This is a genomic window from Nocardia arthritidis NBRC 100137 (assembly GCF_001612765.1).
In the GTDB taxonomy this organism is placed as follows: Bacteria; Actinomycetota; Actinomycetes; order Mycobacteriales; family Mycobacteriaceae; genus Nocardia; species Nocardia arthritidis.
Map to the genome: position 1 here is coordinate 1 of NZ_BDBB01000046.1, position 57,671 is coordinate 57,671.

The 57,671-nt window shown below is 68.9% G+C and carries 53 protein-coding genes and 1 pseudogene (1 of these 54 running past the window's edge); 27 read left to right on the plus strand and 27 right to left on the minus strand.

Features of this window, described 5'->3' with window-relative positions; all coding sequences use genetic code 11:
• Both NA8_RS26840 and NA8_RS26845 read right to left on the minus strand, forming a co-directional pair.
• Window positions 1–854, minus strand: a pseudogene (locus NA8_RS26840) (NlpC/P60 family protein); the annotation flags it as partial.
• Between the two features lie 456 nt (window positions 855–1,310).
• Window positions 1,311–1,883, minus strand: coding sequence for an Rv1476 family membrane protein (locus NA8_RS26845; protein ID WP_063053140.1), 573 nt, complete (start codon window positions 1,881–1,883; stop codon window positions 1,311–1,313).
• A gap of 286 nt (window positions 1,884–2,169) precedes the next feature.
• Here NA8_RS26845 and NA8_RS26850 point away from each other — a divergent pair, with 286 nt between their 5' ends.
• Window positions 2,170–4,989, plus strand: a complete 2,820-nt coding sequence (locus NA8_RS26850) for an aconitate hydratase (RefSeq protein ID WP_063053141.1) — start codon at window positions 2,170–2,172, stop codon at window positions 4,987–4,989.
• Between the two features lie 310 nt (window positions 4,990–5,299).
• Window positions 5,300–5,878, plus strand: a complete 579-nt coding sequence (locus NA8_RS26855; RefSeq protein ID WP_040867442.1) for a TetR/AcrR family transcriptional regulator — start codon at window positions 5,300–5,302, stop codon at window positions 5,876–5,878.
• Between the two features lie 75 nt (window positions 5,879–5,953).
• Here the strand turns inward: NA8_RS26855 and NA8_RS26860 are convergent, their stop codons facing one another.
• Both NA8_RS26860 and NA8_RS26865 read right to left on the minus strand, forming a co-directional pair.
• The gene (locus NA8_RS26860; protein ID WP_063053190.1) at window positions 5,954–6,748 is read right to left on the minus strand and encodes a hypothetical protein; all 795 of its coding nucleotides are present in this window, start codon (window positions 6,746–6,748) and stop codon (window positions 5,954–5,956) included.
• Between the two features lie 160 nt (window positions 6,749–6,908).
• On the minus strand, window positions 6,909–7,415 hold the full coding sequence (locus tag NA8_RS26865; protein WP_174550141.1) for a MarR family winged helix-turn-helix transcriptional regulator: 507 nt from the start codon (window positions 7,413–7,415) through the stop codon (window positions 6,909–6,911).
• Between the two features lie 71 nt (window positions 7,416–7,486).
• Between NA8_RS26865 and NA8_RS26870 the strand changes: the two genes are divergently transcribed.
• From NA8_RS26870 to NA8_RS26880, 3 genes are all read left to right on the plus strand, one after another.
• Entirely contained in the window at window positions 7,487–7,990 is a 504-nt protein-coding gene (locus NA8_RS26870; protein ID WP_063053143.1) for a cupin domain-containing protein, read from the plus strand.
• 346 nt (window positions 7,991–8,336) lie between these two features.
• Entirely contained in the window at window positions 8,337–8,792 is a 456-nt protein-coding gene (locus tag NA8_RS26875; protein WP_063053144.1) for a hypothetical protein, read from the plus strand.
• 44 nt (window positions 8,793–8,836) lie between these two features.
• On the plus strand, window positions 8,837–9,763 hold the full coding sequence (locus NA8_RS26880) for an MvdC/MvdD family ATP grasp protein (protein ID WP_245664021.1): 927 nt from the start codon (window positions 8,837–8,839) through the stop codon (window positions 9,761–9,763).
• 388 nt (window positions 9,764–10,151) lie between these two features.
• Here the strand turns inward: NA8_RS26880 and NA8_RS26885 are convergent, their stop codons facing one another.
• Together NA8_RS26885 and NA8_RS26890 are read right to left on the minus strand one after the other, a co-directional pair.
• On the minus strand, window positions 10,152–10,382 hold the full coding sequence (locus NA8_RS26885; protein WP_040867425.1) for a helix-turn-helix domain-containing protein: 231 nt from the start codon (window positions 10,380–10,382) through the stop codon (window positions 10,152–10,154).
• Window positions 10,383–10,463: 81 nt separating this feature from the next.
• Complete coding sequence (locus NA8_RS26890; RefSeq protein ID WP_063053191.1) at window positions 10,464–12,095, minus strand: ABC-F family ATP-binding cassette domain-containing protein; 1,632 nt, start codon at window positions 12,093–12,095, stop codon at window positions 10,464–10,466.
• Window positions 12,096–12,262: 167 nt separating this feature from the next.
• Between NA8_RS26890 and NA8_RS26895 the strand changes: the two genes are divergently transcribed.
• Entirely contained in the window at window positions 12,263–13,027 is a 765-nt protein-coding gene (locus tag NA8_RS26895; RefSeq protein WP_063053146.1) for an SDR family oxidoreductase, read from the plus strand.
• A 40-nt stretch (window positions 13,028–13,067) separates the two neighbouring features.
• On the opposite strand, the gene NA8_RS26900 is transcribed toward NA8_RS26895, so the two are convergent.
• On the minus strand, window positions 13,068–13,871 hold the full coding sequence (locus tag NA8_RS26900) for a hypothetical protein (protein ID WP_157106943.1): 804 nt from the start codon (window positions 13,869–13,871) through the stop codon (window positions 13,068–13,070).
• A gap of 103 nt (window positions 13,872–13,974) precedes the next feature.
• Window positions 13,975–16,185, minus strand: a complete 2,211-nt coding sequence (locus tag NA8_RS26905) for an MMPL family transporter (protein ID WP_063053148.1) — start codon at window positions 16,183–16,185, stop codon at window positions 13,975–13,977.
• Window positions 16,186–16,726: 541 nt separating this feature from the next.
• Here NA8_RS26905 and NA8_RS26910 point away from each other — a divergent pair.
• Entirely contained in the window at window positions 16,727–17,827 is a 1,101-nt protein-coding gene (locus NA8_RS26910) for a lycopene cyclase family protein (RefSeq protein WP_063053149.1), read from the plus strand.
• Window positions 17,828–17,834: 7 nt separating this feature from the next.
• Window positions 17,835–18,809: a non-homologous end joining protein Ku gene (gene ku / locus NA8_RS26915; protein ID WP_063053150.1), complete on the plus strand. Its 975-nt coding sequence runs from the start codon at window positions 17,835–17,837 to the stop codon at window positions 18,807–18,809.
• A gap of 33 nt (window positions 18,810–18,842) precedes the next feature.
• On the opposite strand, the gene NA8_RS26920 is transcribed toward ku, so the two are convergent.
• The 13 genes from NA8_RS26920 to NA8_RS26980 form a co-directional block, all read right to left on the minus strand.
• Entirely contained in the window at window positions 18,843–19,463 is a 621-nt protein-coding gene (locus tag NA8_RS26920) for a hypothetical protein (RefSeq protein ID WP_218019517.1), read from the minus strand.
• 130 nt (window positions 19,464–19,593) lie between these two features.
• Entirely contained in the window at window positions 19,594–20,919 is a 1,326-nt protein-coding gene (locus NA8_RS26925) for an NAD(P)/FAD-dependent oxidoreductase (RefSeq protein ID WP_157106947.1), read from the minus strand.
• A gap of 286 nt (window positions 20,920–21,205) precedes the next feature.
• Window positions 21,206–21,634, minus strand: a complete 429-nt coding sequence (locus NA8_RS26930; RefSeq protein ID WP_063053194.1) for a DUF4189 domain-containing protein — start codon at window positions 21,632–21,634, stop codon at window positions 21,206–21,208.
• A 306-nt stretch (window positions 21,635–21,940) separates the two neighbouring features.
• Window positions 21,941–22,279: a metal-sulfur cluster assembly factor gene (locus tag NA8_RS26935; protein ID WP_084467112.1), complete on the minus strand. Its 339-nt coding sequence runs from the start codon at window positions 22,277–22,279 to the stop codon at window positions 21,941–21,943.
• An 81-nt stretch (window positions 22,280–22,360) separates the two neighbouring features.
• Window positions 22,361–22,828, minus strand: a complete 468-nt coding sequence (sufU, locus tag NA8_RS26940; RefSeq protein WP_063053152.1) for a Fe-S cluster assembly sulfur transfer protein SufU — start codon at window positions 22,826–22,828, stop codon at window positions 22,361–22,363.
• A gap of 3 nt (window positions 22,829–22,831) precedes the next feature.
• Window positions 22,832–24,085 carry a cysteine desulfurase gene (locus NA8_RS26945; protein WP_063053153.1) on the minus strand — a complete coding sequence of 418 codons (1,254 nt, stop codon included), beginning with the start codon at window positions 24,083–24,085 and terminating at the stop codon, window positions 22,832–22,834.
• A 1-nt stretch (window position 24,086) separates the two neighbouring features.
• The gene (gene sufC, locus NA8_RS26950; protein ID WP_063053154.1) at window positions 24,087–24,863 is read right to left on the minus strand and encodes a Fe-S cluster assembly ATPase SufC; all 777 of its coding nucleotides are present in this window, start codon (window positions 24,861–24,863) and stop codon (window positions 24,087–24,089) included.
• Between the two features lie 38 nt (window positions 24,864–24,901).
• Window positions 24,902–26,080 carry a Fe-S cluster assembly protein SufD gene (sufD, locus tag NA8_RS26955; protein WP_063053155.1) on the minus strand — a complete coding sequence of 393 codons (1,179 nt, stop codon included), beginning with the start codon at window positions 26,078–26,080 and terminating at the stop codon, window positions 24,902–24,904.
• On the minus strand, window positions 26,080–27,516 hold the full coding sequence (gene sufB / locus NA8_RS26960; protein WP_063053156.1) for a Fe-S cluster assembly protein SufB: 1,437 nt from the start codon (window positions 27,514–27,516) through the stop codon (window positions 26,080–26,082). The genes sufD and sufB overlap by 1 nt, the downstream gene beginning before the upstream one ends.
• Entirely contained in the window at window positions 27,513–28,322 is an 810-nt protein-coding gene (locus tag NA8_RS26965) for a helix-turn-helix transcriptional regulator (protein WP_084467104.1), read from the minus strand. Before NA8_RS26965 ends, sufB begins: the two co-directional genes overlap by 4 nt.
• A 303-nt stretch (window positions 28,323–28,625) precedes the next feature.
• Window positions 28,626–29,645, minus strand: coding sequence for a zinc-dependent alcohol dehydrogenase (locus NA8_RS26970; RefSeq protein WP_063053157.1), 1,020 nt, complete (start codon window positions 29,643–29,645; stop codon window positions 28,626–28,628).
• A 31-nt stretch (window positions 29,646–29,676) separates the two neighbouring features.
• Window positions 29,677–30,369: a TetR/AcrR family transcriptional regulator gene (locus NA8_RS26975; RefSeq protein WP_084467105.1), complete on the minus strand. Its 693-nt coding sequence runs from the start codon at window positions 30,367–30,369 to the stop codon at window positions 29,677–29,679.
• Between the two features lie 127 nt (window positions 30,370–30,496).
• Entirely contained in the window at window positions 30,497–31,357 is an 861-nt protein-coding gene (locus tag NA8_RS26980; protein ID WP_063053158.1) for an NmrA family NAD(P)-binding protein, read from the minus strand.
• 68 nt (window positions 31,358–31,425) lie between these two features.
• On the opposite strand from NA8_RS26980, the gene NA8_RS26985 reads away from it, so the two are divergent.
• The 6 genes from NA8_RS26985 to pip all read left to right on the plus strand — a co-directional run bounded on the left by NA8_RS26985 (window position 31,426) and on the right by pip (window position 37,903).
• Entirely contained in the window at window positions 31,426–32,154 is a 729-nt protein-coding gene (locus NA8_RS26985; RefSeq protein ID WP_063053159.1) for a TetR/AcrR family transcriptional regulator, read from the plus strand.
• 20 nt (window positions 32,155–32,174) lie between these two features.
• Window positions 32,175–33,884 carry a polyprenol phosphomannose-dependent alpha 1,6 mannosyltransferase MptB gene (gene mptB / locus NA8_RS26990; RefSeq protein WP_439957420.1) on the plus strand — a complete coding sequence of 570 codons (1,710 nt, stop codon included), beginning with the start codon at window positions 32,175–32,177 and terminating at the stop codon, window positions 33,882–33,884.
• A 73-nt stretch (window positions 33,885–33,957) separates the two neighbouring features.
• Window positions 33,958–34,890, plus strand: a complete 933-nt coding sequence (locus NA8_RS26995) for an ABC transporter ATP-binding protein (protein ID WP_063053161.1) — start codon at window positions 33,958–33,960, stop codon at window positions 34,888–34,890.
• Entirely contained in the window at window positions 34,887–35,678 is a 792-nt protein-coding gene (locus tag NA8_RS27000; RefSeq protein ID WP_063053162.1) for an ABC transporter permease, read from the plus strand. Before NA8_RS26995 ends, NA8_RS27000 begins: the two co-directional genes overlap by 4 nt.
• A gap of 66 nt (window positions 35,679–35,744) precedes the next feature.
• The gene (locus NA8_RS27005; RefSeq protein WP_063053163.1) at window positions 35,745–36,719 is read left to right on the plus strand and encodes a COX15/CtaA family protein; all 975 of its coding nucleotides are present in this window, start codon (window positions 35,745–35,747) and stop codon (window positions 36,717–36,719) included.
• 194 nt (window positions 36,720–36,913) lie between these two features.
• On the plus strand, window positions 36,914–37,903 hold the full coding sequence (gene pip, locus NA8_RS27010; RefSeq protein ID WP_063053164.1) for a prolyl aminopeptidase: 990 nt from the start codon (window positions 36,914–36,916) through the stop codon (window positions 37,901–37,903).
• Window positions 37,904–37,915: 12 nt separating this feature from the next.
• Here the strand turns inward: pip and NA8_RS27015 are convergent, their stop codons facing one another.
• Window positions 37,916–40,153, minus strand: coding sequence for a serine/threonine-protein kinase (locus tag NA8_RS27015; protein WP_063053165.1), 2,238 nt, complete (start codon window positions 40,151–40,153; stop codon window positions 37,916–37,918).
• A gap of 390 nt (window positions 40,154–40,543) precedes the next feature.
• Here NA8_RS27015 and NA8_RS27020 point away from each other — a divergent pair, with 390 nt between their 5' ends.
• Window positions 40,544–41,428 (plus strand): universal stress protein, encoded by an 885-nt coding sequence (locus NA8_RS27020; protein ID WP_063053166.1) that lies wholly within the window; start codon window positions 40,544–40,546, stop codon window positions 41,426–41,428.
• Complete coding sequence (locus tag NA8_RS27025) at window positions 41,418–41,696, plus strand: hypothetical protein (protein ID WP_157106944.1); 279 nt, start codon at window positions 41,418–41,420, stop codon at window positions 41,694–41,696. The genes NA8_RS27020 and NA8_RS27025 overlap by 11 nt, the downstream gene beginning before the upstream one ends.
• Before the next feature lie 12 nt (window positions 41,697–41,708).
• Here the strand turns inward: NA8_RS27025 and NA8_RS34105 are convergent, their stop codons facing one another.
• Window positions 41,709–41,855 (minus strand): hypothetical protein, encoded by a 147-nt coding sequence (locus NA8_RS34105; RefSeq protein WP_157106945.1) that lies wholly within the window; start codon window positions 41,853–41,855, stop codon window positions 41,709–41,711.
• A 387-nt stretch (window positions 41,856–42,242) separates the two neighbouring features.
• Here NA8_RS34105 and NA8_RS35815 point away from each other — a divergent pair, with 387 nt between their 5' ends.
• From NA8_RS35815 to NA8_RS27045, 3 genes are all read left to right on the plus strand, one after another.
• Window positions 42,243–42,716, plus strand: a complete 474-nt coding sequence (locus NA8_RS35815; RefSeq protein ID WP_084467106.1) for a helix-turn-helix domain-containing protein — start codon at window positions 42,243–42,245, stop codon at window positions 42,714–42,716.
• Window positions 42,653–43,132 carry a hypothetical protein gene (locus NA8_RS27040; protein WP_063053170.1) on the plus strand — a complete coding sequence of 160 codons (480 nt, stop codon included), beginning with the start codon at window positions 42,653–42,655 and terminating at the stop codon, window positions 43,130–43,132. The genes NA8_RS35815 and NA8_RS27040 overlap by 64 nt, the downstream gene beginning before the upstream one ends.
• Before the next feature lie 304 nt (window positions 43,133–43,436).
• Window positions 43,437–44,006, plus strand: a complete 570-nt coding sequence (locus tag NA8_RS27045) for a flavoprotein (RefSeq protein ID WP_063053196.1) — start codon at window positions 43,437–43,439, stop codon at window positions 44,004–44,006.
• Between the two features lie 186 nt (window positions 44,007–44,192).
• On the opposite strand, the gene NA8_RS27050 is transcribed toward NA8_RS27045, so the two are convergent.
• A complete protein-coding gene (locus NA8_RS27050; RefSeq protein WP_084467108.1) occupies window positions 44,193–44,996 on the minus strand; it encodes a transporter substrate-binding domain-containing protein in 804 nt (267 codons plus the stop codon).
• Window positions 44,997–44,999: 3 nt separating this feature from the next.
• A complete protein-coding gene (locus NA8_RS27055) occupies window positions 45,000–45,350 on the minus strand; it encodes a hypothetical protein (RefSeq protein ID WP_063053172.1) in 351 nt (116 codons plus the stop codon).
• A gap of 61 nt (window positions 45,351–45,411) precedes the next feature.
• Between NA8_RS27055 and NA8_RS27060 the strand changes: the two genes are divergently transcribed.
• Window positions 45,412–46,377: a quinone oxidoreductase family protein gene (locus tag NA8_RS27060; RefSeq protein ID WP_063053173.1), complete on the plus strand. Its 966-nt coding sequence runs from the start codon at window positions 45,412–45,414 to the stop codon at window positions 46,375–46,377.
• Window positions 46,378–46,419: 42 nt separating this feature from the next.
• Here NA8_RS27060 and NA8_RS27065 read toward each other — a convergent pair whose 3' ends face one another.
• Window positions 46,420–47,022, minus strand: a complete 603-nt coding sequence (locus tag NA8_RS27065) for a TetR/AcrR family transcriptional regulator (protein ID WP_218019518.1) — start codon at window positions 47,020–47,022, stop codon at window positions 46,420–46,422.
• Between the two features lie 84 nt (window positions 47,023–47,106).
• On the opposite strand from NA8_RS27065, the gene NA8_RS27070 reads away from it, so the two are divergent.
• On the plus strand, window positions 47,107–48,522 hold the full coding sequence (locus NA8_RS27070; protein ID WP_063053174.1) for an FAD-dependent monooxygenase: 1,416 nt from the start codon (window positions 47,107–47,109) through the stop codon (window positions 48,520–48,522).
• Here NA8_RS27070 and NA8_RS27075 read toward each other — a convergent pair.
• Complete coding sequence (locus NA8_RS27075) at window positions 48,515–49,504, minus strand: heme o synthase (RefSeq protein WP_063053198.1); 990 nt, start codon at window positions 49,502–49,504, stop codon at window positions 48,515–48,517. The genes NA8_RS27070 and NA8_RS27075 overlap by 8 nt on opposite strands.
• A gap of 562 nt (window positions 49,505–50,066) precedes the next feature.
• Here NA8_RS27075 and tkt point away from each other — a divergent pair.
• The 6 genes from tkt to NA8_RS27105 form a co-directional block, all read left to right on the plus strand.
• Window positions 50,067–52,208 carry a transketolase gene (tkt, locus tag NA8_RS27080; RefSeq protein ID WP_063053175.1) on the plus strand — a complete coding sequence of 714 codons (2,142 nt, stop codon included), beginning with the start codon at window positions 50,067–50,069 and terminating at the stop codon, window positions 52,206–52,208.
• Between the two features lie 6 nt (window positions 52,209–52,214).
• Window positions 52,215–53,351, plus strand: a complete 1,137-nt coding sequence (tal, locus tag NA8_RS27085; RefSeq protein ID WP_063053176.1) for a transaldolase — start codon at window positions 52,215–52,217, stop codon at window positions 53,349–53,351.
• Window positions 53,352–53,354: 3 nt separating this feature from the next.
• Window positions 53,355–54,929, plus strand: coding sequence for a glucose-6-phosphate dehydrogenase (gene zwf / locus NA8_RS27090; protein WP_063053177.1), 1,575 nt, complete (start codon window positions 53,355–53,357; stop codon window positions 54,927–54,929).
• On the plus strand, window positions 54,926–55,834 hold the full coding sequence (opcA, locus tag NA8_RS27095; protein ID WP_174550142.1) for a glucose-6-phosphate dehydrogenase assembly protein OpcA: 909 nt from the start codon (window positions 54,926–54,928) through the stop codon (window positions 55,832–55,834). Before zwf ends, opcA begins: the two co-directional genes overlap by 4 nt.
• A complete protein-coding gene (pgl, locus tag NA8_RS27100) occupies window positions 55,827–56,582 on the plus strand; it encodes a 6-phosphogluconolactonase (protein WP_063053179.1) in 756 nt (251 codons plus the stop codon). The genes opcA and pgl overlap by 8 nt, the downstream gene beginning before the upstream one ends.
• Before the next feature lie 281 nt (window positions 56,583–56,863).
• Window positions 56,864–57,671, plus strand: the 5' end (the start) of a protein-coding gene (locus tag NA8_RS27105; RefSeq protein ID WP_084467110.1) for a thiamine pyrophosphate-dependent enzyme. 1,511 nt of this gene lie beyond the right edge of the window; 808 of the gene's 2,319 nt are visible here — the first part of the coding sequence; it begins with the start codon at window positions 56,864–56,866; the stop codon falls past the right edge of the window.

Genomic DNA, 57,671 nt, shown 5'->3' on the forward strand with positions numbered 1-57,671 from the left:
GCCGCCGCCGCGGCCGCCCGGACCGCGGCCTCCTCCGCTTTGCGCAGTGCGTCCCAGGCCAGGTATGCCTCGCGCTGGTCCTGTAGCCCCGCCACATTCTGGCGCGCCTGATCCAGCCGGCCCTGGGCGTCCTGCCGTTGCCGCAGCAGGTCGTCGCGCTGGGCGGTCTGGCGGTCGAGTTCGGCCTTGGCCGCGGCGACCGCGTGCTCGGCGTCGGTCTTGCGTGCCGCGGCGACGGCGGCGGCCGCGTCGGCGTCCGACTTCGCGCGCCGGGCGCTGGAGTTCTTGTTGCCCTGATCGATCTGTGCGCGGCGCAGGCCGTCCAGCACCTGCCGGCGGTTCTTGGAGACGAGGTCGAGGAGCTGGGCACGGTCGAGCGCGACCGCGGGGGTGGCCGCCGCGAGGTAGGTGACCATCGAGTCGGAGCCCGGCCGGGTATACACCTGGGTGGCGAACTGGTCGAAGTTGCGTCGCGCCTGGCCCACCCTGGCCGCGGCGCCGGCCAAGGCGACTTGGGTGTCCACCACCACGGCGGCGGCCGCGTCGGCGGCGTCACGCGCGACCTGCAAGTCCACCAGCGCCTTGTTGACGTCCTCCCGGCGCTGCGCGACGGCGTCGTCGAGCTGCCCCAGGTGGTGATCGACCACGGCGACCTGGTTGATCAGGGTGCCGACCTCGGCGACCCTCGCGTCGACCTGCGCGCCCGCCTGCGCTATCTGGCCGTCGCTGGGATTTGGCGGAGGAGGCGGCACAGCGACGACCGGCCCGGCCGTGACCACTACAGCGACCGAGATCAGCAATCCCACAGCGATCAATATTCGGCGCCGGTAGGTCAGCGCGCCGTTGTTGCGCATCAACACCTCCAAGGACCGGATTCCGGCAATCCTCGAGGGCATCAGGCGGACCAAGACGCACTGTGGTCGACGGATGGCCTCTGACAACACTTATTCCCCATCAGGGACCATTCGAACCGTAAGACACTTGCGTCACCGACGAAACAACATTCACGCAACTATGCGGCCCGGTTTCATCATTGCTGAAAGTTTGCTATATGCGACCTGCGGTTCAGTCAGATGAAACAAACCAACTGTTCGGAAAATTAGCTGAATGGAAACTGGAGGCGCTGGTTATCCCCATGGACCCACCTGCGACAGCCTTCGCATCCAGCGAAGAATAGGCCGGGGAGACAGCAGGCAACGGCGACATCGCGCAGCCGAGGGCGGCCGAACGGGTGCGAACCTCAGACAATGCGAGTGATCGCGACCGATCGTGGCGCGGCGTGCCGCAGCCTCGGCTGGTGGAGCCTGGGGCTACTCGCCCTCCGGAGCCTGCCGATCTCTCGCCACTCGCACCGGCTCGGCGTCGTTCGCCGCGCGCCGGACCTTGAGCCAGTACAACCCCGCGATGGCCGCCGCCGTACCCACCAGCAGCGTCCCGGTGATCGCGGTCCAGGACACCGACTCCGGCGTCTCCAGGCGGGCGACGAAGATGCTCGCGGCCTCCCCGCTCTTGCCCTGGGTGCCCTTGGCGGCGTCCTCGGCCCATTCCAACCGCACCCGGCTGATCGCGTCGCTGTAGGTGCCGATCCAGTCGTCGCTGAGAACGACGACCGTGCCGTGCTGCGTCTTGCCCACCTCGGTGGCCAGGTCCCGTAGGCTCGAGTCGTGTCCTGGATTGCCGGGGACGACCACGATGCTCAGCGGGATTCCCTGCGAACGCGCCTCCGCGGCGATGGTGGCCAGTTCCGCCTTGTCCTTACCGGTCAGCGTGGCGACGTGATCGTCGGCCAGATCGGCGTTGAGCGAGCGCACGGTGTCGGTGGTGACATTCGGCGGCAATTCGGCGGCCATAGGGGTGAAAACCGAGTTGTGCGGGGCGGTCATCTTCCATCCGGTCTGTCGAGCCGCATCGGCAACCGAAGCGACGGGCATCCAACACTGCAGGTCGAGCAAGATCCCCCTTGCTGGCTCGAAAGCACAGTACGCGACGGAGTGTCGCATTCCGCGCGCACGGCACGCCGAACCGCCCCCTGGTGTTTCACAGGACAAGCGTACTGTTAAGGTCGTAGGCGCGAGGAACCGGCGCTCCAGCGGCACCGGAGCACCTCCGAAGACTCGGCCGCCGGCACAGCCCCGTCGGTGGCCGCCCTCACAGACGAGTGGAGCTGACGTGACGACAAGTATCGATACTTTCGGCGCCAAGGGCACCCTCGAGGTGGGAAGCAACTCCTACGAGATCTTCCGCCTCTCCGCCGTGCCCGGCACCGAGAAACTCCCCTACGCACTCAAGATCCTCGCGGAGAATCTCCTCCGCACCGAGGACGGCACCAACATCACCGCCGATCACATCCGCGCCATCGCGAGCTGGGATCCCGCGGCGCAGCCGAACACCGAGATCCAGTTCACGCCCGCCCGCGTCATCATGCAGGACTTCACCGGCGTGCCCTGCATCGTCGACCTGGCCACGATGCGCGAGGCCGTGGCCACCCTGGGCGGCGACCCGGACAAGGTGAACCCGCTCGCCCCCGCCGAGATGGTCATCGACCACTCCGTCATCATCGACGTCTTCGGCCGCGCCGACGCCTTCGAGCGCAACGTCGACATCGAATACCAGCGCAACGGTGAGCGCTACCAGTTCCTGCGCTGGGGCCAGACCGCGTTCGACGACTTCAAGGTCGTCCCGCCCAGCACCGGCATCGTGCACCAGGTCAACATCGAGCACCTGGCCCGCGTCGTCATGGTCCGCAACGGCCAGGCCTACCCCGACACGTGCGTCGGCACCGACTCGCACACCACCATGGTCAACGGTCTCGGCGTGCTCGGCTGGGGCGTCGGCGGCATCGAGGCCGAGGCGGCCATGCTCGGCCAGCCCGTCTCCATGCTGATCCCGCGCGTCGTCGGCTTCAAACTGACCGGCGAGATCAAGCCCGGCGTGACCGCGACCGACGTCGTGCTCACCGTCACCGACATGCTGCGCAAGCACGGCGTGGTCGGCAAGTTCGTCGAGTTCTACGGCAAGGGTGTGGCCGAGGTGCCGCTGGCCAACCGCGCCACCCTCGGCAACATGAGTCCCGAATTCGGTTCCACCGCCGCGATCTTCCCGATCGACGAGGTGACCGTCGAGTACCTGCGCCTGACCGGCCGCTCCGACGAGCAGGTCGCGCTGGTCGAGGCGTACGCCAAGGAACAGGGCCTCTGGCACGATGCCGACACCGAACCCGCCTACTCCGAGTACCTCGAACTGGATCTGAGCACCGTGGTGCCGTCCATCGCGGGCCCGAAGCGGCCGCAGGACCGGATCCTGTTGTCGGAGTCGAAGATCGCGTTCCGCAAGGACATCCACAACTACACCAGCGACGCGGAGAGCGGCCCGGCCGCCGACACCCCGCACAGCAAGCTGGACGAGGCCGTCGAGGAGTCCTTCCCGGCCAGCGACCCGGCCGTGCTGTCCTTCGCCGACGACGGCTTCGATTTCACGCCCTCGGCCGCGAACGGGGCGCAGGGCCGCCCGAGCAAGCCGGTCAAGGTCTCCACCGCGGAGTACGGCGACTTCGTGCTCGATCACGGCGCGGTGGTGGTCGCCTCGATCACCTCCTGCACCAACACCTCCAACCCGTCGGTCATGATCGGCGCGGCCCTGCTGGCGCGCAACGCGGTGGAGAAGGGCCTGGCCCGCAAGCCGTGGGTGAAGACCTCCATGGCGCCGGGTTCGCAGGTCGTCAACGGCTACTACGAGAAGGCCGGCCTGTGGCCGTACCTGGACAAGCTGGGCTTCAACCTGGTCGCCTTCGGTTGCGCCACCTGCATCGGCAACACCGGCCCGCTGCCGGAGGAGATCTCCAAGGCGGTCAACGACAACGACCTCACCGTCACCGCGGTGCTGTCCGGTAACCGCAACTTCGAAGGCCGCATCTCTCCCGACGTGAAGATGAACTACCTGGCCTCCCCGCCGCTGGTCATCGCCTACGCGCTCGCGGGAACCATGGACTTCGACTTCGAGAACGACCCGCTGGGCAAGGACAACGAGGGCAACGACGTCTTCCTGAAGGACATCTGGCCCGCGCCGCAGGAGATCCAGGACACCATCGACCGGGTCATCAGCCGCGACATGTTCCTCGAGGACTACAAGGACGTGTTCCGGGGCGACGAGCGCTGGCGCGGCCTGCCCACGCCGGAGGGCAAGACCTTCGAGTGGGACGCCGAGTCGACCTACGTACGCAAGCCTCCGTACTTCGAGGGCATGCCGCAGAGCCCGCAGCCGGTCACCGACATCAAGGGCGCCCGGGTGCTCGCGCTGCTCGGCGACTCGGTCACCACCGACCACATCTCTCCGGCGGGCAACATCAAGCCCGGCACCCCGGCCGCCCAGTATCTGGAGGCCAACGGCGTCGAGCGCAAGGACTACAACTCCTACGGCTCGCGCCGCGGTAACCACGAGGTGATGATCCGCGGCACCTTCGCCAACATCCGGCTGCGCAACCAGCTGCTCGACGACGTCTCGGGCGGTTACACCCGCGACTTCACCCAGGAGGGCGGCCCGCAGGCGTTCATCTACGACGCGTCGCAGAACTACCAGGCCGCGGGCATTCCGCTGGTCGTGCTCGGCGGCAAGGAGTACGGTTCGGGCTCCTCGCGTGACTGGGCCGCCAAGGGCACCAGCCTGCTGGGCGTGAAGGCCGTCATCACCGAGTCGTTCGAGCGCATCCACCGCTCCAACCTGATCGGCATGGGCGTCATCCCGCTGCAGTTCCCCGCGGGCGAGTCGGCCGCGTCGCTGAAGCTGGACGGCACCGAGACCTTCGACATCGAGGGCATCACCCAGCTGAACGAGGGTGTCACCCCGAAGACCCTGAAGGTCACCGCAACCAAGGAGAACGGTGACAAGATCACCTTCGACGCGGTGGTGCGGATCGACACCCCCGGCGAGGCGGACTACTACCGCAACGGTGGCATCCTGCAGTACGTGCTGCGCAACATGATCAGGGCCTGATTGCGCCGCCTTCGGCGGCGCGTGTTCGCGCCCCTGAAGTCTCGTGTTTGCGCGCCCGAGACTCGCGCCTGCGGCGCATACGCTTCGGGCACGCGAACACGAGACGGGCGCGAACGTCGCTCGTAAGACTCGCTCCCGGCGGAGTTGCGTCAGCGCAAGCGGCGGCGGGTCCGCGAGCACCGGGTTGTCAGTGCTCTCGGCACCGCCGTCCTGGTCGCTCGGATCACTGCTCGCCTCGCTCGTACTGTGAGAACCCCCGCATCGGTGGACCGTCGATGCGGGGGTCCGTGTTTCCCCACTGGAGGATTCCGTGCCCAAGGTCAGTGACGATCACCTCGCCGCCCGGCGCAGCCAGATTCTCGACGGAGCACGCCGCTGCTTCGCCGAATACGGCTACGACGGCGCCACCGTGCGCCGCCTCGAGGAGGAGATCGGGCTATCCAGGGGCGCCATCTTCCACCACTTCCGCGACAAGGACGCGCTGTTTCTCGCCCTCGCCCAAGAGGACGCAGAACGCATGGCCGACGTCGCGGCCAACCAGGGCATCGTGCAGGTGATGCGCGACATGCTCGCCCATCCCGAGCAGTTCAACTGGCTCGGAACGCGGTTGGAGATCGCGCGGCGGCTGCGCACCGATCCCGAATTCCGCGCGGGCTGGACCCAGCGTTCGGCCGAACTCACCGCCGCCACCCTGGCCCGCCTGGAACGCCGCAAGGCCGCGGGCGCACTGCGCGACGACGTGCCCACCGACGTCCTGCTCGGCTACCTCGATCTGGTCCTCGACGGGCTGATCGCCCGGATCGCCTCCGGGCACACCAACGAGAACCTCTCCGCCGTCCTGGATCTCGTCGAGGCGTCGGTCCGCTCGCCCGCCTCTCCGGGTCTTTAGACCGGTACGAACTCTCGTATGCGGGCCGCGACGACGAGCGCGGACAGCGGGACCGTCCGCGCTCGCGACAAGGGCTCAGTGCGTCGTATTGATGTACTCGGCGGCGTGCGTGGTCCACGGAACGGTCGTCCCGGGCATCTGCTGGTGGTTGTAGAGGACGTGCTGGCCATAGGGCCACGGGGTGAGGTAGCCGACGACGCCGCGGACCGCCGCGGTGTAGCGGTCGAGGTTGCCGATCGGGTCGTGCAGCAGGATCTCGAGCAGTTCGGCGAAGATCAGCGGTGCGACGTCGCCGATGCGGGCGCCCTCCACGAAGGAGAACGGCGAGATACCCACGTCGATGACGCGCAACGGCGAGTTGCCCGGTGACGCGGTGATGATGTCGCCGGGGTTGGCGTACTCGCGGACCGCGACGGAGGCGGGCCACGCGCCGCGCTGCCCGTGCAGGCCGAATGTGTTCGCGGGGCAGAGATTCCCGACCGACTGCCCAGCACGGCGCAGCGGGTTGGCGATGTTCACCACGAAGGCGATCTCCAGCGGCGTGCCGTTCGTGTTCTCGTACTTCCCCGCGTGGACGCCCTCCAGGATCCGGCTGGCGCAGATACCGCCGAGCGAATAGCTCAGCAGGCCGCAGACATTCGGCGAGTCCTGGATCGCCTTCACCCCGGCAGCGACGCCGAGCCGCACCGACGTCTCCAGCGAAGGGCCCCACGCCTCGGGCACCGGCCCCACCGACGCGGGCCAATCCGGTTCGAAGCAGCTGAACTTCCCGGTATCGAGTAGTTTCGTGACGTCGTGCAGCATGCCCGCGGGCGTTCCTTCGGAGTTGCGCGGCTCGCCGGTGCCGCGGAGAGTGATGATGTCGATCATCGTGTCCTCCTTGCACAACCGCACCGACCCCTTCGGCACGGAATCTCAAGGTAGACCCGCGGCGCCCCGCTGACACGAGTATCGGGCTACCTCATCGCAGCGCGAGTTCTCCCATGTAGAACGCGATTCGACGGATCGAGGGGTGCGTTGGCTACCGCCACTACGCGTCCGGTTCCATACTGGTCAGCAGGATTCGCGCGATTCGGTCCAGTTCTGTCCGTTCCCCCGCGGTGAGTACCGACAGCATCCTGGTCTCGTTCGCGATGTGCTCGGTGACCACGGTGTCGACGAGTTCCCGCCCCGCCGTGGTGAGGGCGACGCGCACTGCCCTGCGGTCCTGGGCGTCGGCGACGCGCCGTACCAGCCCCGCCGATTCCAGCCGGTCCAGCCGTCCGGTCATACCCGCTCGCGACAGCATCAGTGTGTCGGCGAGCACCGACGGGTTGAGTTCGAACGGCTCGCCCGAACGACGCAGCGCGGCAAGCACATCGAACTCGCCGCGCTGCAGGCCGTGCTTGCCGAACACCGCCTCGATCTCACGCTGGGCCACCACCAGCAGCCTGCCAAGGCGTCCCACGACGGCCATCGCTTCGAGGTCGAGGTCCGGCCGTTCGCGCTCCCACTGCGCCACGATCGCGTCGACGGCATCCGTTCTTCGCTCGGTCATGGACAAGATCTTATTCGGCAGGTTATAGTTCGATAGCGAATTATCAATCACCGAACTATTTGGAGACTTCGATGACCATCCCCGCCCCACGCAAGGACGTCGCGATCCGGCAGCCTCAGGATGCGGAAGTCCTGCGCACCACGTCGGTCACATTGCGCCTGCTGATCGACGCCGAGGAGGCCGGCGGCGGGCTGAGCACGCTCGAGGTGAACATGGATCGCGGCGCGGACGGCGCGGCGCCGCACTATCACACGCGTTCCGACGAGCTGTTCTACGTCGCCGAGGGCGAACTGCAACTTCTGGCCGGTGACCGCATCGTCACCGTCGGCGCGGGCGGTTCCATCGTGGTGCCGAAATTCATGCCGCACGCCTTCGGTGCCGCACCGGACAGCACAGCGCGGATCCTGATCGCGCTGACCCCCGGCGTGCAGCGTTTCGAGTACTTCCGGCTACTGGAACGGATCGCCGCGGGCAAGTCGACGATGACGGATCTCGCTGCCGCTCAAGACGAGTTCGACAACCACTTCATCGACGCACCCGCTTGGTGGGCGGAGCGCAACGCGAACCGGAACTGAGGACAGGCACGGGTCTCGGATCCGGCTGCGCGCGAGCGGATTCGAGTGAAGCGTTCACCAAGCGGTCGCACCCGGCCGGGCCAGGGGCGCGAAAGTACAAATGCACAGCCGCCACTATCGGGCTATGGACACCGGCCGTTCGGCATGTGAGATCGGCTCCATGATTGCGCTGTAAGTATTTCCAGCCTACCGGAAAACTTTCGGCATTCGGCCGTTATGGATCGGAATTCGGTTTGTCACAAGCCGGGAAATCTCGCGATCCGAGCCGATAGCGTCCTTCATCGCGATATGATCGCTCACACGCTTGGGGGTCGTGGCAAATCGTGAGCAGATCGGAGAACCGGCTATGACCGACGCAATCCACCTTCCCGGGACGACGCCGAAGGATGACCGTGTTCCTCCGCTCCAGGGTCTGCTGGTCGCGGAATCGGACCGGCAGATCAGCGTGCGCGTCGCCGAGGGAACGTGGACGTTCAGTCGGTCCGATGTCCTGCGCGTGGTCGATTCCGCGGCACCCCGGACCGATCAGGACGGCCGCCCGGTACTGGTGGACATCCGCGCGGGCGCCACTGCCGATTTCACCCGCAGGCTGCGCATCGACCTGGTCGATCGGCCGATGACCATCCCCGAGTCGCCGTCGGAGGCGCTGGGTGACGAGCAGCTGCGTCAGCTCACCGAAACCTGGGCCGACCGGCTGCAACTCGTAGACTGCCCGGGGTCGGGTGGGGCGACGTTCACCTACTGCCAGACCAAATCGATCCACGGCAGCGACGACGGCATCAACTGCGACAGCCTCGACTGAGCGGCAGGCGGATGGCCGCACGCCGGCGCGGTTCGGTCCTGATCGTGTCCGAATCCGATGATCTACACGCCACCGCGATGGCGGCGACGCTGCGAGACCACTACGGTTTCGGCCCGATCCAGCTCGACCTGCGCGATTTCCCCCGTGAGTCCGGCAGCTTCCGGCTGGACCGGCTCGGCACCGCACGCTCGCTGTCGCACGTCATCGGTCTCGACGACGTCCGGTCGGTGTGGTGGCGACGCCCGCACCCCGCGCGGGTGCCCGCGGGTGTCCGCGCCTCGGACAACGATTTTCGCCAGGCCGAGTGCGACGGATTCATCCAGGGACTGCTCTGGTCCATCCCCGCCTACTGGGTCAACGACCCGGGTGCCGACCGCACCGCGGGACGCAAGATCGTGCAACTGGAAACGGCGCTGCGGGCCGGGTTCGCGGTGCCGGAAACGCTGATCACCAACGATCCGGACGAGGCGCGCAGCTTCGTCGAATCCCGGCCCGGCCCGGTCGTTTACAAACGCACCGGCACCAGCCGGGCGGAGTTCGCCGAGACCAGGATCATCTCCGAGGACGATTTCGCCAGGCTGGCCGCGATTCGTTCGGCGCCGACCACCTTCCAGGACTACATCGACGCCACCTGCGATCTGCGCGTGGTCTGGGTGGACGGCGTGGAATGGACCGTGCGCATCGACTCGCAGGCGGGCGTCGGCAAGGTCGACTCCCGGCTGGACACGTCGGTCGATTTCGTGCCCGACCACCTGCCTGCCTCGGTGAGCAAGTCGCTGGCCACGCTGATGGGCGCGCTCGGATTGTCCTTCGGTGTGCTCGACATTCGGCTCGGCCGCGACGGCGAGTACTACTTCCTCGAGGTCAACCCGCAGGGCCAGTTCGCCTACCTGGAGATCAAGACCGGTCTACCGATCTTCCGCAGCCTGGCCAACCTGCTGGTGGAAGGCGACGGCATGGTGGCGGGCTAGTGATTTCGCGCTCCGCGCCGGACACGGGCACTCGCGCAGGTCCAGCGGGTAAACAGCCATGGCGGGCCGGTAGTGCGGCACAGACTCGATCAGCATCACCCCGGCGCCGGATTGCGTTGCGCCTGCGACCGATATCGTCCGAAAGGCCGTCACCGGGCGACCGACGATCCGGGCATCGACGCCGCCGGACAGCTCGGCGAGATAAGCATCCGATTCGGTGGCGTCGACATCGATCCGGTCGAGTGCTCCGACCGTGCCTGGTCCGTGGCCGGGCAACCCGACCGTGATCCGCGGCAGCAGGGTTCCGCACCGCGCGGTTGCCTCCGCCGGCAACGTGTCCCCACGTGCGGACGGCCCTCGCGGCGCGGATCCACGCGCCGTTACGGCGCTACTGGCCCTTGCGGCGATTGGCTCCGCCCCGGCTGCGGAGTTGCACATGCGACTCCACCAGCACATTGTGGATGAAGCCGTAGGAGCGGCCCGTGGACCGCGCCAGCGACCGGATGCTCGCACCCGCCTCGTATTGTTTCTTCAGCTGGGTTTGTAGGCGATCGCGGGACTTCCCGGTGACGCGTGTGCCCTTACCCAATGTGGCCTTGCTTTGTGGCCTGTCGCTCATGGCTTCCTCCGAGTCGCCGAGCAGCGTCTTTCCAGGCTAAGCACTCAGGAGGCCATGATCAACGGGTTCCTGTGATGAAACTCACGCGAGCTGAATAAGTTCCAGATATTCGGCCGACCAATGGTCTTCTGTCCCGTCCGGGAGCAGGATCACGCGTTCCGGAGACAACGCCTCCGCTGCGCCCGGGTCGTGGGTCACCAGCACCACGGCGCCCGCGTAGGTGCGCAGGGCGTCGAGCACCTGCTCACGCGACACCGGGTCGAGGTTGTTCGTCGGCTCGTCCAGCAGCAGCACGTTCGCCGCCGAGGAGACCAGACCGGCCAGCGCGAGACGGGTCTTCTCACCGCCCGAGAGGGTGCCCGCTGGCTGGTCGAGTTGCGGCCCGGAGAACATGAACGCACCGAGCAGGCCACGCAGATCCTGTTCACCCGCGTCGGGAGCGGCGTGGCGGATGTTCTCCCACACGGTGGCGTTGTCGTCCAGGGTGTCGTGCTCCTGGGCGAAATATCCGATCTTCAGCCCGTGCCCGGGCACCAAACCGCCCGCCGTGGGCTGCTCGACTCCGGCCAGCAGACGCAGCAGCGTCGTCTTACCCGCGCCGTTGAGCCCGAGGACCACCACCCGGCTGCCGCGGTCGATCGCCAGGTCGACGCCGGTGAAGATCTCCAGCGAGCCGTAGACCTTGGTCAGGTTCTCGGCCATCAGCGGTGTCTTGCCGCAAGCCGCGGGCTCGGGGAACTTGATCCGGGCGACCTTGTCGGCGACGCGTACGTCGTCGAGTTCGGCCAGCAGGCGATCGGCGCGCTTGGCCATGTTCTGCGCCGCAGTCGCTTTCGTGGCCTTGGCGCCGAGCTTGGCCGCCTGGGCGCGCAGCGCGCTGGCCTTCTTCTCGGCGTTCGCGCGTTCGCGGCGCCTGCGCTGCTCGTCGGTGGCGCGCGCGTCCAGGTACTTCTTCCAGCCCATGTTGTAGACGTCGGCCTCGCCGCGCACCGCGTCCAGGAACCACACTTTGTTCACCACGTCGGCGAGCAGTTCCACGTCGTGACTGATGACGATCAGGCCACCGTCGTGATTCTGCAGGAAGCCACGCAGCCAGGTGATCGAGTCGGCGTCGAGGTGGTTGGTCGGCTCGTCCAGCAGCAGGATGGTGTCCGAACGCCCGCCGCTGCCGTCGGAAGCGGCGAACAGGATGCGAGCCAATTCGATTCGACGCCGCTGACCGCCGGACAGGGTGCGCAACGACTGACCGAGCACCCGGTCGGGCAGACCGAGGCTGTGGCAGATGCGCGCCGCCTCGCTCTCGGCGACGTAGCCGCCGAGAGCCGAGAAACGTTCCTCGAGCCGCCCGTACTTGCGGACCGCCTTCTCGCGTTCCTTGTCGTCGGCGACCTCGGCCATCAGCGCCTGCTGCTTCTCCATCTCACGGATCAGCGTGTCCAGGCCGCGCGCGGACAGCACCCGGTCGCGGGCCAGCACGTCCAGGTTGCCCTCGCGCGGGTCCTGCGGCAGGTAACCGATGTCGCTGGAGCGAAGAATCTTCCCGGCGTACGGCTCGCCCTCGCCGGCCAGGATGCGCAGCGTGGTGGTCTTGCCCGCGCCGTTGCGTCCGACCAGCCCGATCCGGTCGCCCGCCTGTACCCGTAGCGCCGGTCCGGGAGCGGACAGCAGGGTGCGGACTCCGGCCCGGACCTCCAGGTCGGTCGCGGTGATCACAAACTTCTCCTTGCGGATCGTGGGGCTGGGCGCGTGCTCGATTGTGCGACCCGACGCGCACAAGAACCACCGATTTTACCCGGGCCGCAGGGTGCTCCCCCATACCAGCACCCCGCATGTGACGGCGGTAACGGCTCATGCGATCGGCTGCGCTACCGTGCGATGCCATGAGTACCGATCTATTGGGCAAGAGCGCTCTGGTCACGGGGGCCAGCCGGGGCATCGGCAAGGCGGTCGCGGCGGAGTTGCTCGGCCGCGGCGCGAACGTGCTGATCACCGCGCGGAAGAAGGAACCGCTGGAGGATGCCGCCGCCCAGCTGCGCGAGCTGGGCCACCAGGGCCAGGTCGTGGCCTTGGCGGGCAACTCGGGCGTCGCCGAGGATCGGGCGGCCGCGGTCGAGCGCGCGGTCACGGAGTTCGGTTCGCTGGACGTCCTGATCAACAACACCGGCATCAACCCGGTCTACGGCTCCCTGATGGAGGCCGACCTGGACGCCGTGCGCAAGATCTTCGACGTGAACGTGGTCGCGGCGCTCGGCTACATCCAGGAGGCGTACCGGGCGTGGATGCGCGATCACGGCGGCGCCGTGGTCAACGTGGCCAGTGTCGCGGGCATCCGCTCGACCGGTGTGATCGCCGCCTACGGCGCGTCCAAGTCTGCGCTGATCCATCTCACCGGGGAACTCGCCTGGCAGCTCGGGCCGAAGATCCGGGTGAACGCGGTCGCGCCGGGCGTGATCAAGACCAAGTTCGCCGACGCGCTGTACTCGTCGGACGAAGAGCGCGCCGCGAGCGTGTACCCGATGAAGCGACTGGGCAGTCCGGAGGACGTGGCGCGCTTGATCGGCTTCCTGGTCTCCGACGAGGCGGCCTGGATCACCGGCGAGACGGTGCGCGTGGACGGCGGACTGCTCTCCACCGGCGGGATCTGACCCGAGGCGGGACGGCCGTCCGCATCGGGGCCGACCTGCGCTACCGGAAGGCCAGTGCGCCGATCGTATCGGCGTGCCGGTAGCGCAGGTACTTCTCGACGGTCGCGGGGTCGACCGCGCCGGTGGCCGTCGCCAGCGTCACCACCACGAATTCCTTCTCGCTGCCGTCCTTCCACTTGCCGGTGGCGTAGCCCTTGATGAAGGTGCCGGGACGCAGGGCGAGGTCCGCGTCGGTGAACCGATCCTTCGCCGCGGCGGCCCGGCTCCGGTCGGCCATGCTGAGGACGAACTGGGTGAGCATGAGCGCGCCGCCTTCGGCGCGGTACACCAGCTCCGCCGCGTAGCCGCAGCCGAGGCTCGTGAGCTTGCCCGCCACCTCGATGGGGTGGCAGTCGGCGTGGTCACGGCCCTCGACCCAGTCGGCGTGCAGCTCGACGCGATCGAACCGGAAGTTCCAGTCCTTCGCGTATTCGGTGTAGCTCAGCCTGCCCGACGACGGGTGTGTGCCGCCCGGAACGGGGGGCACGGGCCGCGTGCTGGTGACGCCACCCGCCCGGGTGGTCGCCTCGGCGGACGCGGCGGCCTGCGCGTGCCCCTGCACGCGTGAATTCGCCGATACGCCCACACCGACCGCCACCAGCACAGCGACCACGCCGACCGCCAGTGCGACGATCACGCCGGGTCCGCGCTCGGGCGCGGGCGGCAACGGTGGCGTCTCCCATGCCTGCGTCGGGTACGCGCTCGGCGGGGACATGCTTCCCCAGTCCGGCGCGTGCCGCGCCTGGTCCGATTTCCCGTAGTCCCCTCGGCCGCCGCCGAATCCGGAACCAGACGGGTGGGTCATCGCGGTCGCCTTCCACACTCCCGGCAGCCGTCCCACCTCGCGTGGGCCTCCCCGGAGCTGCCGGACAGACCCTACCCGATCGGGCTCGTTCGGTCGCCGCGGTTTACAGCCGCGCGGGCTGGAGCCAGTCCTCTCGTCCCGCGACCGCCGGGGCGGCGGGCCCCTCTTCGATGCCGAACCGCCGGTGCAGTTTGCCCAGCGGGCCGGGCGCGTACCAGTTCCAGTGGCCCAGCAGTTCCATCGCGGCGGGCAGCAGGAAGCCGCGCACCAGGGTCGCGTCCACCAGGACGGCCAGCGGAAGGCCGATGCCGAACGCCTTCATGAAGGTGATGTCGGAGGCGAGGAAGCCGAGGAAGACCAGCGAGATCAGCACCGCGGCAGCGGTGACGATCCGGCCGATCCGCTCCAGCCCGGAGGTGACGGCCAGCGCGTTGGACCTGGTGCGCTGGTATTCCTCCCGGATGCGCGCCAGCAGGAACACCTGGTAGTCCATGGCGAGACCGAACGCCACCCCGAACAGCATGACCGGAACCGTGGGCGGCAGGTCGCCGGTGACGGTGAATCCGAGCAGACCCGACAGGTGCCCGTCCTGGAAGATCCAGACCAGCGCACCGAAGGTGGCCGTCAGGCTAAGGAAGCTGAGCACCACCGCCAGCAGCGGCAGCACGACGCTTCCGGTCAGCAGGAACAGCACCACCACCATGATCAGCACAACGAAGGCCAGCGCGTACGGCAGCGCCGAGACCACCGCGCCGATCGCGTCCGCGTTGGCCGCGGCCACGCCACCGACCAGCACCTCCGAGGCGGCGGGCGTCGCGCGCACGTCGTCGGCGATCCGGTCGAGCATCGCGGGGTCGGTGGTGTCCGGGATCACCGAAAGATAGGCGGCGTTCTCGGCGCGGAAACCGTCGTGGGCGGCGGTGGGCGCGGTGAGCAGACCGCCGTGGCTGTAGCTGCCGGTGGCGGTGTCGACCCGGCGGACGTTCTCGATCTCCGACAGTTCCCGGGCGTAAGCGTCCAATCCGGCTGTGCTGTAGGCGCTTTCGGGCAGCACCGCGAACAGCCCGTTCTGTTCGGTGGCCGCGAAGTCCCGCTGGATGATCTCGGTGACCTGGCGGTTGTTCATCGACTCCGGCAGGGAGCGTTCGTCGGGGAAGCCGAGCTGCACACCGAGGAACGGCGCGCCCAGCACGAGCAGCAGGGCGGTCACCGCGAGCCCGATCGGCACGGGCCGCATCATCACGAACCGCGCCAAGCGGTGCCAGGCTCCCTCGCCGGGCGCGGGACGAGCGGCGCGCAGGAACCACCACAACTGGCCGCTGTCGATCTTGGCGCCGAGCAGGAACAGGATCGCGGGCAGCACGGTCAGCGACACCGTCGCGGCGATCACCGCGACGGCCAGACCCGCGTACCCCATCGACCGCACAGCCAGCAGCGGGAAGAACAGCAGGCCCGACAGGGCGACGGCGACGGTGACGGCCGAGAACAAGACGGTCCGGCCGGCCGAACGCATGGTCGCGGCCACCGCGGCAGCGGGCTGCTGACCGGCCACCAGTTCGTCGCGGTAGCGGCTGATCATCAGCAGGCTGTAGTCGATCGCCAGGCCGAGCCCGAGCAGCGTGGCGACATTGGTCGCGGTCGCCGCGAGGTCGGTGACGCTCGCGATCAGCCACAGCGCGCCCATCGTGATCATCACCGTGATCATCGCGACCACCAGCGGCAGACTGGCCGCGACCAGACCGCCGAACACCAGCAGCAACGCGATCAGCGTGATCGGGAAAGCGATCGATTCGCCCAGCACGACGTCTTTCTCGCTCTGCTGCACCGTCTCGTGCAGCAGCATCGCGTAGCCGCCGACCCGCACCTCGAGCGGGCCGTGAGCGCCGCCGAACCGGTCGGCGAGGTCACCCACCCGCTGGTCGACCTCGGCCTCCTCGCCGAGGATGCTGGCCACGATCAGCCCTTTGGTGCCGTCGGTGCTGCGCAGCGCGGGCGATTTGTCGGTCCAGTACGACGTGACGCCCGCGACGCCGGACACCGACTTCAGCTCGGTGACCAGGTTGGTCGCCGCGGTGGCCGAGGCGTCGTCGTCCACCGAGCGGCGAGTCTGCACCAGCAGCACGAAATTCGGGGTGGCCTGGCCGAAGGTGTCGCGCAGCACCGCGGTCGCCCGGCTCGACTCGCTGTCGGGGTCGATGTACCCGCCGCCCTGCACCTTGTCGAACAGCGTCGCGCTCAGCGTGCCCATCGCCAGCGCGAGCACCACGAACACGGCGAGGATCCACCGGCTGCGCCGCCTGGTCAGTTCGAACACTGCGTCTACCCCTAACTCGTTCCGGTGGTGCCGCTTTCGCTCTGCGAGCTCCGGCGGTCGCCGGTCGGCGATCTGCCCGGCGCGCCATCCGCGGCGCACCGGTGCGCCGACACCTGACTCTCGGCACCGGGGCCGGAGGCGTGCGCCAGCGCCCCGGCATCCTAGCAACGCGCGACAAACTACGGTGAGCGCGAACACATTCCGTCGGCGCGAGTCGAGGCTGTGCGCGGTGCCGCCTGCGCTCGACTCCCACGACCGGAGAAGCCGTCGCGCTCGCCGGTACCGTGCCCACACCTCGGCTGGAAAGCCTCGCTCAGTCGGCCACGACGTTTTCGGCGGTCGATCCGGGCCGGTCACGGTTCCACACGCGGGCTGCGCAGCCGGATCGCCGCGACAGTGTTCGCGAAGAATTCAGCCTCGCGAGATCCCGACCCCCGGGCGGACCGAATTCGACGCGGTGGCCGCACCCTTATCGAGCGAACGGATGAGAGGCTCGGACCATGCATCGCATCGCAGCCCTGCGAATCCGAACGGCCGTGAAGTGAAACCCGACTTGGTCGTGTGCGGCCTCGGCCCGGCCGGTCGTGCCCTCGCACACCGCGCCGTGACGCGCGGGCTCACGGTCACCGTGCTGGACCCCACGCCGGAGCGCAGGTGGACCGCCACATACGCGGCGTGGGCCGACGAACTGCCGGATTGGCTGGCGCCGGAGGTCGTCGCGGCGATGGTGTCCCACCCGCTGGCCTGGGGAACGCGCGCGCACCGGCTGGACCGCCCGTACGTCGTGCTGGACACCGAGCGACTGCAGACCTCGCTGCACCTGTCCGATGCACGTGTCGTCGCCGATCGCGCGGTCGACATCGCTCCCGAACACGTCACCACGTCCTCCGGTGCGACGATCACCGGCGGCAGAGTGATCGACGCGCGCGGACTCACCCGCTCCCCCGCACGAGCCGAGCAGACCGCCTACGGCGTCATCGTGGACGCGGAACGTTGCGCCGGATTCGACCCGCTGTTCATGGACTGGCGGCCGGACAACGGCGCCCCTGCCGGCGCGCCGCCCTCGTTCCTCTATGCCGTCCCACTGGACGAGGAGCGGATGCTGCTCGAGGAGACCTGCCTGGCCGGCCGCCCCGCGTTGACGGGCGCGCAGCTGCACGCGCGCTTGCGGCACCGGCTCGACGCGAGGGGAATGCGGATTACCGGTGACGAGCCGGTGGAGCATGTCCGATTTCCCGTCCAGGGGGGCCGTCCGGGGCGGCGCAGGTTCGGCGCGGCGGGCGGGTTCCTGCATCCGGCGACGGGCTACAGCGTCGGCGCCACGCTGGCCGCGGCCGACGCGATGGCGGCGGGCCGGGATGTGTGGCCCGCCGCGGCGCGCGTCGTCCACCGGTTGCGCAGCGCCGGCCTGCGGGCACTGCTGGCCTTGCCGCCCGAGGACCTGCCGCTGTTCTTCGACACGTTCTTCACGTTGCCCCCGGTCGCACAGCGCGCGTATCTGTCCGGCCGCACGGACCTGGCCGGCACGGTCACGGCGATGAGTTCACTCTTCGCTGCGCTGCCGGGACGACTACGTCGGCGTGTCGCGGTTGCGACACTCGGTTTCCGGTTCGCTCGCGAGGTCGAGGGGCTTCGGCCATGATGGGAGCATGAGATCGATCTGGAAGGGCTCGATCGCATTCGGGCTGGTGAACGTTCCGGTGAAGGTGTACACCGCCACCGAGGATCACGACATCCGATTCCATCAGGTGCACGCCAAGGATGGAGGCCGGATCAAGTACGACCGCGTCTGCACCGTGTGCGGTCAATCTGTCCAGTACACCGAGATCGACAAGGCCTACGAGTCCCCGGACGGCGACAAGGTCGTCCTGAGCGACGAGGACTTCGCGAAACTGCCGGTGGCGGAGAAGCACGAGATCCCGGTGCTGCAGTTCGTGCCGTCCGAGCAGATCGACCCGATCTTGTTCGAGAAGAGTTATTACCTGGAACCGGACTCCAGCACACCGAAGGCCTACGTCCTGCTGGCGCGGACGCTGGAGAAGGTCGAACGCACCGCCCTGGTGAACTTCACACTGCGGCAGAAGACCAGGCTGGCCGCGTTGCGCGTGCGCGACGGCATTCTGGTGCTGCAGACGCTGCTGTGGCCCGACGAGGTCCGCTCCGTCGACTTCGAATCCCTCGACGGGGTCGCCGACCCGCGCCCGCAGGAGATCAAGATGGCCGAGACGCTCGTCGAGGCGATGTCCGACGACTTCGATCAAGAGCAGTTCACCGACGAGTATCAGATCGAACTGAAGCGCCTGCTCGACGAGGCGATCGCCAGCGGCACCGGCAAGGTGCCCGAGCAGCCGGAGCTCGCGCCGGCCGGAATGGACGCCGAGGTGGTCGATCTGGTCGCCGCACTGCAGCGCAGCCTGGAGGCCAGTGGACGCCGGACGGCCGGCGGCGACGAAGCAGAGGCCGAGCCGAAGAAGACCGCGAAGAAGGCCGCGGCCAAGAGCGCAGGAGCCAAGAGCAGCGCGGGCAAGAGCAGCGCGTCGAAGAGCACGGCCTCCAAGAGCGCGGCGAAGAAGACGCCCGCGAAGAAGGCGGCCAAGAAGGCTCCGGCTCGCAAAGGCGCTTGAGTCTCGGAGCGAGGCCGCGACCGAAGGGCCGAGTCAGTCCTGCGCCGCGCGCCGCCGGCCTTCTTCGAAGAACTCCAGCAGTGCCGCGACGGTGTTCACCGCGGCGCGTGGCCTGAGTGCGCCGAATGGCGCGTTCCAGAAATCGCCGGTTCGCGGGGTCCACGGTCCGATGTAGGCGTACGGGCCGGGATGGGCGTCGTCTCCCGGCGAGATTCCGTAGTTCACCTCATCGATCGTGCTCGCCAGGTCGAAATGCTCCGGCCACAGCACCGGTGTCACATCGGGCCCCAGCCAGCGCAACGCCTTGTCCCCTAGTGCCAGCCAGCCTTCGATCAGCCCGGCCGCCGAGGGATCCACCTCGATCGCCGCATCGGGATCGACGCCCGCGGTGTCCGCGTACACCCCTTCCGGCGGCCCGGGATCGAAACCCGCGGCCCTGGCAACCTCCCGATAGGTCCCCGCCAGCCGGGCACGCCCTTCCGGCCACACCAGCTCGTCCCCGACTACGGATACCGGCCACCGCACACCCCCGAAGCCGCCCCGCACCACCCCCAACCGGATGGTGCCGAACTCTCGGAACTGCGGCCCGGCGATCAACAACTCCGCGACCGCGTGCAACCCGACTCGCGATCGCCGGTACGTCACCTCGTCCACCTCCGCATCATCGCCGCTGTGCGCGGTCTCGCGCACGCGTTTGATCCGAGCAACGCGACGGGCGGGCAGGGCAGGGCAGGGCAGGAAGCCCACGCGTGATAGCGGAGACCCTTTCAGGCCCTCCTGCTGCTCACGAAGGCCCGGTGATGCCCTCACTGCTGCCGAAGCTCGCTTCCTCGTGGCTGACCAGTCCGAGCAAGGCGAGGGGCCGCGGTGTCACCGCGATCGTCAGGTAGGAGACCGTGATCGCCCAGCGGTTCACCGCTCTCGGCACGGCGAAGGTGTGATAGGCGCGGGTCACCGCCTTCGCGGGCAAACCGGAGAGCCGCAGGCCCATCGGGTTCGCGACCGCGAAGCGCGGCCCGAGGTCGACGACCAGTCCCAGGTCGCGATGCTTGTAGTCGGCGGCCGTGCCGATACCCAGGCTGGCGGCGACGTTCCTGGCGAGTGCCTTGCCCTGTCGCGTGGCGTGCTGGGCCGTGGGCGGGGTGATCCGGCCGGGCTTGGTCAGATCCGGCACCGCGGCCGCGTCACCGCCCGCGAACACGTCCGGATGGCCGGGCACGCCCAGCTTCGCGTCGACGACCAGGCGGCCCTTCTCCAGCGGCAGGCCGAGCGTGCCGAGCACCGGCGCGCCGGTCACACCGGTCACCCAGGCGACCGTGTGGGTGGGGACAACCGTTGCGTCGGTGAGCACGACCGAGTTCTCGTCGAGTTTCGACAGAGAGGTCTCCAACCGGATCTCGATCCCTCGTTTCCGCAGTACTTGCAGCACCTTGTCGCTGAGCCGCTCGCCGACCTCCGGCATCACCCTCGGGGCCGTGTCGAGCAGAAGGAATCGCACTTCGGCGGGGTCGAAGCCGCGGCGCGCGGCGTAGGCGTCGGCGAGGGCGCGCAACTGCGCGATCAGTTCGGTGCCCGCGTAGGACGCCCCCACCACGACCACCGTGCGGCGCGCCCGCCGTACCTCGGGGTCCTCTTCGTCGTCGGCGAGCTCGAGCTGGCGCAGCAATTGCTCGCGCAAATACAGTGCTTCGGCGACGGTCTTGAGCCCGCGCGCGTGCTCGGCCAGGCCTGGGATGTCGAACAGGCGAGTGACCGACCCGGGCGTGAGCACCAGCCGGTCCCAGGACAGCTGCCGCGGCGGATGATGCTCGCCTGCCACCGTGATCGTCTTGTTCTGCAGATCGACCGACCGAGCGTTCGCGATCACCAGTCGGACCCGTGGCAGCGAATCGGCCAGCGAGATGGCGACGAACCGGGGATCGATCAGTCCACCCGCCACATCCGGAAGCAAGGGCGTATAGAGCAGGTAGTCATTGGGTGTGACGAGCACGATTTCGACGTCGCGTTTCGCTTTCGCCACTATGCGGCAAAGCTTCTGGGCGCAGGTGAACCCCGCGAACCCGCTTCCGACGATCACGACCCGCTGCGGGCCCGCTGTGTTCCCATCCAGCACGAAGACCTCCTCGGCGTCGGCTCCCCGACGCGATTCCCGCCCAGGGTGATCCGAAACCGCGAGATCCGGCCCTCGGCCCGCGAAGGACGGCTCAGGCCGGCCGATGGCACGGTGGAGGAAGCGAGCCCGTGATGCGAAGGCTTCGAGGGACGAAACGGCTGGTCAGCGCGCTACAGCGGCGGTATTCGACTCGCAGGTCACACTTGTCACGACGCTGATCCTCGCCAATGGGCGGGCCAGGTTTTCGGCCGTCACCCGGGCCGAAAAAGTCTGCGCCGGTGAGCTATCCGGCTGTCGACGTACAAGCGGTCAGTCGGACGCTCGCGGGCCGGGGAATCGCGCTGCCCAGACTCGGGAAGGGCGGAGCGCTGGGACCGAGGACCTCGATGGCCCGGCGTTCGGCTTCGGCGCGGGTGGGGCCCCACGCCCATCCGTGCTTCCCGTCGGCGCCGCGCACGACCGACCCGCAGGCATTCCAGAACTGCACGACCGTCTGGCAGTCGGTCACACCGCATTGGGCGCGAGCCGCGGTGTCGGCGGCGGCGGCGCTCGCGTAGTCCACCGCCGAAACGACGGCACCGGTACTGGGCGAAAGCGCCAGCGCTCCATAGTAGGTGGCCGCATGCGCCGCACCCGCGGGAGCGCCGACCACGGCGTAGGCGGCGGCCGACACCGCCGCGAGCCCGAGGGAAGCCTTGTGCGGCACCGACATGTGAGGATCCTCCCCGTCTCCGAACGACTCAGCGCTCAGATCATCGTCGGACACATGCGGTTTGTCGAAGTGCGGACTTCCCACCCTGGGCGGGTGTCCGGCAACGACGCCCGGCGCATCGGACGACCATTCCGGTGTCGGTCTCCACCGCGAACGAACCGCCGGTCGATTCGATCGTGTGCGCGAAGGGCTGACGGTGGACCGGGAACGCATCGGCGGGGCGACCGACGCCAGCGGCAGGTAGGACTCAGCCGCCGGAGCACCCTGTCCGGGTGCTACTCGGCGGCTGCTATCGGTCCTGGCTGATTACACCGTGAACCCGAGGGCGCGCAGCTGCTCACGGCCGTCCTCGGTGATCTTGTCCGGACCCCACGGCGGCATCCAGACCCAGTTGATCTTCAGGTCTTCCACCAGGCCGCTGCGCACCAGCGCGTTGCGGGACTGGTCTTCGATGACGTCGGTCAGCGGGCAGGCCGCCGAGGTCAGCGTCATGTCGAGGACCGCGATGTTGTCCTGCTCGACATGTAACCCGTAGACCAGGCCGAGGTCGACGACGTTGATCCCCAGTTCCGGATCGACGACGTCACGCATCGCCTCTTCGATGTCCTCGAGCAGTTTGATGTCCTCCGCAGACAGCTCGGACAGTTCGACGGCCGGCGCGGCCTGCTCGGTCGTATCGGTGGCCGGTGTGTCAGTCATGACGCTTCCCCGTTTCGCATCGGACGGTCAGTTCTCTTCCGTGGCGCCGGCGGGCTGCTCGGGGCCGATCCTGAGGACGGCGTCCTTGAACGCCATCCACCCGAGCAGCGCGCACTTCACCCGCGCGGGGTACTTGGAGACTCCCGCCAAGGCGATGCCGTCGCCGATCACGTCTTCGTCGCCCTCGATGGTGCCGCGGCTGGAGATCATCTCACTGTAGGAGTCGACCACCTTCAGCGCCTGTTGCACCGGCAGCCCGATGACCTGGTCGGTGAGAATCGAGGTGGCGGCCTGGCTGATCGAGCAGCCCTGCCCGTCGTAGGAGACGTCGGCGATGTCACCGTCGTCGCCGAGCTGCACGCGCAGGGTCACCTCGTCGCCGCAGGTCGGGTTCACGTGGTGCACCTCGGCCCCGAACGGCTCGCGCAGCCCGCGGTGGTGCGGGTGCTTGTAGTGGTCCAGGATCACTTCCTGGTACATCTGCTCCATGCGCATGTCTTATGCAACTCCGAAGAAGCTCTGGGCCTTCCGCACGGCGGCGACCAGCGCGTCCACCTCGGCGATGGTGTTGTAGACCGCGAACGAGGCGCGTGCGGTGGCCGCGACGCCGAAACGCCGGTGCAGTGGCCACGCGCAATGATGGCCCACCCGGATGGCGACGCCCTCGTCGTCCAGGATCTGCCCGACATCGTGCGCGTGGATGCCGTCTACGACGAACGCCACGGCGCCGCCGCGGTCGACGTTCTCGGTGGGTCCGATGACGCGCACGCCGCCGATCCCGGCCAACCCTTCCAGCGCCGCGCCGACCAGCGTGTGCTCGTGCGCCGCGACCGCGTCCATGCCGATGCGTTCGAGATACCGCACGGCCGCGCCCAATCCGACCACCTGCGAGGTCATCGGCACCCCGGCCTCGAAGCGCTGCGGCGGCGGAGCGTAGGTGCTGTGGTCCATGAACACCGTCTCGATCATGGACCCGCCGGTGATGAACGGCGGCATCTCCTCGAGCAGCGCGCGGCGGCCGAAGAGCACGCCGACGCCGGAGGGACCGAGCATCTTGTGCCCGGAGAACGCGGCGAAATCCACGCCCAGCGTGTGGAAGTCCACCGGCATGTGCGGCACCGACTGGCAGGCGTCGAGCACGACCAGCGCGCCCACCGCCTTAGCGCGGCGCATCAGCTCCTCGACCGGCGCCACCGCGCCGGTGACGTTGGACTGGTGGGTGAACGCGACCACCTTGGTGGCGGCCGACAGTTCCAGCGAGTCCAGATCGATCCGGCCGTCCTCGGTCACGCCGTACCACTTCAGCGTGGCGCCGGTGCGGCGGGCCAGCTCCTGCCAGGGCACCAGATTCGCATGGTGTTCCAGCTCGGTGATGACGATCTCGTCGCCGGGACCGACGTGGTGCGGGAACCGGTCGTCGGCGAACGCGTAGGTCACGAGGTTCAGCGACTCGGTAGCGTTCTTGGTGAAGACGATCTCGCCCGCGTCCACGCCGACGAACCGCGCGATGTCGGTCCGCGCGCCCTCGTAGGCGTCGGTCGCCTCCTCGGCCAGCTGGTGCGCCCCGCGGTGCACCGCGGAGTTGCTGGTGATCAGGAAGTCGCGTTCGGCTTCGAGCACCTCGATCGGCCGCTGCGCGGTCGCGCCGGAGTCCAGGTACACCAACGGTTTTCCGTCCCGGACCGTGCGGTTCAGGATCGGGAAGTCGGCCCGGATGCGGGCGACGTCGAGGGTGCGGACCGTAGCGGTCATGTCAGGCTCCAGCGGTTGCAGTCTGAGTGAAACGAACGTAGCCGTTGGCGTCGAGTTCCTCGGCGAGTTCGGCGCCGCCCTCGGCGACGATGCGACCGCCGACGAAGACGTGCACGAACTCCGGCTGGATGTAGCGCAGGATGCGGGTGTAGTGCGTGATCAGCAGGACCCCGCCGTTCTCGCGCTCCTTGTAGCGGTTGACGCCCTCGGAGACGATGCGCAGCGCGTCGACGTCCAGGCCGGAGTCGGTCTCGTCCAGGATGGCGATCTTCGGCTTCAGCAGGCCCAGCTGAAGGATCTCGTGGCGCTTCTTCTCACCGCCGGAGAAGCCCTCGTTCACGCTGCGCTCGGCGAAGGCGGCGTCGATCTCCAGCTCGCTCATCGACTCCTTCACCTCCTTGACCCAGTGCCGAAGCTTCGGGGCCTCGCCGCGCACGGCAGTGGCGGCGGTGCGCAGGAAGTTCGACATCGAGACGCCGGGAACCTCGACCGGGTACTGCATGGCGAGGAACAGGCCCGCACGCGCGCGCTCGTCCACCGACATCGCCAGCACGTCCTCGCCGTCGAGGGTGATCGAGCCGGAGGTCACGGTGTACTTCGGGTGACCGGCGATCGCGTAGGACAGCGTGGACTTGCCGGAGCCGTTTGGGCCCATGATGGCGTGCGTCTCACCGGATTTCACCGTGAGGTTCACGCCCTTGAGGATCTTGATGGGCTCGCCGGACTCGTCGGGGTTGGCGACCTCGGCGTGCAGGTCCTTGATTTCCAGGGTGGTCATCGAATTCGAATTCCTTTGCCAGGTATGGGGTTTGTCGATCAGGCGCCGATGGCGGCGAGTTCGGCCTCGATGGCCGCCTCCAGCCGCTCCCGGATCTCGGGCACCGCGATCTTCTGGATGATCTCGTGGAAGAAACCACGCACCACCAGGCGGCGGGCGGCGTCCTCCGGGATGCCGCGGGCGCGCAGGTAGAACAGCTGCTCGTCGTCGAACCTGCCGGTCGCGGAGGCGTGTCCGGCGCCGACGATCTCGCCGGTCTCGATCTCCAGGTTCGGCACCGAGTCGGCCCGCGCCCCGTCGGTGAGCACCAGGTTGCGGTTCACCTCGAAGGTGTCGGTGCCCTCGGCGGCGGCACGGATGAGCACATCGCCCACCCAGACGGTGCGGGCGTCGCCCTTCGGCGAGTGCGGATCTCCCTGCAGCGCACCCTTGTACAGCACGTTCGACTTGCAGTTCGGCACCGCGTGGTCGACCAGCAGGCGCTGCTCGAAATGCTGGCCCGCGTCGGCGAAGTAGAGGCCGAGCAGTTCGGCGTCACCGCCGGGGCCGTCGTAGCGGACGTTGCCGGTCAGGCGCACCAGGTCGCCGCCGAGGGTGACCGAGATGTGCCGCAGGGTGGCGTCGCGGCCGAGCTTGGCGTGGTGCGCGGTGGCGTGCACCGCGTCGTCGGCCCAGTCCTGCACCGCGACCACGGTGAGCTTGGCCGAATCGCCGAGCACGAATTCGATGTTCTCCGCGTAGGTTCCGCTGCCATGCTGGTCGATGACCACGGTGGCCTTGGCGAAGGGCTCCAGCCGGATCTGCAGGTGGCCGTAGGCGGTCTTGCCCTCGCCGGGACCGGTGATCGTGACGACTACTGGCTCGGCGACCTCGACCTCTTTGCCGACCGACACCACGGTCGCCTGCTCGAAGCCCGAGTATGCCTGCGCGGCAACACGATCGGACGGCACGCCGCCCGCGCCGAGCCGGGCGTCGGTACGGTCGACCGTCTCGACTGTCACGCCCTCGGACGCCGCGATCTCGACGGTCGCGCGGCCGTCGCGAACCGCGGTGCCGTCCTGCAGTCCGCGCAAGCGGCGCAGCGGCGTGAACCGCCACGCCTCGTCCTTGGCGGAAGGCACCTCGAAGGCATTGACGTCGAACGAGGTGAAGACTTCGCCCTTGTTGACCGCGGGGGTGCGAGCTTCGGCGGCTTCGGCAATGTTCTCCACGGCCATCAGCCGACGGCTCCTTCCATCTGCAGTTCGATCAGGCGGTTCAGTTCGAGCGCGTACTCCATCGGCAGTTCCTTGGCGATCGGCTCGACGAAGCCGCGCACCACCATCGCCATCGCCTCGTCCTCGGTGAGGCCGCGGCTCATCAGGTAGAACAGCTGGTCCTCGGAGACCTTCGAGACAGTCGCCTCGTGGCCCATGGTCACGTCGTCCTCACGGATGTCGACGTAGGGGTAGGTGTCCGAGCGGCTGATCGTGTCGACCAGCAGCGCGTCGCACTTCACCGTCGATTTCGAGCCGTGCGCGCCCTTGTTCACCTGGACCAGGCCGCGGTAGGAGGCCCGGCCGCCGCCGCGCGCCACCGACTTCGACACGATGGTCGAGGAGGTGTGCGGCGCGAGGTGCAGCATCTTCGCGCCGGTGTCCTGGTGCTGACCCTCGCCGGCGAACGCCACCGAGAGCACCTCGCCCTTGGCGTACTCGCCGGTCATCCAGACCGCCGGGTACTTCATGGTGACCTTGGAACCGATGTTGCCGTCGATCCACTCCATGGTCGCGCCCGCCTCGGCCTTGGCCCGCTTGGTGACCAGGTTGTAGACGTTGTTCGACCAGTTCTGGATGGTGGTGTAGCGGCAGCGGCCGCCCTTCTTGACGATGATCTCCACCACCGCGGAGTGCAGCGAGTCGGACTTGTAGATCGGCGCGGTGCAGCCCTCGACGTAGTGCACGTAGGCGCCCTCGTCGACGATGATCAGCGTCCGCTCGAACTGGCCCATGTTCTCGGTGTTGATCCGGAAGTAGGCCTGCAGCGGGATGTCGACGTGCACGCCCGGCGGCACGTAGATGAACGACCCACCCGACCATACGGCGGTGTTCAGCGCGGAGAACTTGTTGTCGCCCGCGGGGATCACCGTGCCGAAATACTGCCGGAAGATCTCCGGGTGCTCCTTCAACGCCGTGTCGGTGTCGAGGAAGATGACGCCCTGCTGCTCCAGATCCTCACGGATCTGGTGGTAGACGACCTCGGACTCGTACTGCGCGGCGACACCGGAGACCAGCCGCTGCTTCTCGGCCTCGGGGATGCCCAGCTTGTCGTAGGTGTTCTTGATGTCCTCGGGCAGCTCGTCCCAGGACGCGGCCTGCTTCTCGGTGGAGCGGACGAAGTACTTGATGTTGTCGAAATCGATGCCGTCGAGGTTCGATCCCCACAGCGGCATCGGCTTGCGATCGAAGATGCGCAGCGCCTTGAGCCGCTGCTCGAGCATCCACTCGGGCTCGTTCTTCTTCGCCGAGATGTCGCGGACAACCGCGTCGGACAGACCTCGTTGCGCGCTGGCGCCGGCCACATCCGAATCGGCCCAGCCGTAACCGTATTTGCCCAGCGAAGCGATGGTTTCTTCCTGGGTGAGCGGTTGCACCTGGTCGGTGGTCGTCGTCATTCGGCACTCCTTCCGGAGTCGTTCGTTCGTACCGCTGCGGGCTGTGCAGCGGTTGGTGCTGAAGTTCCGGTCCGGTCGGCAGGCAGGACCAGCAGCGGCACGTGCGTGGTGCACGCGCAGTCGCCGTTGGCGATCGTGGCCAGCCGCTGCACATGCGTGCCGAGCAGCTCCCGGAACGCCTCGAGCTCCGCCGCGCACAGCTGAGGGAACTCCTCGGCGACGTGCGCCACGGGGCAGTGATGCTGGCAGATCTGCACGCCCGCGCCCACCTTGCGGGTGGTGGCGGCGAACCCGGCGTCGGTGAACGCCTCGGCGATCTCCTCGGCCTTGGCCTCGGTTTGTTCGGTGGTGTGCTCACCGACCGGCTCGATCCCGGCCACGATAGTGCGTGCCCGTCTGCGGGCGAACTCGGCGATGGCCTGTTCGCCGCCGATCTCCCCGAGCTGCCGGATCGCGGCCCCCGCCAAATCGTCGTAGGCGTGGCCGAGGTCGCCTCGCCCGGCCGCGGTGAGCTGGTACTGCTTGGCCGGGCGGCCCCGGCCCTTCTGCTGCCAGGGCGCCGATCGAGTCGCTCGCGCTCGGCCGGAGTCGATCAAGGCGTCCAGATGCCTGCGCACGCCCGCCGGGGCGAGGCCGAGCCTGTTCCCGATGGCGGTGGCGGTGATCGGTCCTTCCTCCAGCAGCAGCTGGACGATGGCCGCTCGGGTATGCCCTTCGCCGCCGACCGCCGCGGGCGCAGCAACCGACCCGGCACCGGTCCGGCGACCAGTCCCTTCGTCGTTCCTCCGCAAACCCACGGTTTTCACAACATCAGTGTGGCGGAATTCGTTCCGGAAATCTAATAAGGGTGCCCTGAGTAAGCGGCCCGGTCGACCTGCGGGGATTCCGGTCCGGCGGAGGGTCACGCCCCGATCATCCGGACAGGCGTCTACCGATACAGCGCCGGGCCCGAAGCCGTCCCTCCCCCTGACCTGCGCAGAGAAAACGCTGATCGAACCGGCTGGGGCGAGTTCGCGCGGACTCGGAACCGCCGCGACCGCCCCTGCGGCGTGATCGTCGCCACCGGACACCGGGTCGCGACGGTCCGCAGTGCGATTCGTCACAGACGTTCAGCGCACGGCCACCAGTTTCAATGGCGTCTCCAGCAGCGCGTCCACCGAATCCTCCCACGGGACCGTCGCGGTGGTGACCAGTGACGGGTCGAAGCGACCGGCCGCCACGAGATCGAGGACCTCGGGAATGGCCGGGCGCACATGCGCCCGGCCGGTGTGCAAGGTGCAGCAGCGGGTGTACATGCCGAACAGCGGCAGCGCGACGTCCTGCGACTGGACGCTGACGCTCGTGCACCAGCCGTCGTACGCCGTCGCGTCGATCGCCCCGCGCAGCGCTTTCGCCCGGCCTGCTGCCTCCACGACGATCGGGAACCGCCCCACCCGTGCGTCCGGGGGCCCTTCGATCGCCTCCGCGCCGAGCGACTTCGCGATGCCCAGTCGCTGGACGGAGTCGTCGAGATAGACCACCCGGGCGGAACCGAGGGCGACGGCGAGCCCGGCGGCGTACAGACCGATCGACGGCGCGGCGGGGCCGCCGATCACCAGCACTTCGGCGGCGGGATCGTCGGCCAGCTGCGGGCCGACCGCGCGATAGGCGTCCGGGATGTTGTCGCTGGCGCTGGCCACCGCGGCCGGGTCGACGCCGGAGGGCAGCCGCACCAGCATGGCGTCCGCGTGCGGCACCAACGCCAGGTCGGCCCACAACCCGCCCCAGTCCAACCCGCCCATGGCGCCGAGGCCGAACGACGACAGCCGCGGATGGCTCACGCAGTTTCCGGTCCGCCCGCGTGCGCAGGCCCGGCAGGCGCCGCAGGAGATCTGGAACGGCACCACCACCAGGTCGCCGACGGTGACGCCGCGCACCTCCGGACCGATGTCGACGACTTCCGCCACTCCCTCGTGCCCGAACGGATACGGTCCGGGCAGCGGGAACGCGCCGCGCAGAACGGCCGGGTCGATGTCACAGGTGGCCAGCGCGACGGGCCGCACGAGCGCCTGGCCGGACCCGGTCAGCACGGGTTCGGGATGTTCTTCCCAGCGCATCGCACCAGGACCGGTCAGCATCAGACGCTTCATCGTCCGAGTGTCGCTAGAACGTTCTTTCTAGTCAAGCGTTCGGTCCCGCATCGCCTTGCTGGGCAGAAGTTTCCGGAAATTGTCCGGGACGCGCTGCCGCACCGGGCTCGGTGGTGGCCGCCGCTCGGTGCGGCGCGGTCGCGGGGCCGCCGATCCCCGCCGACGCGAACGTCGACCGGATCAGCCGCTCCATCGACTGCGCCACTGTGCGCAGCGGGGCGTCCGTCTGCCGGATCCGGGCCAGGATCGTGGCACCCTCATAGGCGGCGACCACCGTCGTGGCCAGCTCTGCCGCCTCCTCGCCGCCGAGCCCCAGTTCGGCGAGCAGTCCGGCGAATGCCTGCTCCATCGCCTCGAAGGCGTGCACACAGGCCGAGCGCACCGCCTCGACGTCACTGCCGCCGTCGAGCGCGGGCGTCCCGACCGGGCATCCGTCGGTCCACTCCGAGTCCGCGAGCTTGCCGACCATGAATTCGAACAGCGTGGCCAAGGTGGCGAACACATCGGTGGGCGCCTGCCGGATCATCCGGCCGGTCAGCACGCCGGTCCCGGTGATCGCCGCGACCGCGATCTCCTCCTTGCCCCCCGGAAAGTGGTGGTAGATAGAGCCATACGGCAGTTCGGCCGCCTCGCTCAACGCCTTCAGACCGAACCCGTGATACCCGTGCCGCGCCAGCAGCCCGGACGCGGCCACCTCGATCCGCCGCCTGGACTCCGAAACCATCTGTCGATTGTGCCCCGCGACCGGCGCCGGTCCGGTCGGAACGACAGCCTACAGCGCCTTACGACAGTGCCTTGTTCCCGAGGACCGCAATCGCCGGTGTGCCGTTGAGGGCAACCGTAGGTCGTGCTCAGCGAGTGGTGGCCGCCTGCAGAATCGACCTGACCGGTATGGCGGGGCGCTGGAGAAGGCTTTCGAGTTGGCCTGTGGCAGTGGCGAATTCCCCGCGGCGGGCGGCTCGGAACATGCCGAGGAGCATGGCGGCCCGCTCCTCGGGGACGCCGCGCGCGACCAGGGAAGCGGCCCATTCGGAGTCCGCGGCGACGACGCGGCGGATCGTTCGTCCGGTCCGTTCGGTGAGGATGGCGGCGATGTCGGCGAGGTCCAGCGCCTCCGGTGCGGTCAGGGGCGGGGTCGGCCCGTCGAACCGGCCTTCGTCGGCGAGGATGATCGCCGCGGCTTCGGCGAGATCGGCATGGGCTGTCCAGGAAACCGGCCCATCGGCCGGTGCGAGCAGTTCACCGGTGTCCAGCGCCGAACCGAGCAAAAGCGGGACGGTACCGGCGTAGAACCCGTTGCGCAGTGCGGTGAACGGTATGCCTGTCGCCGCCAGGTAGCGCTCGGTCGCGGCATGATCCGGCATGGGACCGAACACCGAATCATCGGCGGCGGCCTGATGGCTGGTGTAAAGGATGCGCCCGGCCCCGGCCGCGCGAGCGGCGTCGATCGCCGCGACATGCGCGGCGACGGCCGCCTCCCCGGTCAGGTTCGCCGACACGATCAGCACTTGGGTGGCGCCTGCGAATGCCTCGGCCAGGGATGACGGGTCGGTGAAGTCGCCGCGCCGCACCCGCACTCCGCGGGAGGCCAGCTCACCTGCCCGGTCGATGTCGCGCACGCTGACGCCGACCCGAGCGGCCGGTACCCGCTCCAGCAGCCGATCGACGATCTGAGAGCCGAGCAGTCCGGTGCCTCCGGTGACGATGATCATCCACACTCCTTAACATTGATAATATCGATGTTAGCAACGACGATATCAGCAGCGCTTAGGATGGCCGCATGGCAGAGTCGAGGTCGAGCAGCGCGAGCAGGCAGGAGACCCGGGAGCGCATCGTCGAGGTGGCTGGGCGGCTGTTATGCGAACAGGGCCCGCACGCTGTCACCACCCGCGCGGTCGCGCATGCGGCCGGCATGCAGGCGCCGACCATCTACCGTTTCTTCGAGGACAAGGACGCATTGCTCGATGCCGTCGCCGAGCATGTCTTCGCGACCTACGTGGCGGGCAAGGCCCTCGCCGACGAGGAGGACGACCCGGTAGCCGAGCTTCGCGCCGGATGGGACACGCACATCGACTTCGCCCTGACCAATCCGGCGGTGTTCTCGATGCTCACCGACCCCCACCGCGGGACTGCCTCACCCGCGGCGGCCGCTGGGCTGCAGGTGCTGCGCGCCCGGGTGCACCGTGTCGCGGCGGCCGGCCGGCTCCGGGTAAGCGAACGTCGCGCCGTCGACCTCGTCCATGCCGCCGGGACCGGGGCCGCTCTGGCCCTGTTGTCCGTCCCGGCCCAAGACCGTGACCTCGGGCTTGCCGAGGCGATGTACGAGGCGGTGACCCACGCGATCCTCACCGACATCCCACCACCTTCCGCGCCCGACGCCGCCGCGGCCGCCCTACGAACCGCCGCACCGGAATTGCCGATGCTCACCGACGCCGAACGCGCCCTGCTGTCGGAATGGCTGCGACGAACCGACGAGAACCCCACCGGCGACGCTCCCCGTCCTCGCTGACATCGACACGACAGACCCGCATGCGCGCACCAACTAGGCTGCGTTGCGTGGCGGTACTGGACGGCGCGCGGCGCAGGACACTGGCGGTCGGGCGCCGGGCACTCGGACTCGACGTGCCCGCGGCCGATCACACGATCGCGGTGCTGCATCGCGACGAGTCGGAGGTGCCCGGTCTCGACCGTAAGGAGCTGGCGCAGCTCGACCGGATCCGCCTGATGGGCGCGACGGGCACGGTGCTGATGGCGATCAGCGCGCTCGGCATCGGCGCGCAACCGGTGCACCAGAACCCGACCTCCGGCGTCCGCGTGCTGGGCATCTTCGCCCGCGCCCACACCGGCTCGCTGGCCATGTGCATGACCGGCACCGTCGTGGTCGTGCTGGCCTGGCTGCTGCTGGGCCGATTCGCGATCGGCGGCATCGGCGGCTCCCCGATCCACCGGCTGACCCGCTCGCAGCTGGACCGCACGCTGTTGCTGTGGCTGATCCCGCTCAGCGTCGCTCCCCCGCTGTTCAGCAACGACGTCTACTCCTATCTGGCACAGAGCGAGATCGCCGCGCGCGGCATCGACCCGTATCAGGAAGGCCCGGTCGCGGGACTCGGGATCGACAACGTCCTGACCAACAACGTGCCGACCATCTGGCGCGACACCCCCGCGCCCTACGGTCCGCTGTTCCTCTGGATCGGCCGTGGCATCGCCGAACTCACCGGGGACAACATCATCGCGGGCGTGTGGGTGCACCGGATCCTCGCGCTCGGCGGCGTCGCGCTGATCGTCTGGGCGCTGCCCCGGCTGTCGGTGCGCTGCGGCGTCGCGCCGGTGAGCGCGCTGTGGCTCGGCGCGGCCAACCCGCTGGTGCTGTTCCATCTGGTCGGCGGCGTGCACAACGACGCGCTGATGCTCGGCCTGATGCTGGCGGGCCTGGAGTTCTGTCTGCGCGCCATCGAGGACACCCACCCGTTCGACGGCCGGGCCTACGCGTGGCTGATCAGCGGGGCGATCATCATCACGCTGTCGTCCTCGATCAAGTTCACCTCGATCATCGTGCTCGGGTTCGTCGGGATGGCGCTGGCGCGGCGCTGGGGCGCCTCGCTGCGCACGGTCGCCATCGCGGCCGCCATGCTCGGCGCGATCGCCATCGGCACAACGCTTTTCATCAGTTCGGTCAGCGGGCTCGGATTCGGCTGGATCTACACGCTGAACACCGCGAGCGTGGTGCGCAGCTGGATGTCGCTGCCGACCGTGCTCGGCATCATCACCGGGTTCGGCGGTGTGCTGCTGGGACTCGGCGATCACACCACCGCGCTGCTGAGCATCACCCGCCCGATCGCGGCGGTGGTCGCGGGCTTCTTCACCGTCCGGATGCTGGTCGCCACCGGCACCGGGCGGCTGCATCCCGTCGGCGCGCTCGGCGTGGCGCTCGGCGCGATCGTGCTGCTGTTCCCGGTGGTGCAGCCCTGGTATCTGCTGTGGGCGATCGTGCCGATGGCGGCTTGGGCGACCCGGCCGGTGTTCCGGGTTCCTGCGGTGGCGTTCTCGGCGATCGTGAGCGTCATCCTGATGCCGCGCGGCGCCGATCTGGAGGTGTTCCAGATCGTGGGCGCCGCGATCGCCACCGTGATCGTCGGAGTGCTGTTCATCGTGATCACGCGCAACTCGCTGCCCTGGCGCGGGCAGACGGGGGTGTCGGCTCCGTCACAGGTGCCCACCTCCTACGGTGTGACATCGTGACCGAGCGTGGCGAGGGAGCCATCTACACAGCATCACCGGGTGCGCCGAAACCGAGCGCCGGCGAGGCTGAGTCGTGACCACGGCCTCCGGACCGGCCGTCAGCGTCGACGCCGTCGTCAAGCGGTACGGCGAGACCACGGCCGTGGACGGCCTGACGTTCGAAGTCGAACCGGCGCGGGTGCTCGCGCTGCTCGGCCCGAACGGCGCTGGCAAGACCACCACGGTGGAGATGTGCGAGGGATTCGCCGCGCCGGACGCCGGCGCGGTGCGCGTGCTCGGCCTGGACCCCGTCGCCGATTCCGAACGGCTGCGCCCCCGCATCGGCGTCATGCTCCAAGGCGGCGGCGCGTATCCCGGCGCGCGAGCGGGGGAAATGCTGGACTTGGTAGCCGCCTACTCCGCGGATCCGCTCGACCCCGACTGGCTGCTGCGCACGCTCGGCCTCCAGGACAACCGCCGCACCCCTTACCGCCGCCTCTCCGGCGGCCAGCAGCAGCGGCTCGCCCTCGCCTGCGCGCTGGTGGGCAAACCGGAAATCGTGTTCCTGGACGAACCGACGGCGGGCCTTGATGCCCAGGCCCGGCTGATCGTCTGGGAACTGATCGACGCCCTGCGCCGCGACGGGGTGACCGTCGTGCTGACCACGCACATGATGGACGAGGCCGAGCAACTCGCCGACCAGCTGGTGATCATCGACCACGGCCGCATCGTCGCCTCCGGCACCCCCGCCGAGGTCACCGCGCACGGAGCGGCGGGGCAGCTGCGCTTCACCGCGCCGCCCAAACTGGACCTGGAACTGCTGGCGAACGCCCTGCCCGAAGGGTTCGCGCCGCGGGAGACCACCCCCGGCACCTATCTGGTGGAGGGCGAGATCAATCCGCAAGTGCTCGCGACCGTCACCGCGTGGTGCGCGCGAATGAACGTGCTGGCCACCGACATCCGGATCGATCAGCGCCGCCTCGAAGACGTCTTCCTCGAACTGACCGGACGGGACCTGCGCGGATGAGCGAGCACGACGCGACCGCCAACCGATTCACGCCGGGCACCTTCGCCCCCGGCCCGCGCCCGAGCAGCCGCGCCGCGATGCTGTTCGCGCAGACCAGGCTCGAGCTGATCCTGTTGCTGCGCAACGGCGAACAACTCCTGCTGACCATGTTCATCCCGATCACCCTGCTGGTCGGCCTGAGCTTGCTGCCGTTCGGCGATCTCGGCGCGCACCGGGTGGACAAGATCGTGCCCGCGGTGATGATGGTGGCCGTCATGTCCACCGCGTTCACCGGTCAGGCCATCGCCGTCGGCTTCGACCGCCGCTACGGCGCGCTCAAGCGGCTCGGCGCGACGGCGCTGCCGCGCTGGGGCGTCATCGCGGGCAAGAGCGCGGCCGTGCTCATCGTGGTCGTGCTGCAAGCCGTCCTGCTCGGCCTCATCGGCTTCGCATTGGGCTGGCGGCCGCAACCCGTCGGGCTGCTGCTGGGCGCGGCGGTGATCGCGCTCGGCACCGCGACCTTCGCGGCGATGGGCCTGCTGCTGGGCGGCACCCTGAAAGCCGAGGTCGTGCTCGCGCTGGCCAACATCCTGTGGTTCGTCATGCTCGGCGTCGCCAGCATCGTGTTCGCCGCCGACGACCTGCCCGCCGTGGTGAGCGTGCTCGCCCGGCTGGTGCCGTCGGGCGCGCTGGCCGAAGCGCTGGAAACCGCGATGCACACCGGCGTCGACTGGTTCGGGATCGCCGTACTCGCCGTATGGGGCGTGGTGTCGGGCGTCGCGGCGACCCGCCTGTTCCGCTTCCACTGAGCCTCAACGACGAAATGTAGTAGACCGGATGAAGCCGTCGGATCCGGCCCGGCTACCATTTCCGACGTGCTGTATCGCGCGTTCTTGCGACTCGTCGACAAGCTGCCGCTGCCCTCCTCACGGACGCAGCGCCTGATCGCGCTCGCGGTCATCCTGTCCCAGGCGGGCATCTCGGTGACCGGCGCCGTCGTGCGGGTCACCGCCTCCGGTCTCGGCTGCCCGACCTGGCCGCAGTGCTTCCCCGGCAGCTTCACACCGGTCGCGGTGTCGGAGGTCCCGGCCATCCATCAGGCGGTCGAGTTCTCCAACCGGCTGCTCACGTTCGCGGTCACGCTGTGCGCGGCGGCCGTTGTGCTGGCGGTGACCCGTGCGCGCCGCCGCCGCGAGGTGCTGGTCTACGCGTGGCTGATGCCCGGCGGCACCGTCGTGCAGGCGATCATCGGCGGTATCACGGTGCGCACCGGGCTGCTGTGGTGGACCGTCTCGACGCACCTGCTCGCGTCGATGGTGATGGTGTGGCTGGCGGTGGTGCTGTACGCGAAGATCGGCGAACCCGACGACGGCGTCGATACCGTGCAGGCCCCCGCGCCGCTGCGCTGGCTCACCGCCTTCGCGGGCGTCGCGCTCAGCGCGGTCCTGATCGCGGGCACACTGGTGACCGCGGCCGGTCCGCACGCGGGCGACAAGAGCATCGAACGCCAAGTCGAGCGGTTGCAGGTCGAGATCGTCACCCTGGTGCATCTGCACTCCCAACTGCTGGTGGGGTATCTCGCGCTGCTGGTCGGCCTGGCGTTCGGCCTGTTCGCGGTCGGCATCACCCCCGCCGTGCGCACCCGCCTGTTCGTACTGCTCGCACTGGTGTGCTCGCAGGCGCTGGTCGGCGTCGTGCAGTACTTCACCGACGTCCCCGCGGCGCTGGTCGTCGTGCACGTGGGCGGGGCTGCCGCGTGCACCGCAGCCACCGCCGCGCTGTGGGCCTCGCTGCGCACCCGGGAGCGGGTCGCCGCTCCGAAGCCGGACCAGGCCACGCAGGCCGCCTGAGCGACCCACGCTTACCCCTGGTCGTCACGCCACAACAGGTGAACGACCCGTGTACCAGAGCGCTGCAAGCAGTTCGCACGGCTTCGGCACGCCACGGGCCACTTCGGCACAATGCCGATGTGGGGCCGGAGCGCGCTCGCGCGCGTCTCGCACCACCGGGCTGTGATCCTCGCTCGGCGGTAGCGTGATCGGTCGTGTCCACGCCTCACCCGCGATCCGATGCGTCGCAGCCCTTTCCCGAGTTCGAGCCGTATGCCGACGGGCTGCTCGACGTCGGGGACGGTCAGCGGATCTACTGGGAGACCAGCGGTAACCCGAGTGGCAAGCCGGCGCTGGTGGTGCACGGCGGGCCCGGCGGCGGCGGACGACGCGGTTCGCGCAGAAGCTTCGACCCGGCGGCCTACCGGATCGTCCTGTTCGATCAACGCGGCTGCGGGGAGAGCCTGCCACACGCCTCCGACCCCGCTGTCGATCTCGCGCACAACACCACCCATCACCTGATCGCGGACATGGAACGGCTGCGCGAACACCTCGGGATCGACCGGTGGTTGCTCTTCGGCGGTTCCTGGGGCGCGACGCTGATCCTCGCCTACACGCAGCGCCACCCCGAGCGGGTCAGCGAGATCGTGCTGGCCGGGGTCACCATGACCCGGCAAGAGGAGATCGACTGGCTCTACCGCGATGTCGCACGGCTGCTGCCCGAGCAGTGGGAGACCTTCCGCACCGGCGTCCCGCTCGCCGATCGCTACGGCGATCTCGTCGATGCCTACCGACGGCTGGTGGAAAGTCCCGACGCCGCCATCCGCGAGGCGGCGGCGCAGCGGTGGTGCGCCTGGGAAGACGCCGTGATCGCGCACGAAAACCTCGGCAGCCCCGGGCAGTACAGCGCCAAGCCGGACGCCGCGCGCATGGCGTTCGTCCGGATCTGCACGCATTACTTCGCTCATGCGGCCTGGCTGGAGGACGGGCAGTTGCTGCGCGATGCGCACCGGCTGACGGGCATCCCCGGAGTGCTGATCCACGGCAGGCTCGACCTGAGCGCCCCGCTGTACACCGCCTGGCAGCTGGCTCAGGCATGGCCCGACGCGGAACTCGAGGTCATCGACGATTCCGGGCACACCGGCAGCCCCGCCATGGGTGCGGCCATCCGGCGGGCGATCGCCCGGTTCGCCGGGCAGGCTTAGCCGCGCGGCCGATCAGCCGACGCCCGCCGCCGGTCTCCCGACCACCCGCTGCAACGCGCGCAGGTCCGCGTCGAGCGTCCGGTACAGCCAGTAGACGGCGACGAACGCGAGTCCGCCGACAGCGCACAAACCCAGGACCGAATCGCGCACCAGCGGAAGTTCCTCGGGTTCGAGAAGGCTGAATCCGGCCAGCACCCCCACCAGCGGCACGGATGCCGTGACCGCGAGATAGACCATGGTTCTTCGACGCAGCGCGCGTATATGGCCGGAGTCGTCCACCGTCGTGCGGGTGTAGCGCAGATAGATCGGATAGACGCAGCGGACGATGTAGAACGTCGACAGGAAGAACGTATAGGCCACGGAGATGACGCCCGCCATGAAGACGGTCATCGCCGCGTGAATCACCAGCCGCGCCGGAAGGTCGGTCAACCAGAGACACAGGAACACCCCGGTCACGGTCGCCGTCATCCCGGTCTGGAAGGTGTTCAGCGCACACATGTCGCCCCAGAACAGGGTCCGCGACCGCACCCGCGCGAGCAGTGCCTCGTCGTAACGTCTGCCCGCACGCAAGCCGCGAGGAACCGCGAGCACATGACGGGACATGTACGCGTAGATGAGGATGGACAGCGGGCCTGCGATGAGAACGAAAACGTAGACGCCCATGTTGAGCTGCCTATTGGTGGCATCGGACAGGCGCTCTCTGATCAACTCCTGCACGTGCACCGCCATATAGACCGTGGCCAGGCCGACACCGACCAGCGAAGACAGCCACAAGACGGGGGTGGGCCTGCGCGAAAGTCGTACGCGCCAGCTGTCCGGGGGCGGATAGACGAGATCGCGGGCCCTCTGCTCCAGGCATAAGTCGAGCTGTTGCGCCAATTCCGAACCGGAAGAGTAGCGGTCAGCGCGGTCGGGCGACAGGCACTTCAGCAGCACGCGGCGCAGCGCCACGGGGCAATCCGGCGGCAGCTCCGACAGGAACGCCGGCTCCACGGGTCTGCGCCGCAGTTCGATCATGTGGGCAAGCGACGTCTGCGACTCACCCGCGGACATTTCGTCCGCGAAGGGGCGGCGCCCGGTGAGCAACTCCCACAGCATGACCGCCAGCGCGAAGATGTCACTGCGCGTATCCAGTTCCCCGGCGGTCGCCGGGAGGTCGGGATGGCAGGCTTCCAGCTGTTCGGGCGACATGTAGGCCAGCGATCCGCCGAAGTACGCCAGGGGGCTGGTGCCCGTAACGCGTTTGCTGAAGCTGACGTTGAAGTCGGCCAGCTTCGGGCTTCCCTCGGCGCTCAGCAGCACGTTCGCGGGTTTGATGTCGCGGTGCAGCACCCCTCGTTCGGACGCGTGCTGCAGGGCGTCCGCGAGTCGGCGGCCCAGCCAGGCGACGGTCTCCGGCCAGGTCAGAGCGGCGATCCGGGTCCGCACGGCTGATTCGGTGGGCCGGACCTCGCCCTTGTCGGCGAGTACCTTGTCGATGGCATCGAGCAGCAGTCGGCCGCCGCGCCGCTCCCGGGGCGTCGCGCGCGACAAGCGCAGCACGTCGAGCAGTGTTCCTCCGGGCAGATACTGCATGTAAAGCAGCTTCAGCTCGCCGTCGGCGATGAGTCGCTGGTCGAAGATGCGCACGATGTATTCGTGATCCAGCTGGGCGAGCGTCTGCGGCTCGTTGCCGTGGTTGTGCGAGATCTTGACCGCGACCAGTCGCTGCATCGACTGCTGGCGCGCGAGGTACACCTGGGCGAACGCACCGGCCCCGATCCGCATCAGGAGGTCGAAATCGTCGACCCGGTCGCCGACGTCGATGGCGTCGAGGGCGACCTGGGCGCTCGGGCGAGCGATCATCGTGCTGCGGTAGTCGCTGGTGAGCCGATCGAGTTCCGGACCGGCCGCCGTGGCGGTGCCGGTGGCGGTCAGGTCGGCGGCATCGCTTCCGAGGTCGCTGCGGCGCATGGCGTGGAATTCCTCGTAGACCAGATCGGCCGGGAACGGACCGTTTCGCAACTCGGGGAATTCCGCCCGGTAGTCGATCAGCCGCTTGGGGAGGTGGTAGCGAACCCAGCGGTACTCGAGGTCGACCTTGATCAATTCGATCAATATCGTGTGACGCTCGGCTTGCGCACGGGGCAGGTAGGCGGACAGGTCGGGTGGGGAGCCGGATGCCCAAGCCTCCGAGAACCGCGCCACGACGGCGGCGAGCGCCGCGCGGGTTCGTTCGGCTGAATCGACCAGGTCGATCGGCTCACGCATCGGTAGCCCGAAATCAGCCGTGGTCGTTCACCCGGCCGCGAAGCGCGCGGAGACCTTGCGTCGCAGTTGTCCCACATCGCCTCCTTGCTACCGAACCTCCCTGCTCACAGGGTATCGCTCCGAGCCGGAGGCGGGGACCCCATCCATCCGGCAGTGTTCTTCGCAAGAAATTCGCCAGTGCCTCAGCTCGCGCTCCCCCCAAGGTCGGCGGCCCGCACCGCGCGGAAATCCGCCGCTTTGTATTCGGCTCGGGATGACACCTCGGAAACGGTGCTTCCGGTCGGCGAAGGTCTTAGGTCCTCGTCATCGGGGGCCACCGACCCCGGCGCTGCGAGCGGTCGGCTGCGAACGTGAAAGCCGACCCCGCCGGAGCCGAGAATCGGAGACCAGATGAGCGCACCCGCCGACTTCCAGTCGATCGTCGTCGGAATAGATGGCAGCCCCACCGCGGTGGGCGCGGCACGCTGGGCCGGAGCCATCGCGAGCCGACAGCATGCCACGCTGGTGCTGCTCGCTGTCGTTCCCGCGCTCGATTACCCGCTGACGTCCTCCGCCCTGGCCGAGGTCAACCTGCGCCCCGAACTCCGCGCGGCCGCGAAGCAGAAGGTCCAGGAGGCGTTCGACGCCGTGCGTGCCGAGCAGCCGGACGTGGAGATCCGGCGGATCGTCGAAGACGGCACTCCGGCGCGCGAGTTGATCGCGCACAGCGCGGGTGCGCGCATGGTCGTCGTCGCGGCCAAATCACAAGACCGGCTCTCCACACTGCTGCTCGGTTCCACCGCGCTCACGGTCGCGAACAAGGCGGGCTGCCCGGTGACGGTGTGGCGGGGCAGGCTCGACCGGCCACTGCCGGACAAGCGGCCCGTGCTCGTCGGCGTCGACGGGAGCCCGGGTGGTGACGCCGCGATCGGCGAGGCGTTCGAACTCGCCTCCACCCTGGGTGTCGACGTGATCGCCTTGCACGCGTGGAACGACCCGGATCTGCTGCAGTGGACTCCGGTGCCCGACGCGTGGGAGACGCTGGCCCAGCAGGAGGAGGAATTGCTGTCCGAGCGCATGGCCGGATGGAACGAGAAGTACCCGGACGTCACCGTCACCAAGGTAATCCGGAAGAACACACCCGTGGAAGCGCTGCTCGAGCACGCCGAGAACGCGCAACTGGTCCTGACCGGCAGTCGCGGGCACAACCGGCTCACCGGCCTCCTGCTCGGATCGACGAGCCAGAATCTGCTGCACAACGCGCAGGTCCCCGTGGTGATCTGCCGTGAGCGGTAGGACGGTGGGCGGCGGCGCCCGCCCGGTGCTGCGCGGGTCGCCTTCCGAACACCGCTACGACGTGGACCTCGCGCCGCTGAGCCCCGTCGCGGAGATCCTGGGCTTGGCGATGGTGGTCGCGGCGCTGGCCACCTCGACCAAGATTCCCGGCTGGGTGGCGGACTACGGCATCATGGTCATCGTCGCCGCCGTCCTCTATCTCGCCGTGGCGATCGGGTTGGTGCGCTGGGGAGCCGAGCACCGGCGCGAGCCTCCCCGCGACACCTGAGTGTGCGACCGGTCATGGCTGCAGGAACAGTCGCTCGTTGGGCAGCCGAGGCAGCCCGGTGGGATCATCGGACAGCACGGTGACCGCGTGGTGGTAGTGCCGGGCGCGCCACTCCCGCACGAACAGCTCCGCCGCGGTTCGGCAAGCCGCGAATTCCATTCGGATATCGTGGAACTGGATGGACAAGTGGACGTCCGGTTCATCCGGGCGCGGCGATTCTTGCCGCACGGTCACCTCCCCTGCCGCGCGCGGACGCGAATCGCCGCGACCACGACCGAGCCCGAGGGCCGGAAGGTGTCGCGCGGGGGTTCGACCCACACCCGGAAACACGGCGACCGGTCGGCGGGCGAGGGCAGCGCGATCTGCGCGCCGCAACGGGTCAGCACCCACCGAGCGAGCGCGAACGGCGCTCCATCGCGGATGGCCGCGCCCGGCTGAGTGCCGGAACAGCTTGGCGGGCCGCGAATCTCGCGCTGTCCCGCTGCGGGACACCTGACAGCGCGTCTAGCATGGGGTTTTCGATCAGCATCCGGCGAGGGAGAGCCGATGCGCGAAGATCAGGGGAAAGACCGAGGCCGGTACATCGGCCGACCAGTGCGTGCTGTTCGCGCGCGTCGCGGCATCTCTCAGCAAGTTCTGGCCGACCGGATCGGTGTCAGCCGGGGAGCCATCGCCAAATACGAGAACGGTGAGCGGCCTGTCGATTCGCGGCGCAGGCTGCACGCGCTCGCGCAAGCACTCGGCGTCGCGGTCGGAGACCTGACCGGAGATAGCCAGGATCGGCTGGACCCGACTTCCGCCGGGTTCCACGCCGCGGTATCCGACATCGAAACGGTCCTCTGGACGCACGGCAACACCACGGCGGTCGATTCGTGGCGGGGTCCGGACGAACTCACGGCCGCGACGAAGTATGCCGCTGAACTGCGGCAAGCATGCGATTACGCGACACGTACGGCATGCTGCATCTGCAAGCCGCTCTCGTCACAGCAGCACTCGGCAGCGACCCGGACGACCACTTGAACGAAGCGGACGAGCAAGTTGCTCGACTCCAACACGCCGACTCGGACAACGCCCTCCTGCGCAACTCCACCTTCAACGCGACAAACGTGATCCTGTGGCGAATGTCGGCAGCAATGGAACAACGCGAACCAGGCCGAGTCCTCGAGATCGCACCCATCCTCGACCCGCACACCATCCCCGCCGAAGGCCGCCGTGCCCAATACTTCGTCGAAATCGGCCGCGCACACGCCCTGCGCCGCGACTACCGAAACTCCCTGCATGCCCTCCTGCGCGCCGAACACATCGCCCCGCAACAGGTCCGAGGCATGAGCCATGTCCGGGAACTCGTCGGTCACATGATGCGCACCGCCCGCCGCGACCTCACCAGCGGCGACCTCGGCCGCCTCGCCAAACGCGTCGGCGCCGTCCCCGCATGAGCCCTCACGCGCCGCTCCGACCCGGCGCGGCATGATCGACGAGGTGGGTCCGACCGGCGTACATCCAGGCAAATCCGTTGCCGCACAGTCTTCGGAGGTCGATGTCGAGATCGAGCCGATCCCACAGGGGGGATTCACCTGCCGCGCCACAGCGGTCCATCTACGAACCTGACCTCGCGATCGCCTCGGCCATGGCCACGGTCGCCGCTGCCGCGATGCGAGACGCCGGGCAGGTGGGCGCGGCGGGAGCCCAGCGGGTGCGGGCCGACCTCCGCGCGCGTCGGTGGCGTGACACCACGAATTGGTGGACGCCAATGGAAATCCCGTGCTGTACGCCCTGGTGACCGGCTCGCCCGCCGCACGCGACGTCGGCAAGTTGATCGCCCTGGCCCAGGCGGACGGCTGGGTGGTCTGCGTGATCGCCTCCCCCTCGGGGACCCGATTCATCGACGCCGACGCGCTCGCGGCGCAGACCGGTTATCGCGTGCGCAGCGAATACAAGGAGCCCGGTACGCCGGATGTGCTGCCGCCCGCCGACGCCCTCATCGCCGCTCCGCTCACCGGCAACTCGATCGCGAAATGGGCCGCGGGGATCTCCGATACGCTGCTGCTCGGCCTGCTGGTCGAAGGACTCGGCAAAGGGCTGCCGATCGTGGGTGTGCCTTACTCGAACCGTGCGCAGATCAGCTTCCCGGCGATTCAGGAGGGGCTGCGCAAACTCTCAGAGTGGGGCGTCACCATCGTGATCGGCGAAGGCGAGCCGCACGAACGGGGCACCGGCGAGGCGGGCTTGCCCCTCTTCCCGTGGCAGACAGCATGGAAAGCGCTCCTCGAGCATCCGCGCCGGGACGATTCCGAGCGAGCGACGAGCTGACGATCGAGCTACCCAGTCCTCGGCATCGACTCGGCTGGTATCGACCTGTCCGCCTGCCGTGAAATTCGGCTGGGGCAGAGTAGCTTCAGGTCGCCGAAGCGGCGGTACCGCCATCATCGCGACCCGAAACGTCCGTGTCGTCAGCGGGCAGCCACGATGTCTTCGCGATCCGAACAGGCGATGCTCTCAGCCGACGGAGGCGCGCGGCCCGATCCACTGGTCGAACAGCCGATCCACCGCGCCGGCCGCCAGCTGGGTCGCCAAGTAGGCGTCCACCATGGCCGACAGGACCGGAGCGTTCCGCCGCACCAGCAGCACCTTCCCGAAGGAGTCGAACGGCGCTTCGGGATGCAGCACTTGCAGGTCCGGGTGCTGCCGCACGCGGTAGCGGCCCTCGACGGAATCGGTGACGAACACATCGGCGCGGCCCTGTTCGATCTCGCCGAAGATCGTCAGATTGTCCGGCCACAGGGTGAGCTGCGCGTCGGGGAAGTTCTTGCGCGCGAATTCCTCGTTCGTCCCACCCCGATTGGCGATCACGCGAACACCGGGGCGGTTGATCTCCGCGACGGTCGAGTAAGCCGCGCCGTTCGAGCGATGGGTGATCGGAGCCTTGCCGTCGGTGCCGTAGGTGATCGAGAAGTCGGCGAACGCGCGGCGCGACGGCAGGTCGGAGATGCCCCCGACCGCGAGATCGCAGTTCCGCTCGGCGAAGTCCGTCTTCAGCGTCGCCCAGGTCACGGGCACGAACTCGATCGGACGGCCGAGCAGGGAGGCGAATCCCCGCGCGAGGTCGACGTCCACACCGCGGTAGCCGCCCGCGTCATCCCTGATCGAGTACGGCGGATAGTCGCCGGGCGTGCAGGCGCGCAGCACGTTCGGAGTCTCCGGCGGCTGCGCGGCCGCCGGAATCGCCGCTGCGGCAAGCGCTGCGCACACGGCGGCCAGCGTCGCGCCGACACGGCCGGGCAGCGTCACTCGGCTACGCACCGATCACTTCTCGTTGCGCGCCTTGGGGAAGCGGGCCTGCTTGGCGACCCAGCCCGCCATCTTGGCCCAGTGGCCCTTGCGCGGAGTGACGATCGAGCTGAGTTCGCGATCCCACTCGTCCGCCTCGGTGAGTCCGTCGATGGTGTCGATCAATGCCTTGGCGGTGTCCAGGTCCGGGACGACCCGGTCGCCGAGGATGCCGTCGGAGCCGACCAGGGTGACGCGGACGCCCGCGCGGCCGATGGGCTGGAGCACGGCCGTGGCGGATCCGCCGTGGTCGGCGACGAATCCCTTGACGGACTCCACGAGGGCGCTCGACAGCTTCGCCCGCGCCGTGGCGGTTCGAGTACTCATGGCACGCAGTTTACCGACCGGTAGGCAGCAGGCCCGTCGGTCGGGTGTAGAACTGGATCCCATGCGCGCCATTCAGGTTTCCGAACACGGTGGTCCCGAGGTCCTGAAGTACGTCGACGTGCCCGATCCGCGGATCGGACCGGACCAGCTGCTGGTCGATACGCAGGCGATCGGCGTCAATTTCATCGACACCTATATCCGCACCGGGCGCTACCCGCAGAACGTCCCCTACATCCCGGGCGCCGAGGGCACCGGCGTCGTCGCCGAGGTCGGCTCGAACGTGACCGACTTCGCGGTCGGCGACAGGGTGGCGTGGTCGGCCGCGCCGGGCAGTTACGCGCCGAAGGTCGCGGTGCCCGCCGCCGTCGCCATCCCGGTGCCGGACGGCGTCGATCCGCCGGTGGCCGCGTCGGCGCTGTTGCAGGGCATGACCGCGCACTATCTCATCGAGTCGATCTACAAGCCCGAGCCCGGGGAGACGGTGCTGGTGCACGCGGGCGCGGGCGGCGTCGGGCTGATCCTCACCCAGCTGCTGGCCGCACGCGGCGTCCGGGTGATCACCACGGTGTCCACCGACGAGAAGGAGACGTTGTCGAGCGCGGCAGGCGCCGCGGAGGTGCTGCGCTACGGCGACGACCTCGCCGACCGCGTGCGTGAACTCACCGACGGCGTGGGCGTGGCCGCGGTTTACGACGGAGTCGGTGCGGCGACCTTCGAGGCGAGCCTCGCCGCGTTGCGCGTGCGCGGCACGCTCGCCCTGTTCGGGGGCGCGAGCGGCCCGGTGCCGCCGTTCGACCTGCAACGGCTCAGCACGGCAGGTTCGCTGTTCGTCACCCGCCCCACGCTGGCGCACTTCACCCGCGACCGCGCCGAGCTGACCTGGCGCGCGGGTGACATCCTCGACGCCATCGCCAAGGGCACGCTGAACATTCGGATCGGCGCGACCTACCCGCTCGCCGCCGCCGAGCGGGCCCACCGCGACCTGGAAGGCCGCAAGACCACCGGTTCCATCGTCCTGCTTCCGTGAGCCGCTGACGGTGGGCGATCCGGCGGGTCGTCCACCGTCCCCTCAGTAGTCGCGGCCGGTGAGACCGCGATAGATGAAGCGGGTCAGGCCTTCCACGGCCTGATCGTCGGTCAATTCGACGTTTCCTTCCTCGACCGCCGCCAGCAGGCTTTGGGTGAGCAGGAACATCATCGCCAGGCTGGCGTCGGCGGTGCTCGGCAGCCGCAGCCCCTGCTCGGCGAAGCCCGCCACGTGGTCGGCGATGTCCGCGCGCTGCCGGCTGCCGAAGCGCGCGACCATCCGCGCGAATTCCTCGTTGACCAGAGCCGCCTGATTCACCGCGCGCAGCACGGGCGCGTGCTCGCGCGCGAAGGTCCAATACCCGGCGACGTGATAGCGCACCGCCTCCGGGTCGCTGAAATCCGGGTTGTGATCCGGCCCCTCCGCGCGCTCGTCCCCCGCCGCGGCCAGGTCGTTCAGTAGCGCCTGAAGCAGTTCTTCCTTGCTCGCGAAGTGGTTGTAGAACGACCCCGCCGCCCGCCCAGCGGCCGTCGTGATGTCGGTGATCTTGGTGTTCAGGTAGCCGCGCTCGGCGAACAACCGCAGCGCCGCGGCCTTCAACGCCTGCTCGGTTTCGGCCGACTTCTCCTTGCGACTCAGCGACACCCACCTCACCTCCTTGACAACGCAACGTACCAAGCGCGACACTGAATCTATATTCACTGAATATTGATTCATCAGGAGTACGTCATGACCCAGCTCGTTCTCGTCGCGGGCGCCGGACCCACCGGCCTCACCCTCGCCCTCGATCTCGCTCGCCGGGACATCCCGGTCCGGATCGTCGACAAGGCGGCCACCTTCTTCGCGGGCTCCCGTGGCGACGGCATCCAGCCGCGCACCCTGGAAGTCTTCGATGACCTGGGAGTCTTGGACGCGGTGCTGGCGGCCGGGATGCCGACGCCGGTGATGCGCGTGCACCTCGGCGGCGAGTTCGTCACCGAGCGCAGGATGAACGAGCCGATCGAGCCGACCCCCGCCGTCCCCTACCCGAACCTGTGGGTGCTCGGTCAATCCCGCACCGAGGCCATCCTGCGCGACCGGCTCGCCGAATTCGGCGTGCGCGTGGAACTCGGCACCGCGCTGACCGGCTTCACGCAGGACGATCACGGCGTCACCGCGGTGCTGGAACGCGACGGCGTGCGGGAGACCGTGCGCGCCGCCTACCTGGTGGGCGCGGACGGCGGCAAGAGCACGGTGCGCAGGACAACCGGCATCCCGTTCGAAGGCAGCACCGACGAATCACTGCGGATGCTGCTCGGCGACGTGCGCGCCGACGCGCTCGATCACGAGTTCGGTTACTGGTTCGCCGCCGCCGACGAGCCGATGCGGGGCATCGCGTTGTCCCCGCTGCCCGGCGGGCGTCAGTTCCAATTCGCCGCCCCGTTGACCGGCGACGCGCAGCCGAGCCTCGAATTGCTCCAGGAGTACGTGGACCGCTACTGCGGACGCGACGACGTCATCCTCACCGACCTGACCTGGGTGACCGTGTGGCGACCGAACATCCGCCTCGCGCGGCGTTTCCGCGACGGCCGGGTGTTCCTCGCCGGCGATGCGGCACACGCGCATCCGCCCACCGGCGGCCAGGGCATGAACACCGGCATCCAGGACGCCTACAACCTCGGCTGGAAACTGGCCGCCGCACTCGCCGGAGACGACACGCCCTTGGACAGCTACGAAGCCGAGCGCAGGACCGTCGCCGCCGAGGTGCTGGGGCTGAGCTCCGAGCTACTGGACAAGCTGGTCGACGGTGCGGAAGATGCGATGGAGCGGGGACCGGAGACCCAGCAGCTCGACATCACCTACCGCGACCCCGCCGTGCGCGAGGCGCTGGCGGTCGGCGACCGGGCGTCGGACGCGCCGGTGAAAGACGAGTTGGGGCGGCCGGTCCGACTGTTCGACCTGTTCCGCGGGCCGCACGCGACGGTGCTGTCATTCGGCACGTCGCCGGAGGCGGGGCCGCACGCGTACGCGGTGGTACGCCCCGGGACGCCGGTGACCGGACCGCACGTGGTGGACGTCGACGGGCACGCGCACGCGGCCTATGCCGCGGCCGAGGGCGCCCGGGTGCTCGTCCGCCCGGACGGCTACATCGGCGCGATCAGCTGAAGAAGCTGCCGATGGTGTCCCAGCCGAGCACCGAGTCCACCGCGAGGCCGCAGAACACCACGGCCAGGTAATTGTTCGACTGGAGGAACAGCCGCAGCGGCTTCACCGATTCGCCGCGCCGCACGCCCGCGTACAGCTGATGCGCCATGAGCAGGAACCACGCTCCGGCCACCAGGGCCACGGCCGTGTAGATCACGCCGGTGGCGGGCGCCAGGACGAGGGTGGTGAGCACGGTCAGCCAGGTGTAGACGACGATCTGCTTGGTGACCGTGCGCTCGGTGGCGACCACCGGCAGCATCGGCACGCCCGCCGCGCGGTAGTCCTCCTTGTAGCGCATGGCCAGCGCCCAGGTGTGCGGCGGCGTCCAGAAGAAGATGACGCCGAACAGCGCGAGGGCGGGCCAGCCGATGCCGCCGGTCACCGCCGACCAGCCCACCAGCGCGGGCATGCAGCCCGCCGCGCCGCCCCACACCACGTTCTGCGAGGTGCGGCGCTTGAGACCCAGCGTGTAGACGAAGACGTAGAACAGGATCGTCGCGACGACGAGTAGGCCGCTGAGCAGGTTGGCCTGCCACCACAACCAGGCGAAGGAGCCGAGGCCGAGCACGACGCCGAAGACGAAGGCGTTGCGGGTGGGCACCGCCTCCCGGGCCAGCGGCCGCTTGGCGGTGCGCTTCATGACCTTGTCGATGTCGGCGTCGGCGACACAGTTGAGCGTGTTCGCGCTCGCCGCGCCCATCCAGCCGCCGAAGAGGGTCGCCAGTATCAGGCGGATGTCGACGATGCCGCGGTCGGCGAGCAGCATGGTGGGGATCGTGGCGACCAGCAGCAGCTCGATCACCCTGGGCTTGGTCAGCGCGATGTAGGCCAGCGCCCGTCGCATCAGCCGGGACGGTAGGCCGGGACCCGTGAACCGGTCGGCCAGCGCCGTCGCGGAGGAGCCGTGCGCACCATCGCCACCCGGCCGTTGCCCAATCCGCACTGTCTCTCCTCGCACGCTGTGCATCGCATCCGGCATGGACCAGCAGTGCGCTGGATCCGGTGGTACGGACGAGCCCGCGCCGGACTTCCGTCCGCCCCGGCGCCCCTGCCGACCGGTGCGGCGCGACTACTACTACAAAGGATGGTAGACCCCCGCCGCCCCCGCCCCTTTCCTCGCCCCCGCGCAACGTCACCGGTATGTGACGCGCCGTACCGCCGGTCCCGCACCGCACGCAGGGTCTTCGCCAGGGGCGCGCGACCCGCCGGTAGGACTCTTGTTCGAGGCTCTGGCCGCACGGGTCCTCGCATCGAGTCCGTGTCGTTCACGATTCAACCCCGAATACCGTTCCCCGGCGCGGAAGAGTCTCGTCACCCGGGACCGACGCGAGCGAACACGCAGCGCGCCACCGGCCGCGAAACCAAGACAGGGTTAATGGTGTGCCGGTCACCGGGCACATCTAGGGTAGTTGGGTATACCCGTTGAGCATGCCGTAGCTGCCGCGCGATCATCGCCGTCAGAACCCACCCGCCGTCGACGAACCAATGTCAGGAGAACCTCGGTCGTGTCGATCACAGACGACATCCGCGCCCTCACTCAGCCGAACCACCCGGACGACTGGACGGATCTGGACACCAAGGCTGTCGACACCATCCGGGTCCTGGCCGCCGAGGCGGTGCAGAACGCCGGAAACGGCCATCCCGGTACCGCGATGAGCCTGGCGCCGCTGGCGTACACGCTCTACCAGCGCACCATGCGCATCGACCCGAGCGATCCGAGCTGGGTCGGCCGGGACCGGTTCGTGCTGTCCTGCGGTCACTCCAGCCTCACCCAGTACATCCAGCTCTACCTGGCGGGTTACGGCCTGGAACTGGACGACCTGAAGAATCTGCGCAAGTGGGGCTCGCTCACTCCGGGCCACCCCGAGTTCCGGCACACCGACGGCGTCGAGATCACCACCGGCCCGCTCGGCCAGGGCCTGGCCTCCGCGGTCGGCATGGCGATGGCGGCGCGGCGCGAGCGCGGCCTGTTCGACCCGGACGCCGCGCCGGGCACGAGCCCGTTCGATCACTTCGTCTACGTCATCGCCTCCGACGGCGACCTGGAGGAAGGCGTCACCTCCGAGGCGTCGTCGCTGGCGGGCACCCAGCAGCTGGGCAACCTCGTCGTGGTCTACGACGACAACAAGATCTCCATCGAGGACGACACCACCATCGCCTTCACCGAGGACGTCGCGAAGCGTTACGAGGCCTACGGCTGGCACGTGCAGGTGGTCGAGGGCGGCGAGGACGTCGTCGCCATCGAAGCCGCGCTGGAGGCCGGCAAGGCCGAGACCGGCAAGCCCTCGATCATCGTGCTGCGCACCATCATCGGCTACCCCGCCCCCAGCAAGATGAACACCGGTACCGCGCACGGCGCGGCGCTGGGCGCCGACGAGGTGGCCGCCACCAAGAAGATTCTCGGCTTCGACCCGGACAAGAGCTTCGACGTGGATCCGGCGGTCATCGAGCACACCCGCAAGGTCGTCGAACGCGGGCGCGCGGCGCATACGGAGTGGCAGAAGTCCTTCGACGCGTGGGCTGCGGCCAACCCGGAGAACAAGGCGCTGTTCGACCGCCTGATCGAGCGGCGGCTGCCGGACAATTGGATCGCGAATCTGCCCAGCTACGAACCGGATCCGAAGGGCATGGCCACCCGCAAGGCGTCCGGCAAGGTGCTCGCCGCGCTGGCGCCGGTGCTGCCGGAGCTGTGGGGCGGCTCGGCCGACCTGGCCGAGTCCAACAACACCACCATGCCCGACCAGCCCAGCTTCGGGCCGGAGTCGATCTCCACCGGCATGTGGAAGGCCGACCCGTACGGCCGGACCCTGCACTTCGGCGTCCGCGAGCACGCGATGGGCGCGATCCTCAACGGCATCGCGCTGCACGGCCCGACCCGTCCGTACGGCGGCACCTTCCTGGTGTTCAGCGACTACATGCGTCCGGCCGTCCGCCTGGCGGCGGTGATGCGGGTGCCCGCGATCTATGTCTGGACCCACGACTCCATCGGCCTCGGTGAGGACGGCCCGACACACCAGCCGATCGAGCATCTCGCCGCGCTGCGCGCCATCCCGGGCCTGAACGTGGTCCGTCCGGGCGACGCCAACGAGACCACCTACGCCTGGCGCACCATCCTGGAACGCGACAGCAGCGAGCACCGGTCGCATTTCTCGGTGTCCGAGCCGCCGCACCAGGACGGTCCGTCCGGGCTGGCGCTGACCCGCCAGGATCTGCCGATCCTGGAGGGCACCAGTTTCGAGGGCGTGTCGAAGGGCGGTTATGTGCTGGCCGAGGCGTCCACGGGCACACCGCAAGTGATCCTGATCGCCACCGGCTCGGAGCTGCAGCTCGCGGTCGCCGCCCGCATTACGCTGGAGGAGCAGGGCATCGCCACCCGCGTGGTGTCGATGCCGTGCGTGGAGTGGTTCGACGCGCAGGACAAGGCTTACCGGGACGAGGTGCTCCCGCCCGCGGTCGCCGCTCGCGTCGTCGTCGAAGCCGGTATCGCGATGCCGTGGCACCGGTTCGCCGGTGACGCGGGCGAGATCGTGTCGATCGAGCACTTCGGCGCCTCCGCCGACTACAAGACCCTGTTCCGCGAATTCGGCTTCACTCCGGAAGCCGTCGTTGCCGCCGCGCAGCGCACGCTCGAGAACGTGAAGGGATAAGCGCTCATGGCTCAGAACGAGAATCTCGCCGCCCTGACGGCGGCGGGAGTGTCCGTATGGCTCGACGATCTGTCCAGGGACCGCATCCGGTCCGGCAACCTGCTCGAGCTGATCGAGACCCGGTCCGTCGTCGGGGTCACCACCAACCCGACGATCTTCCAGGGTGCGCTCAGCCAGGGCCACGCCTACGACGACCAGCTGAAAGAGCTTGCCGAGCAGGGCGCGGACGCCGATGCCGCGATCCGCACCATCACCACCGATGACGTCCGCGCGGCCTGCGATGTGTTCGCTCCGGTCTTCGAGGCCACCAACGGCGTGGACGGCCGGGTCTCCATCGAGGTCGACCCCCGTCTGGCCTTCGACGCCGACCGGACCGTCGCGCAGGCGGTCGAACTGTGGAAGATCGTCGACCGGCCCAACCTGTTCATCAAGATCCCGGCCACCGAGGAGGGCCTGCCCGCCATCACCGCCGTGATCGCGGAGGGCATCAGCGTGAACGTCACGCTGATCTTCTCGGTCCAGCGCTACCGCGCCGTGATGGGCGCGTACCTGGAAGGCGTGAAGAAGGCCAAGGTCGCCGGGCACGATCCGGCCAAGATCCATTCCGTCGCCTCGTTCTTCGTCTCCCGCGTGGACACCGAGATCGACAAGCGGCTCGAGGCGCTCGGCACCGAGGAGGCGCTCGCGCTGCGCGGCAAGGCAGGCATCGCCAACGCCCACCTGGCCTACGCCGAGTACCAGGACGTGTTCGACGGCGGCAAACACACCTCGACCTACCTGAACCTGGCCGCGTCCGGGGCGAATCGGCAGCGTCCGCTGTGGGCGTCGACCGGCGTCAAGAACCCGGAATACTCCGACACGATGTACGTCACCGAACTGGTCGCGCCGAATACGGTGAACACGCTGCCGGAGAAGACACTCCAGGCGGTCGCCGATCACGGCGCGATCCGCGGCGACGCCGTCAGCGGCCAGGCCGCCGCGGCCGAGGAGGTCTTCGATCGGCTCGCCGCGGTCGGCGTCGATCTCGACGACGTGTTCGCGGTGCTCGAGCGCGAGGGCGTGGACAAGTTCGAGAAATCCTGGGAGGAGCTGCTTTCCGCCACCGCCGACGAGCTGAAGTCGGCGTCGACCGGGAACGGCTGATCGATGGCCGGGGCAGCGCCCACGGAGCGGCCGGAGGCCACCGAATGGCAGAACCCGCTGCGTGACAAACGGGACAAACGGCTGCCGCGCATCGCCGGACCGTGCAGCATGGTCATCTTCGGCGTCACGGGTGACCTGTCTCGGAAGAAGCTGATGCCGGCTATCTACGACCTGGCGAACCGGGGGCTGCTGCCCCCGGCCTTCGGCTTGGTCGGCTTCGCGCGCCGCGACTACGCCGACGAGGACTTCGCCCAGGTGGTCCTGGAGGCGGTGAAGGCGCACGCACGCACGCCGTTCCGCCAGGAGGTCTGGGATCAGCTTCTGGAGGGTATCCGGTTCGTCCAGGGCAGCTTCGACGACAATGCGGCGTTCGACCGGCTCGCCGACACCCTGACCACGCTCGACAAGGAGCGCGGCACCGGCGGCAACCACGCTTTCTACCTGTCGATTCCGCCGAACATGTTCCCGGTCGTGCTCGATCAACTCTGCGCGCACGGCTTGGCGCAGACGGCCGGGCCGGACGCGGCACGCAAACCGTGGCGACGGGTGGTGATCGAGAAGCCGTTCGGGCACGACCTGCACAGCGCGCAGGAACTCAACGCGCTGGTCAACGGGGTGTTTCCGGAGGAGCGGGTGTTCCGCATCGACCATTACCTGGGTAAGGAGACGGTGCAGAACATCCTGGCGCTGCGCTTCGCCAACCAGCTCTACGAGCCGATCTGGAACGCCAACTTCGTCGACCACGTGCAGATCACGATGGCCGAGGACATCGGACTCGGCGGTCGCGCGGGCTACTACGACGGTATCGGCGCCGCCCGCGACGTGATCCAGAACCACCTGCTGCAATTGCTGGCGCTCACCGCCATGGAGGAGCCGATCAGCTTCGAGCCCAAGCAGTTGCAGGCCGAGAAGATCAAGGTGCTCTCCGCGACCAAGCTCGTCGAACCGCTGGACGAGACCACCGCGCGCGGCCAGTACACCGAAGGGTGGCAGGGCAGCGAGCATGTGGTCGGCCTGTCGGAGGAGGAGGGTTTCGATCCGAATTCGAAGACCGAGACCTACGCCGCGATCAGGCTGCAGATCGACACCCGCCGCTGGGCGGGTGTCCCGTTCTTCCTGCGCACCGGAAAACGGCTGGGCCGCAGGGTCACCGAGATCGCGGTCGTCTTCAAGCGGGCGCCGCACCTGCCGTTCGACCAGACCATGACCGAGGAACTCGGGCAGAACGCGCTGGTCATCCGGGTGCAGCCGGACGAGGGCATCACCACTCGGTTCGGCTCGAAGGTGCCCGGCTCCAGCATGGAGGTGCGCGACGTCAACATGGACTTCACCTACGGCGAGGCGTTCACCGAGTCCTCTCCAGAGGCCTACGAACGCCTGATCCTCGACGTGCTGCTCGGAGTGCCGTCGCTGTTCCCGGTGAACGCGGAGGTCGAATTGTCCTGGCGGATCCTGGATCCGGTACTCGAGCGCTGGGCCGCCGAAGGCAGGCCGGAGCCGTACGAGGCGGGTACCTGGGGTCCGCCCTCGGCCGACGAGATGATCGCCCGCTCCGGGCGGGAATGGCGGCGCCCATGATCGTCGACATGCCCGAGACCAAGACCAGCGAGGTCACCAAGCGCATCGTGAAGTTGCGCGAGAGCAACGGCGTGATCACCGTGGGTCGCGTGCTCACCCTGGTGGTGTGCACGCTCGACAGCTCCGAGGCCGAGGACGCGATCGACGCGGCGAACGAAGCCAGCCGCGAGCATCCCTGTCGCGTCGTGGTGCTGGCGCGCGGTGACCGGGAGGCCGCCACCCGGCTGGACGCGCAGATCCGGGTGGGCGGCGACGCGGGGGCGGCCGAGGTCATCGTGCTGCGGCTGCAAGGCGAACTGGTCAACCACGAGAGCAGCGTCGTCACCCCGTTCCTGCTGCCGGACACGCCGGTGGTCGCCTGGTGGCCACGCGGGGCGCCGGAGTTCCCGTCCAAGGACTCGGTGGGCCGCCTGGCGGGCCGCCGCATCACCGACGCCACGTTCGCGCCCGATCCGCAGGCGGCGATCAAGAAGCGGCTGCAGTCCTACGCCAGCGGCGAAACCGACCTGGCCTGGAGCCGGATCACCTACTGGCGTGCCCTGCTGGCCGCGGCGATGGACGAGCCGCCATTCGAAACGGTGGATTCGGTGACGGTGTCCGGGCTGCGCGACGAGCCCGCCCTGGACATCCTGGCCGGCTGGCTGGCCGCCCGGCTGGACTGCCCCGTGCGCCGCCGCACCGGCCCGCTGCAGGTGGAATTGCACCGCCCCACCGTCTCCATCGCGATCGAACGCCCGCAGACCGGCCGCACCGCGACGCTGACCCGCACCGGTGAACCGGTGCAACGGATCGCACTGGCGCGCAGGGAGACGCGCGACTGCCTCGCCGAAGACCTACGCAGGCTGGACGCCGACGAGACCTATGCGGAAGCGCTGGCCGGAATCGAGAAGGTGATCTATGAGTGAGCACACCGATTCGCCGTTCCCCAGCGACACCGTCGAGGTGCACCTCGACACCGAGTCGCTGGTGGCCGCCGCCGCGGCCCGCTTCGTCTCGGTCGTCGTCGCGGCACAGGCCGAGCGGGGTTCCGCGTCGGTCGTCCTGACCGGCGGCGGAACCGGCATCGCCCTGCTGGAGCTGGTGCGCAAGTCCCCCGGCGACATCGACTGGTCCCGGGTCGAGGTGTTCTGGGGCGACGAGCGTTTCGTGCCCGCGAACGACCCGGAACGCAACGACCTGCAAGCCAGGCGGGCGCTGCTCGACCACGTGCCGGTAGATCCGGCCAGGGTGCATCCGGTGGCCGTCTCCGACGGTGAGTACCCCGATCCGGTGGAGGCGGCCGCCGAGTACTCCGCGACGGTGCACGCCTATCTCGCCGAACACGGCGCGTTCGATCTGCACCTGCTCGGCATGGGCGGCGAGGGACACGTGAATTCGCTGTTCCCGCACACCGACGCGGTACGGGAAGAGCACGAGCTCGTCGTCGCCGTAACGAATTCGCCGAAGCCGCCGCCGGTGCGGGTGACGCTCACCCTGCCCGCGATCCGCCGCAGCCGCCACGTCGTGCTGGTGGTCGGCGGCGCCGCCAAGGCCGAGGCGGTCGCCGCGGCTATCGGCGGCGCGCAGCCGGTGGAGGTGCCCGCGGCCGGCGCGATCGGTCTCGATTCCACCACCTGGCTGCTCGATCAGGAGGCCGCGGCCGCGGTGCGCTGAGCCGTCGGCGCGCATCCAGCGCCGGCGTGCCCCTGGGCCGGAGGGCCGCGCCCTGGGGGCGGTGCCCGCCGAGGTATCCGCTGTGGTCCCACTTCACCGGTGGGGCCACCTGGCCAGGGTTCCCCCTGCGGGTCGAACGTTCGATCCGGCGGACGAGCGAGCGGCGTCGCGGCGGCCGAGCCCCGTCGAACTCGTAAATTCATCCGCCGCTTCCCCTGGCTGCCGAAAGAACACCGCCGGATAACCCAGCCGAACGGCGTTATTTACGAGATGATCGGGCGGTGACCGAGCAGGCTGTGGACTTGGACGAGCGGTTCCGCACCGCCGTAGCCGCACTCGTCCCGCGACCGGGCCGTCCGGCCGATCAGCCGATCGAGCCCGGTGGCGCGATCACCGGCACGGCGTGCCTGGATCTGTTCGACGCACAAGCGACGAGCAGGCATCTCGATCTCGCGGCACGCCGCCTCGGCAGCGACCGGCGCGGCTACTACAGCATCGGATCGTCCGGTCACGAGGGCAATGCCGCCTTGGCGGCGGCCCTGCGGAGCACCGACCCCGCGTTGCTGCACTACCGGTCGGGAGCGTTCTTCGTGTACCGCGCTCGGCAAGTGCCCGGGCTCGACCCGATCCGGGACGTGCTGCTCGGCGTGGTCGCCGCGGCGGCGGACCCGATTTCCGGTGGGCGGCACAAGGTGTTCGGCAGCGCCGCCGCCCACGTCATCCCGCAAACCTCGACCATCGCCTCGCACCTCCCGCGCGCGGTCGGGTTGGCGTTCGCGATCGACCGCGCAGCACGGCTGGGCCTGGCCGGTCCCTGGCCCACGGACGCGGTGGTGCTGTGCAGCTTCGGCGACGCGTCGGCCAACCACTCCACCGCGGCCGGGGCGATCAATGCCGCGATTCATACGGCTCATCAAGGAATTCCGATGCCGGTTCTGTTCGTCTGCGAGGACAACGGCATCGGGATCAGCGTCCCCACGCCGCCGGAGTGGATCGAGCAAGCGTACGGCCGCCGTCCCGGCCTGGCCTACTTCCCCGCGGACGGCTGCGCTGCCCTCGGCGCGCTGGCCACCGCGAACGCCGCCGTTG

Bases quoted from the DNA above. Each gene is read 5' to 3' on its own strand.
- NA8_RS26845 (WP_063053140.1), bottom strand. From the start codon at position 1,883: ATGACCGCCCCGCACAACTCGGTTTTCACCCCTATGGCCGCCGAATTG.
- NA8_RS26860 (WP_063053190.1), bottom strand. From the start codon at position 6,748: ATGATCGACATCATCACTCTCCGCGGCACCGGCGAGCCGCGCAACTCC.
- NA8_RS26865 (WP_174550141.1), bottom strand. From the start codon at position 7,415: ATGACCGAGCGAAGAACGGATGCCGTCGACGCGATCGTGGCGCAGTGG.
- NA8_RS26870 (WP_063053143.1), top strand. From the start codon at position 7,487: ATGACCATCCCCGCCCCACGCAAGGACGTCGCGATCCGGCAGCCTCAG.
- NA8_RS26875 (WP_063053144.1), top strand. From the start codon at position 8,337: ATGACCGACGCAATCCACCTTCCCGGGACGACGCCGAAGGATGACCGT.
- NA8_RS26885 (WP_040867425.1), bottom strand. From the start codon at position 10,382: ATGAGCGACAGGCCACAAAGCAAGGCCACATTGGGTAAGGGCACACGC.
- NA8_RS26895 (WP_063053146.1), top strand. From the start codon at position 12,263: ATGAGTACCGATCTATTGGGCAAGAGCGCTCTGGTCACGGGGGCCAGC.
- NA8_RS26900 (WP_157106943.1), bottom strand. From the start codon at position 13,871: ATGACCCACCCGTCTGGTTCCGGATTCGGCGGCGGCCGAGGGGACTAC.
- ku (WP_063053150.1), top strand. From the start codon at position 17,835: ATGAGATCGATCTGGAAGGGCTCGATCGCATTCGGGCTGGTGAACGTT.
- NA8_RS26930 (WP_063053194.1), bottom strand. From the start codon at position 21,634: ATGTCGGTGCCGCACAAGGCTTCCCTCGGGCTCGCGGCGGTGTCGGCC.
- sufU (WP_063053152.1), bottom strand. From the start codon at position 22,828: ATGCGCATGGAGCAGATGTACCAGGAAGTGATCCTGGACCACTACAAG.
- NA8_RS26945 (WP_063053153.1), bottom strand. From the start codon at position 24,085: ATGACCGCTACGGTCCGCACCCTCGACGTCGCCCGCATCCGGGCCGAC.
- sufC (WP_063053154.1), bottom strand. From the start codon at position 24,863: ATGACCACCCTGGAAATCAAGGACCTGCACGCCGAGGTCGCCAACCCC.
- sufD (WP_063053155.1), bottom strand. From the start codon at position 26,080: ATGGCCGTGGAGAACATTGCCGAAGCCGCCGAAGCTCGCACCCCCGCG.
- sufB (WP_063053156.1), bottom strand. From the start codon at position 27,516: ATGACGACGACCACCGACCAGGTGCAACCGCTCACCCAGGAAGAAACC.
- NA8_RS26970 (WP_063053157.1), bottom strand. From the start codon at position 29,645: ATGAAGCGTCTGATGCTGACCGGTCCTGGTGCGATGCGCTGGGAAGAA.
- NA8_RS26975 (WP_084467105.1), bottom strand. From the start codon at position 30,369: ATGGTTTCGGAGTCCAGGCGGCGGATCGAGGTGGCCGCGTCCGGGCTG.
- NA8_RS26980 (WP_063053158.1), bottom strand. From the start codon at position 31,357: ATGATCATCGTCACCGGAGGCACCGGACTGCTCGGCTCTCAGATCGTC.
- NA8_RS26985 (WP_063053159.1), top strand. From the start codon at position 31,426: ATGGCAGAGTCGAGGTCGAGCAGCGCGAGCAGGCAGGAGACCCGGGAG.
- mptB (WP_439957420.1), top strand. From the start codon at position 32,175: ATGCGCGCACCAACTAGGCTGCGTTGCGTGGCGGTACTGGACGGCGCG.
- NA8_RS27000 (WP_063053162.1), top strand. From the start codon at position 34,887: ATGAGCGAGCACGACGCGACCGCCAACCGATTCACGCCGGGCACCTTC.
- NA8_RS27015 (WP_063053165.1), bottom strand. From the start codon at position 40,153: ATGCGTGAGCCGATCGACCTGGTCGATTCAGCCGAACGAACCCGCGCG.
- NA8_RS27020 (WP_063053166.1), top strand. From the start codon at position 40,544: ATGAGCGCACCCGCCGACTTCCAGTCGATCGTCGTCGGAATAGATGGC.
- NA8_RS34105 (WP_157106945.1), bottom strand. From the start codon at position 41,855: ATGGAATTCGCGGCTTGCCGAACCGCGGCGGAGCTGTTCGTGCGGGAG.
- NA8_RS35815 (WP_084467106.1), top strand. From the start codon at position 42,243: ATGCGCGAAGATCAGGGGAAAGACCGAGGCCGGTACATCGGCCGACCA.
- NA8_RS27040 (WP_063053170.1), top strand. From the start codon at position 42,653: ATGCTGCATCTGCAAGCCGCTCTCGTCACAGCAGCACTCGGCAGCGAC.
- NA8_RS27055 (WP_063053172.1), bottom strand. From the start codon at position 45,350: ATGAGTACTCGAACCGCCACGGCGCGGGCGAAGCTGTCGAGCGCCCTC.
- NA8_RS27060 (WP_063053173.1), top strand. From the start codon at position 45,412: ATGCGCGCCATTCAGGTTTCCGAACACGGTGGTCCCGAGGTCCTGAAG.
- NA8_RS27070 (WP_063053174.1), top strand. From the start codon at position 47,107: ATGACCCAGCTCGTTCTCGTCGCGGGCGCCGGACCCACCGGCCTCACC.
- tal (WP_063053176.1), top strand. From the start codon at position 52,215: ATGGCTCAGAACGAGAATCTCGCCGCCCTGACGGCGGCGGGAGTGTCC.
- zwf (WP_063053177.1), top strand. From the start codon at position 53,355: ATGGCCGGGGCAGCGCCCACGGAGCGGCCGGAGGCCACCGAATGGCAG.
- opcA (WP_174550142.1), top strand. From the start codon at position 54,926: ATGATCGTCGACATGCCCGAGACCAAGACCAGCGAGGTCACCAAGCGC.
- pgl (WP_063053179.1), top strand. From the start codon at position 55,827: ATGAGTGAGCACACCGATTCGCCGTTCCCCAGCGACACCGTCGAGGTG.